We start from the raw sequence: 50227 nt of genomic DNA, 5'->3' as shown, positions 1-50227 counted from the left end.
TGGGGGACGGCGTGCTCGGTCAGCCCCGCCAGGGCAGCTCGGCCGTGACCGTCGTCGGGCCACCGGCGGGGGAGTCGACCACGAGGACCCCGTCATGCCCGAGATCCGTGAGCAGACGGGTGAGACCCTCCCGCAGCAGGACCGAATCCTCGGCGATGACCACGCGCACTCTGTTCTCCACGTTCTCCACGACTGCGTGTCCCCCACTGTTCCGAATATGCCGCGTTCCTCGCGGCCCCGCACGCACCGCGCCCGACCACCGCGCACCGCGCCCCATCGGCTCAAGCATCCCAGGCCCCGGACCCCGATGGGGGGGCCTGTGGATAACCCGCGCGGAGGGTGCTCACGGCCGTGCTCCCGTCGCCGTCCGAGAGGCATGGCGACGGGGCGCACGTCAGAGGAGCGGGGGGAAGGGGGAGGGGAGGGGCTCCGACGGCCGGAGGGCGGAGGGGAGCGGGCGAAAGGGAGCGGAGTGCGGCGGAGAGCGCGGCAGTGACGGAGGAGTGGGGGACGGCGTGCTCGGTCAGCCCCGCCAGGGCAGCTCGGCCGTGACCGTCGTCGGGCCACCGGCGGGGGAGTCGACCACGAGGACCCCGTCAACGGCGTCCAGCCGCTCCGTCAACCCGGCCAGGCCGCCGCCAGTGGCCGGCGACGCCCCGCCTCGGCCGTTGTCCGTGACCTGGAGCATCAGCCGGTCGGCCGCCCGCCACACGTCGACCGTGGCCCGGGTCGCCCGGGCGTGCTTGCTGATGTTCTGGAGGAGCTCCGAGACGGTGAAGTACGCGATCCCCTCGATCGCCTGCGCCGGCCGTGAGTCCAGGTCGACCTCGACCGTCACGGGCACGGTGCAGCGGGAGGCTATCGCCGACAGTGCGGCGTCCAGGCCCCGGTCGGTGAGGACGGCGGGGTGGATTCCGCGGGCCAGGTCGCGCAGCTCCTGGAGGGCGACCTTGATCTCGCCGTGCGCCTCGTCGACCATGCGGGCGGCGGCCTCGGGGTCGTCGGTGAGCTTCTCCTTCGCCAGGCCCAGATCCATGGCGAGGGCGACCAGGCGGGCCTGGGCGCCGTCGTGCAGGTCGCGTTCGATGCGGCGGAGGTCGGCGGCGGCGGTGTCCACGACCACACCCCGGTCCGACTCCAGCTCGGAGACCCGGGTGGCCAGTCGGGACGGGCCCAGCAGACCGGTGACCAACAGCCGGTCCACCGTCAGCAGCCCTCGCACGATCCACGGCGCCGCCAGCACGAGCGCCAGGCCCACGGCCCCGGTCACCGCCAGCTCGCCGGGCGAGTCCAGGTACTCCTGGTGGGTGCGGTCCCCGTACAGCTGGATGCCGTCCTGCCCCCCGAACACCGGGAAGAGCCAGAACCACAGCGGGTACGTCAGCGCCACCAGACCGTACGTCCAGAACGTGATCGCGACGACGAACGTGAACGTGGCCCACGGGAAGTGCAGCAGTGTGTACAACAGGTGCCGCCAGGACACCCCGCTCTTGAGGACCGCGCCCATCCAGGACATCGGGCCGCCGGTCTTCCCCCGCACCCGCTCCGGGTCAGCCACCTCCACCCGCAGCAACGCGCGCGCTCGGTGCCGCTCCAGTGCCCCGAAGCCCCGGCAGACGGCGAGACCGGCCGCGAGGACCGGAATCCCGATGAAGGTGACCAGCAGGCCCGCGCTCATCGACGTCATCGTGACCGCGAAGACGAACATCACCGTGCTGAGCGGAAAACTCAGCAGCGTGTAGAGGAGCTCGCGCCAGGCGCGTGCCTCCAGCGGCGCACGCAGCGGTGCAGGGAGGAAATGCTTTGCCGGGGTCTTCGCCCCGAAGCCGGGGCCGGAACCCTGATGCTCCCGGTCCCGCGTGTCCGGTCCGTATGCCGTGGCCATGAGTCCCGTCCGTTCCGTCTCTGTCTCAGTCTCTCAGTGGGCTGTGCGTGGGGCAGTGGGCTGTGTGTGGGGCGGTCGGCTGTGTGTGGGGCGGGGTGGGGTGGTGGGGCTGTGCCTGGGTGAGCCATGCGTCGGCCGGCTTCGCCGTGGTGTCGGAGGCGGCCCGCCACCACGGACCGTTCTCCCCCGAGAACCCCGGCTCTCCCCCAAGGGTCCCGGCCGGTGGTCTTCGGCACCATGAGGCCCCTCTCCGTATCGGACCGGGGGTTTTCCCCACCCCCCGGGGCCCGCCCCGGAGCGGCCGAGACAGGCCGGAGCCACCCCTGGAGCCGCTGCGGTGGGCCGGAGCCGCCTGGAGGCCGCCCGGGCCCGCCTCGGAGCCGCCCGTGGCCGGCCAGGCCCGGCCGGGAGGAGGCCGGGTGGCCGGTCGGTCAGGCGTCCGGCCGGGCGGTGTCCGGTCGGTCCGGTGTCCGGCCGGCGGGGATCAGGCGGCCCGGTCGCGCCAGGGCAGCTCGGAGGTGACGGTCGTCGGCCCGCCCTCCGGCGAGTCCAGGACGAGCACCCCGTCGACCGCGTCCAGCCGCTCGGCGAGCCCCGCCAACCCCGAACCGCCGTCCATCCGGGCCCCGCCCGCTCCGTCGTCCATGACCTGGAGCATCAGCCGGTCCCCGGAACGCCAGACCTCCACCGAGGCCGACCGCGCCCCGCTGTGCTTGCTGACGTTCTGGAGAAGCTCCGAGACGGTGAAGTACGCGATGCCCTCGATCGCCTCCGCCGGGCGCCCCCGGAGGCCCACCGACACCTTGACCGGGACCGTGCAGCGGGAGGCGATGGCGGAGAGTGCGGCGTCCAGGCCCCGGTCGGTGAGGACGGCGGGGTGGATTCCGCGGGCCAGGTCGCGCAGCTCCTGGAGGGCGACCTTGATCTCGCCGTGCGCCTCGTCGACCATGCGGGCGGCGGTCTCCGGGTCGTCGGTGAGCTTCTCCTTCGCCAGACCGAGCCCCATGGCGAGGGCGACCAGGCGGGCCTGGGCGCCGTCGTGCAGGTCGCGTTCGATGCGGCGCAGGTCGGCGGCGGCGGTGTCCACAACCACGCCCCGGCCCGACTCCAGCTCGGCGATGCGCCGCTCCAGCTCGTCCGAGGGCGACAGCAGACCGCGCACCATCGCCCGGTCCACCGCCGTCAGTCCCCGTGTGATGAACGGCAGCACCGGCCACAGGACGAACAGGCTCGCCAGTGTCACCGCGAACGTCAGCGCCCCCCACGGCAGTCGGATGAACCCGTACAGCAAGGCCCGCCAGCCCACCGGGTCCTTCAGTCCGGCCCACAGCCGGACGAAGAACCCCTGGCCCCGGTGGCCGCGCGCCAGCGGACTCGGCTCCTCGACGCGTACGCCGAGCATCCACCGCGCCCGCCGCCGCTCCAGCCGTCCCAGCAGCCGAGAGCCCTGGAGCCCGCCGACCAGAAGCGGCAGACCGATCACGGTGACGGAGAGCCCGGCGCCGACGGAGATCACGAGGACCGTGTAGACGAACCCCACGACGGCCAACGGCAGGTTGGCGATCAGATACGCCACCTCCCGCCAGGCCCACCGGTCGAGGGCGAAGCGGGCGGGCGGCAGCCGGTCGGGGTCCGGCAGGGAAGGGCTCATGGTCATAGCCACAGCCTGCCGGGCCGCACGCGCGCACACCATGGGGCTCATGGGTGGAGTGAAGTGGGGATAACCCCACCCGATGCCCGACGCGGCTGCTTACGCTCCGTTTAGCAGGCCCTAGACTCCCGTGCGTACAGAACGTGCGTACAGAACAGGTACGCGGGAGTGACGCGGACGACGAGGGAGCGAGGGACGGACGTGGCCGATGTTACGGACGTGACCGGCGTGACCGGTGCGGCGGACGCTGCGGGCACGGCCGGCGTGGCGGGCGCCGCAGACGTGTTCGACGTACCGCATGCGCTCGATGTGGTCGATGTGCCCGCTGTGTCGCATGTGGCCGGTGTATCGCATGTGACCGGTGTGCCGAACGCGGCCGGTGTGTCCGGCGCTCCGGGGGAGGGACCCGCCGTGCTCGCCTCGGAGTACTTCCAGAGCTACTCGGTCATCGGCCTGCTCGCCCTGGTCGGTGTCCTGTTCGTCGCCGTGGCCTTCGGGGCCGGGCGGTTGCTGCGCCCCGTCGTTCCCACCCCGGAGAAGCTCCTCACCTACGAGTGCGGCGTCGACCCGGTCGGCGAGGGCTGGGCGCACACCCAGGTCCGGTACTACGTCTACGCGTTCCTGTACGTGATCTTCGCCGTCGACTCCATCTTCCTGTTCCCGTGGGCCACGGTGTTCGCGGCGCCCGGGTACGGCGCCACGACCCTGGTCGAAATGTTCATCTTCCTCGGCTTCCTGGCCGTGGGACTGCTCTACGCATGGAAGAAGGGCGTCCTCGCATGGGCCTGACGAGCCGGCCGACTCCCGCGTCACAGCAGCCCGCGTCCCCGGCCGAACCGGTCCTTCTCCCCGAGCCCAAGCGCCTCGGCGTGCTCTCCCGGCTCGCACCGGAGCCGATGAAGGTCGTCCTCAACTGGGGCCGCCGCTACAGCCTGTGGGTCTTCAACTTCGGACTCGCCTGCTGCGCCATCGAGTTCATCGCCGCCTCCATGGCGCGCCACGACTTCATCCGGCTCGGCGTGATCCCCTTCGCCCCCGGCCCCCGCCAGGCCGACCTCATGATCGTGTCGGGCACGGTGACGGACAAGATGGCCCCGGCCGTGAAGCGGCTGTACGAGCAGATGCCCGAACCGAAGTACGTCATCTCCTTCGGCGCCTGCTCCAACTGCGGCGGCCCCTACTGGGACTCGTACTCCGTGACCAAGGGCGTCGACCAGATCATCCCCGTCGATGTGTACGTACCCGGCTGCCCGCCCCGGCCCGAGGCGCTCCTCCAGGGCATTCTCAAGCTCCAGGAGAAGATCGCGCGCGAATCCCTCGCCGAGCGGTACGCCCCCGGAACGGCGGGCCGGGGCCCGTCCACCGATGCCCTGCGCAGCGGCCTGGTCGCCCCGCCGGCACCGGCCTCGGCCCGGCCGCCGGCTTCCCCGGAGGCGTCGAAGCCGGGGGAGGAGGGGCGATGAGCGACCACCACCGGCACCCGGAATCCGCGGCCGAGGCCCACGACCGGCTGCCGGACGCGGTCACCGACCTGTTCGGCGAGGAGGCCACGGCGGAGTCGGCGTACGACCTGCTGACCGTCGACGTCCCCGCCGCCGCATGGCTCACCGCACTGCGGACGGCCCGCGACGACCTGGGGTGCAGCTACTTCGACTGGCTCAGCGCCGTGGACGAACCGGGCGTCGGCTTCCGTGTATGCGCCCATGTCGTGGCCCTGGGCAACGGCACGGTGCGGCGGCTGCTGGTACGGACGACCGTGCCGCACGAAGCGGCGGTCCTGCCCAGCGCCATCGACGTCTACGCGGGCGCCGCGTGGCACGAGCGCGAGACGCACGAGATGTTCGGCGTCGCGTTCGAGGGTCACCCCCATCTCGTACCGCTGCTGCTGCCGGAAGGCTTCGAGGGCCACCCGCTGCGCAAGGACTTCGTCCTGGCCGCGCGCGTCGCCAAGGCATGGCCCGGGGCGAAGGAGCCGGGGGAGCCGGCGGAGGGCCACACGGGTCCCCGGCGACGCGCCATGCTTCCGCCCGGGGTTCCCGACCCGAACGAATGGGGCCCCCTGAAGGGCCAGCTCCCTCCGGCCGCCGCCCGTCCGGCCCGGACCGCCCGCCCCGCGACCGACCGCCCGCCCCGCCGCACCCGTACCGCGGGCGAGGGGTCGGCGGCCCAACGCCCCACGGCAAGCGGTCCGGAGACCACTGCGGCGAGCGGTGCGGAGGCGCCTGCCGCGAGCGGTGCGGAGGCGCCTGCCGCGACCGGTGCGGAGGCACCTGCGGCGAGCGGTGCGGAGACGCCTGCCGCGACCGGCCCGGGCACCACCGCGGCACCCGGCGCGGAGACGCCCGCATCTCCGGAGGCACCCCAGAAGTCCCGCCCGCGCCGTTCCCGGTCGGCCTCGGAGGGCTCGGCCAGTCAGAGCGCGGAGCGCGACGTGCCGTCGACGCCTCCGGCCCGACCGGCACGCCGTTCCCGTTCCGCGTCGGAGGGTTCGGCCAGCCAGCGTCCGGCGTCGGGCGCGCCCGGGGACGCCCCGGGGCCTGTGCCCCGGGTGCGCAGCACGGACGCGCCGTGGCACGACGCCCGGCCGGCCTTCGACGCACCCCCCGACGCCAAGCCCGCTCCCGACGCCAAGCCCGCTCCCGGTGACGCCCCGGGACGGAGCGAGACCCCGGGACGGGGCGACGCTCCCGAGCCGGCCTCCGCTCCCGAGCCGGCCTCCGCTCCCGAGCCGGCCTCCGCTCCCGAGCCGGCCTCCGCTCCCGAGCCGGCCTCCGCCCCCGAACAGGGCGACGCCCCGGTGCCGGGCGACGCCCCCGTGCCGGGCGACAAGCCCGCACCCGACACGCCGACCACCGCTCCGGAGCACACCGCCCCAGACCGCCCCGCCCCAGACCGCCCCGCCCCAGACCAGTCCGCCCCAGACCACCCCGCCGGAGGCGATCCCGAGTGAACGACGTTCTCGACGTCGCCCTCCGTCTGGCCATCGTCTTCGTCGTGTTCCTGGTCGCCCCCCTGCTCGTGGGCCAGACGGAGCACAAGGTGATGGCCCACATGCAGGGCCGCCTCGGCCCCATGTACGCAGGCGGCTTCCACGGCTGGGCCCAGCTCGTCGCGGACGGCGTGAAGTTCGCACAGAAGGAGGACGTGGTCCCGGCCGCCGCCGACCGCCGCGTCTTCCAGCTCGCCCCCGCCGTCGCCCTCCTCCCGTACCTCCTGGTCCTCGTGGTCATCCCCGTCGGCCCCCGGGACGGTGCGGTCGGCCAGGCCGTCGACGCGGGCATCTTCTTCGTGCTCGCCGTCATGGGCATCGGCGTCCTCGGCTCCCTCATGGCGGGCTGGGCCTCCGCCAACAAGTTCTCCCTCCTCGGCGGCCTCCGTACCGCCGCGCAGCTCCTCTCCTACGAGCTGCCGATGCTTCTGGCCGCCGCCTCCGTGGCCATGGCGGCCGGCACGGTCTCGCTCACGGGCATCCTCGACGCCTTCGCGTGGTGGTGGCTGCCGTGGCAGATCGTCGGCGCCCTGGTCTTCTTCGTGGCCGGTCTCGCCGAACTCCAGCGCCCGCCGTTCGACATGCCGGTGGCCGACTCCGAGATCATCTTCGGCGCGTACACCGAGTACACCGGTCTGCGCTTCGCACTGTTCCTCCTCGCCGAGTACGCGGGCATCGTCATCCTGTGCGCCCTGACGACCGTCCTCTTCCTCGGCGGCTGGCACGGCCCGTTCGGCGCCGACGGACTGGGCTGGCTCTGGACCGTCCTCAAGACCGCCCTCCTCGCGTTCGTCGTCATCTGGCTGCGCGTCAGCTACCCGCGCCTGCGTGAGGACCAGTTGCAGAAGCTCGCCTGGACCACCCTCGTCCCGCTCGCCCTGGCGCAGATCGCGCTCACCGGCATCGTGAAGGTGGCGATCAGCTGATGCCCCCGATCCCTGGATCCGGCCTGGCCAAAGGTCTTGCCGTCACCCTGCGCACGATGACGAGGAAGACCGTCACCGCGCAGTACCCGGACGCCCAGCCCGAACTCCCGCCACGCTCCCGCGGCGTCATCGGGCTGTTCGAGGAGAACTGCACGGTCTGCATGCTCTGCGCCCGTGAGTGCCCCGACTGGTGCATCTACATCGACTCCCACAAGGAGACGTCCCCGCCCGCCGCTCCCGGCGGACGGGAGCGCAGCCGGAACGTCCTCGACCGCTTCGCCATCGACTTCTCCCTCTGCATGTACTGCGGCATCTGCATCGAGGTGTGCCCCTTCGACGCGCTGTTCTGGTCGCCCGAGTTCGAGTACGCGGAGACGGACATCCACGAGCTCACCCACGAGCGCGACAAGCTCCGCGAATGGATGTGGACCGTGCCGGAGCCGCCCGCCCTCGACCCCGGTGCCGAGGAGCCCAAGGAGATCGCCGCCGCCCGCAAGGCCGCGGACAAGCTCGCCGCCCAACGCGCACAGGAACAGCAGGCTCAGCAGGCAGAGCGGGAACAGTACGAACAGGAACAGGCACAGGAACAGACAGGCGAGAAGGGAGGAAGCGCGTGATGCCCCACATCGCACCTTCCTTGCTCACCGCCGCCGCCGCGGGCGACCACCCCGGTTTCCTCTCCCCGTCCGGCGTCGAGATCGCGTTCCTCCTCGTCGGCCTCGCCACCCTCGGCGCCGCCGTCATCACCGTCACGACCAAGCAGTTGGTGCACGCCGCTCTCTGGCTCGTCGTGGCGCTCGGCGGACTGGCCGTCGAATACCTCCTGCTCACGGCGGAGTTCATCGCCTGGGTCCAGGTACTGATCTACGTCGGTTCCATCGTGGTCCTCCTCCTCTTCGGCCTGATGCTCACCCGGGCCCCCATCGGCCGTTCCCCGGACGCCGATTCGGGCAATCGGTGGGTCGCGCTCGGCGTGGCCCTCGCCGCGGCGGCGGCCCTCGTCTGGGTCGTGGCCGACGCCTTCCGCACCACCTGGATCGATCTCGACGGGCCCGCGCAGGGGTCCACGGAGGTCACCGGCGCCTTCCTGTTCCGGAACTGGGTGCTGCCCTTCGAAGCGCTCTCCGTCCTGCTGCTGGCCGCCCTCGTCGGCGCGATCGTCCTGTCCCGCAAACGCGACACGGACACCACGGTCCGCCCCGTCACCCGGGGCACGGCCAAGCCCAGGACGGATGTGCCGGGCCCGCCCGCGTCGCCCGGCGCATCCGGCGCATCCGGCACATCCGGCGAACCCGGTACGCCCGGTACGCCCGGCGCATCCGGTCAGGAGGAACAGGGCTGATGCACCTCGCCTATCCCGCGGTGCTCGCCGCCCTCCTCTTCTGCGTCGGCCTCTACGGCGTACTCGCCCGCCGCAACGCGATCCTGGTCCTGATGTCCGTCGAGCTGATGCTCAACGCCGTCAACCTCAACCTCGTCGCCTTCGACGTCTGGCTCCGCGACACCCTCCACTCCGGCCAGGCCCTCACGCTCTTCACCATCGCCATCGCCGCCGCCGAGATCGGCATCGGCCTCGCGATCGTCCTGTCCGTCTACCGCAACCGGGGCACCTCCGACATCGACCGGCTCCGCGACACCGCCGAGACCGACGAAACCGAGAAGCTGCCCGACACGGCCCGGACCGACACCGCTGAGACCGACACCGCTGGGACCGACACCGCTGGGACCGACACCGCCGAGCACGCCGAGACGTCCGCCCGCCAGGCGGACGAGAACCCGGGGAAGACGAAGAAGGCAGAGGCCACCAGGTGACCACCACGACCCTCGCCGCCCTCGTCCCCCTCATCCCGTTCCTCGGCGCCCTCGCCGGGCTCGCCGTAGGCCGCGCCGCCCCCGGCTTCGTCCGCCCGCTGGCGATTCTCCCGACCCTCACCGCGGCCGTGCTCGCCGTGACCGTCGCCGTCCGCCAGGGCGGCGGCCGGGCCATCGACGCCGCGACCCAGCTCACGCCGACCGGATCCGTCCCGATCGACCTGGCGCTGCACCTCGACGGCTTCGCCGTTCTGGTCGCCGTCCTCGTCACCGTCGTCGCCACCTGCGTACAGCTCTACTCCACGGCCTACCTCCGCGACGACGCCCGCTATCCCTCCTACGCGGCCCTCATCTCCCTCTTCACCGCCGCGATGCTCCTGGTCGTCTACTCCGGCGACCTGATGGTGCTCCTGGTCGGCTGGGAGATCATGGGCATCTGCTCGTACTTCCTCGTCGGCCACTACTGGGAGACGCCCCAGGCCCGAGCCGCCTCTCTCAAAGCCTTCCTGGTCACCAAACTCGGCGACGTCCCCTTCCTGATCGGTCTGTTCGCGCTCGCCGCCGACACCGGCAGCTTCCGGATCACCGAGATCCTCGCCGCCGTCGGCAACGGCGGACTCGACCACCCCACCCTCATCGCCCTGCTGCTCCTGGCGGGCGTCGCGGGCAAGTCGGCCCAGTTCCCCCTGCACACCTGGCTGCCCGACGCGATGGCCGGCCCCACCCCCGTCTCCGCGCTCATCCACGCGGCGACGATGGTCGCCGCCGGCATCTACTTCGTGGCCCGCCTGCTGCCCGTCTTCGCGGCCTCCGGCGCGGCGCTCGTCGTCCTCGCCGTGATGGCCGCCGTCACGATGATCGGGTCCGGGCTCGCCGCCCTCGCCCAGGACGACATCAAACGCGTCCTCGCCTACTCGACCATCGGCCAGCTCGGCTACATGTCGGGGGCCCTCGCCGTCGGCGACCGGGGCGCCGCCGTCTTCCACCTGATTTCGCACGGTGCGTTCAAAGCCGTCCTCTTCCTCGCCGCGGGCGTCGTCATCCACGCCGCGGGCACCAACTCACTGGCCGCCATGTCCCGGATGGGAGACCTCGCCCGTCGCGTCCCGGACGCCTTCTGGACGATGACCGTCGCCCTCCTCGCGCTGGCCGCCATCCCGCCGTTCGCCGGCTTCTTCTCCAAGGAAGCCGTCCTCGTCGCCGCCGAGCACACCGCCCTCGGGGACCGGACCGTCGCCCCGGCCGCCGCGGGCTGGACGATCCTGATCGCGGGGCTCCTCGCCGCCGTGCTGACCGCCGCCTACGCCGTACGCCTCTGGCTCCTCGCCTTCCGCGGACGCGGCGCCGAAGCCCCCGACCACGGCAGGCAGCCCCTCGCCATGACCTCCGTCCTGTGGATCCTGGCCGTCCCCACCATGGGCTTCGGCCTCACCGCCGGGGTGATCGGTGACTGGTTCGACGGGCACGGCCTCACGCCGTCCCTCACCACCGCCGTCCTGTCCACCGGGGTCGGCGTCGCCGGCGGGCTCATCACCTACGGCGCGTGGCGGCACACCACCGCCCTCGCGGCACGCACCCCCATCGGCGCCGTCGCCGCCCACCCCGGCGCCGAACCCGCCCTCGTCGAAGCCGAGGCCATGACGTCCCACACCGCCGTCTACGGCACCATCGCGGACGCCGCCGACCCGGCCGACCCCGGCAGGCTCCTCCTCGGGCCCCTGCACCGCCACGCGGCCACCGGCTTCCACCTCGACGCCCTGTACACGGTGCTGTTCGTCCGGCCCGTCCAGGAGTCGGCCCGCCTCGTCCGCTTCCTGGACCGCGAGGTCGTCGACACCTACGTCAACGGAACGGGCGCCGTCACCCGCCTCCTGGGCACCGCCGTCCGCCGGGCCCAGACCGGCAACGTGCAGACCTACGTCAGCGCCCTGCTCGCCGGGTCCCTCGTCCTGGCGATCGCCGCCGTCGTCTTCGCCAACGTCAACGCGGGGTCGTGACCGTGACCGATATCAGTGCGTCCGTGATGCAGTTCCTTCTGGCGTTCATCGTCGTCGCCCCGCTCCTCGGCGCCGTGGCCGCCCTGCTCCCCGCCCCGCCCGGCCTCAAGGGCAAGAGCCCCGACCAGGCCGTGCTTCGCCACGGCGTCACCGTCACCGGCGCCGTCCTCGTCGCCGCGATCGTCCTGGCCATCGGCTTCGACCACGACCACCCCGCGACGATGCAGGCGACCACCGACATCAGCTGGATCCCGGCGCTCGACGTCCGCATCCACCTCGGCATCGACGGCATCTCCCTCCCCCTCCTGGTCCTGACCGCGCTCCTGACCTTCCTCTGCGCGCTGTACAGCTACTCCAAGCCGCCCGCGGGCCCCTCGCCGAAGGCGTTCGTCGCCCTCGTCCTCGTCCTGGAATCCGGCACCCTCGCCACCTTCGCCGTCCTGGACCTGCTGCTCTTCTTCCTCGCCTTCGAGATGGTCCTCATCCCGATGTACTTCCTCATCGCCCGCTGGGGCGGCGGCCAACGGCAGGCAGCCGCCTGGAAGTTCATCCTCTACACCCTGCTCGGCTCCGTCGTCATGCTGCTGGGCCTCCTCCTCGTCGGGCTGAAGAGCGGCACCTTCGACATGGTGGCACTCGCCACTGACAACGGCCGGGGCCTCACCACATCCGTGCAGGTCATCGCCGTACTCGCGATCGGTCTCGGCCTCGCCGTGAAGACCCCGATGTGGCCGCTGCACAGCTGGCTCCCCGACGCCCACACCGCCGCCCCCACCGTGGGATCCGTACTCCTCGCGGGCGTCCTGCTGAAGATGGGAACGTACGGATTCGTCCGGATCCTGCTCCCGATCGCCCCCGACGGGATGCGGACCTTCGCGCCCTACCTCGCCGCGTTCGCCGTCGTCGGCATCGTCTACGGCTCCCTCGCCTGCCTGGCCCTGGCCCGCACCGGCGCCAAGGGCGACCTCAAGCGGCTCATCGCCTACTCGTCCGTCGGCCACATGGGCTTCGTCCTCCTCGGCATCGCCACCATGACCCCCACCGGAGTCAACGGCGCGCTCTTCGCCAACATCGCCCACGGCCTCATCACCGGCCTGCTGTTCTTCCTGGTCGGCGCGGTCAAGGACCGCTACGGAACCGCCGACCTCGACACCCTCGCCGGAGCGACCGGGGCCGCGCTCTACGGCCGGGCGCCCCGCCTCGGCGCGCTGCTCGCCTTCGCCGCCGTCGCCTCCCTCGGCCTGCCCGGACTCGCCGGATTCTGGGGCGAGATGCTCACCCTGTTCGGGGCGTACAGCCCCGCCGAGGGCCTCAGCCGCCCCGCCTTCCGCACCTTCATGGCCATCGGGGCGTTCGGCACCCTGCTCACCGCCGCGTACATGCTCATCGTCGTTCGCCGCGTCTGCATGGGCGAGCGCCCGCCCCACCCCCAGCCATCGCCCGACGACCCGGCCCCGCGAACGGCGGACGGCCCCCGGCCGTCCGCGGCCGCCGCAGCCCGACCCGCCGCCACCGCCCCGCAGCTCGCCGACATCCGGACGTACGAAGCCGTCGCCTGGACCCCGCTCGCCGCGCTCACCGTCCTCGCCGGTCTCTGGCCCGCCGTCCTCCTCGGCCTCACCGACCCGGCCGTGCAGAAGCTCCTCGCAGGAGGCAAGTCGTGACCGCGGACCTCAGCACCGCCCCGGGCCCGGCCGCCCCCGGCGACGCCACCGGAAGCCTCCTCGCGGCCGACACCCCCAGCCTCGTCCAGTCCATCGACTGGCTCGCCATCGCGCCGCCCACTCTGACCGCCCTGGCGGCCCTGGCCGTCCTCGTCGCCGACCTGTTCCTGCCCGCGCACCGCAAACGCGTCCTCGGCCTCGGCGCCCTCACCGCCCTCGCCGCCGCCCTGGCGCTCCTGATCCCCCTGCGCGCCGGGGACCGGTCCACCTTCTGCGTCACCACCGGCGCCCAGGCATGCAGCTACACCGCCGACCACTTCACCGTCGTCATCCAGGCGCTCGTCCTCGGCGGCGCGTTCCTCACCGTCCTGCTCTCGCTCGACGACACCCGCGAACTGCCGGCCGGGGAGTACTGGTTCCTGCTCCTGGCCTCCGCCGCCGGGGCCGCCCTGCTGCCCGCCTCCCGCGACCTCGCCACGCTCGTCGTCGCCCTCGAAGTGGCCTCGCTGCCGGCCTTCGCCCTCGTCGGCATCAAACGCGGCGACCGGCGCTCGTCCGAGGCCGCGCTGAAGTTCTTCCTCTCCTCGGTCGTCGCCACCGCCGTCATGCTGCTCGGCGTCAGCTTCGTGTACGCGAGCACCGGCACCCTGCACCTCACCGAGATCGCCGGCCGCCTCGACGACGTACCTCCGGCGCTCGACACCCTCGTCAAGACCGGAGTGGCCCTCACTCTCGTCGGCTTCGCCTTCAAGACCGCCGCCGCACCCTTCCACTTCTGGGTGCCCGACACCTACGTCGGCGCGCCCCTCCCGATCGCCGCCTACCTCTCCGTCGTGGGGAAGGCCGTCGGGTTCTCGGGGCTCATCCTGGTGACCGTCATCGCGTTCCCCTCCCACGCCGACGTCTGGGGGCCCGCACTCGCCGTCCTCGCCGCGCTCACCATGACCGTCGGCAACGTCGCGGCCCTCCGCCAGAACGCCGCCCGCGCCCGCAGCGCCGTTCGTCTCCTCGCCTGGTCCTCGGTCGCCCAGGCCGGTTACCTCCTGGTCCCGATCGCCGCCGCCGCGTACTCCAGCGACGAACAGATCGGCTCCACGGTGGCGTACGCCCTCATGTACGCCGTCGTGAACCTGGGCGCGTTCGCGGTCGCCGCCCTCGTCGCCCGCACCCACCCGGGCAACCGGCTCTCCGACTACCGCGGCCTGTACGCCACCCGCCCCCTCGCTGCCCTGGCCCTCGGGTTCTTCCTGCTCTGCCTGGCAGGACTGCCGCCCGGCATCATCGGACTCTTCGCGAAGGTCACCGTCTTCTCCGCGGCGGTCGACGCGGGCCTCGGCTGGCTCGCCGTCGTCATGGCCGTCAACGTGGTGATCGCCCTCTACTACTACCTTCAGTGGACCGCGATCCTCTTCCGTACGCCCGACGGCACCCCGGAAGCCGCCGGGTCGGCCACCGGAGCCCCGGCCCCCGCCCCGCCGCGCCGTCTGCGCGCTCCCGCCCCGCTCACCACGGCGATCGTCCTCACCGCCGCCGCCGGAATCCTGCTCTCCGGGGCCCCGCAGGCCGTCCTGCGCTTTGCCTCCGTCAGCCTCTTCTGAGGTCTCCCGGCCCCGGAGGACCGGTTTGCCCGCGGCCACCGGCGCAGGGCAAGGTCTGGGCTGCATACGTCACGTAATCGGCGTGGACGTGTCGGAAGCGAGAAGGAGACAGAGCAGTGCTGAACGGGTTCAAGGACTTCATCCTGCGCGGGAACGTCATCTCGATGGCGATCGGTCTCGCCGTCGGGGCCGCCTTCACCGCCGTCGTGACGGGCTTCAGCAACGCCTTCATCACGCCGCTGATCGGCCTCGCCACCCGTGGCACCGGAGACTTCAGCAAGGCTTCCTACAAGGTCGACGGCGTCGTGTTCCCGTACGGCCTCTTCATCAGCGCCGCCATCGCCTTCCTGATCACCGCCGCGGTCCTCTACTTCTGCGTGGTGGTCCCCATGGCCAAGGTGCAGAACCGCTTCACCAAGGAGGCGGAGGAAGAGGTCGTCAACATCAAGGCCGCCCTCCGCGACTGCCCGCGCTGCTACAGCGAGATTCCTGCCGTCGCCTCCCGCTGCGGCCACTGCACCAGCGAGGTCGAGCCCGACCCCGAGGCGCTCTCCCTCGTCAAGCTCCCCGCCCAGCAGCACTGACGCCGCCGGCGACGGCGCACCGGCCGCACAACGCCACCGACGTCACAGCGGCTCCGCCCGGGACCGTGGCACCGCGCCCGTACCCCGGAACCGCCCCAGGACCACAGCACCCACCGCGCGGCGCCACGCGGTGACCCGGCCGCCCCGAGGCCCGTCACACCCACGAGGCCCCCTGCCACCCGTACGGCTCAGCGCCCCTCCGTACGAGGCCGGGGGCCCGACCGGCGTGAACACACCGCACCGCCCCGCCCTCCAGCCGCACGCACAAGGGAACTAGCTCCCCTCGCCTGGCGTTGACCAGTGCAGGAGGCTCCACTGGGAAGTGGAGCACCACCATGCAAAGGGTTCCCCTGCTGCACCACTTGGAGGGCGTACCGTGCACCGCCGGCACAACGGGCTGAAGACCGCCGTACTCCTCGGGGGACTGTCCGCACTCATCATCGTCATCGGCAGCTTCTTCGGACGTACGGGCCTCGTCGTCGCGCTTCTGGTAGCCGTCGGCACCAACGCCTACGCGTACTGGAACAGCGACAAGCTCGCCCTGCGGGCCATGCGCGCCCGCCCCGTCAGCGAATTCGAGGCGCCGCAGCTCTACCGCACCGTCCGCGAGCTCTCCACGGCGGCCCGCCAGCCCATGCCGCGCCTCTACATCTCCCCGACACAGGCGCCCAACGCCTTCGCCACCGGACGCAACCCCCGCAACGCCGCCGTCTGCTGCACCGAGGGCATCCTCCAGATCCTCGACGAACGCGAGCTGCGCGGCGTTCTCGGCCACGAGCTCAGCCATGTCTACAACCGGGACATCCTCATCTCGTCCGTCGCCGGAGCCCTCGCCTCCGTCGTGATGTTCCTGGTCAACTTCGCCTGGCTCATCCCGGTGGGCCGCTCCAACGACGACGAGGGGCCTGGCCTCCTGGGCATGCTCCTGATCATGATTCTGGGGCCGCTCGCCGCCTCCGTCATCCAACTCGCCGTCAGCCGCTCCCGCGAGTACGAGGCCGACGCCTCGGGCGCCCAGCTCACCGGCGACCCGCTGGCGCTCGCCAGTGCCCTGCGCAAGCTCGACGCCGGGACGAAACAACTCCCGCTGCCACCTGAGCCGAGGATCGAGACCGCGAGCCACATGATGATCGCGAATCCCTTCCGGCCCGGTCGGGGGGCGGCGAGAATGTTCTCCACCCACCCGCCGATGGCGGAGCGAATCGCCCGACTAGAACAGATGGCAGGTCATCGCCCGTGAAAACCATCCTGAACATCATCTGGCTGATCCTCTGCGGGTTCTGGATGTTCCTCGGCTACCTGCTCGCGGGCGTCCTGCTCTGCATCACCATCATCGGCATCCCCTTCGGGCTCGCCGCCTTCAGGATCGGCGTCTACGCCCTCTGGCCGTTCGGCTACACCGTCGTGGACCGCCGGGACGCCGGTTCGCCCTCCTGCGTGGGGAACGTCCTCTGGCTGATTCTCGCCGGATGGTGGCTCGCCCTCGGCCACATCACCACCGGCATCGCCCTGTGCGTCACGATCATCGGCATCCCCCTGGGCATCGCCAACTTCAAGCTGATCCCCGTCTCCCTCATGCCCTTCGGCAAGGAGATCGTCCCTACGGACCAGCCCTTCGTCACCCGCTAGGCGCTGACCCCCCAGCGCCGACGGGACGACCGTCAGCGGTGCCGGCACCGGCCGGAGGCGTCCGCCCCGACCCCGCGGCCGTCCCCGGGCAACCGAACGCGCATGCGCGGCGTCTTGGGTTTCAAGAGGAAGCAAGGGGTAGGGGCAGCAGCATGGGCATCATCAGTTGGATCATTCTCGGGCTGCTGGCCGGAGTCATAGCGAAAATCCTCCTCCCGGGACGCGACCCGGGCGGCATCATCGGCACCACTCTCATCGGCGTCGCCGGGGCCTTCGTCGGAGGCTGGCTCTCCAGCGAATTCCTCGACCGCCCCATCAGCAACGACTTCTACGACACCGCGACCTGGATCGCCGCCATCGCCGGTTCACTGGTCCTGCTCATCGCCTACCGACTGCTGTTCGGCAACTCCCGCGAACGCCGCTGACCCGGGGCCGTCACCGGGGCCCGGCAGGCCACCGGCGTACACCGTCCCCCCGCGCGTCCGGTGACGTCATCCCCGTCTCCCGCAGCGTCAGGTTCAGCCGGCCGGTCCGCAGCCCCGCCGCCGGGTCGGCCGGCCCCGCGTACACCTTCGGCACCCCGTGGAACGCGAAACGCGAGGGCCCGCCGAAGACGAACAGATCCCCGGACCCCAACTCCACGTCCGTATAGGGCTGCCCGCGTCCTTCCGTGTTCCCGAAGCGGAACACGCACCTCGCCCCGATGCTCAGCGACACCACGGGAGCGCTCGACCGCTCCCCCTTGTCCTGGTGCATGCCCATCCGGGCGTCGTCGTCGTAGAAGTTGATCAGCGCGGTGTCCGGTGCGAACGCCTCCGCCGCCCCCGCGTCCCCGTACGCCTCGGCCACCGCCGCCCGCCCCAGGTCGCCCAGCCAGCCAGGGAACGCGGCCACCCGGGCGCCGTTCACGTCGTCAGCCGTACGCACGTACCGGTACGGCTGCCAGTGCCACCCCAAACACACCGTCCGCACCGACATCACCCCGCCGCCCGGCAGCACCGTGTGCCGGAACGGGACCGGCCCCCGCGCCCACTGACGGCACGCCGACACCAACTCCGCCCGCCGCTCCACCGGCAGCCACTCCGGCACATGGACGGCGCCCGGTGCGACCTCCCGCCGGGGCCGGCGGAACAGACCGTCCGAGGAAGGCGGAAGCCCAGGTTCCACGGCTCAGCCCGCCACGCCTTCGATGCCCAACAGCAGCTTCTTCCGCTCCAGTCCGGCCGCGTACCCCCGCAGCGCCCCGTCCGCCCCGATCACCCGGTGGCACGGCCGCACGACCAGCAACGGATTGCGCCCGATCGCCGTGCCCACCGCCCGCACCCCCGCGCCGGAGGCCCCGACCCGCGCCGCGACCTCCCCGTACGAGACGGTGCTCCCGTACGGGATCGACTCCAGCACCGCCCAGACCCGCCGCTGGAACTCCGTGCCCGGGCCCTGTGCCAACGGCACGTCGAACCGCGTCGAGCGGCCCGCGAAGTACGCCTCCAACTGCGCGGCGGCCTCCGCGAACGCCTCAGGGGCGTGCCGCCAGCCGTCCTGGACGGCCACGCCGCCCTTCTGACCCGGCATCGACAGCGAACGCAGCCGGGCCCCGGCGCCTCCGGCCGCGTCCGGCCCGCCCACCGCGGTCTCGCCGACCAGCAGCAACTCGCCCAGCGGGCTCTCCACCCGCGCATACACCGTCGTCGTCATGCCCGATCACTTCTCCCGTCCGTACGGCCAGTCTGCGCCCCACCGCCGAACTCCACCGGCGGTATTCGGACACCGCACCGGGCCCCGGTCCCGGAACACGAAGAGGCACACCGCCGAGGCCGGCCTCGGCGGTGTGCCTCCGCTGCACTCAGCCCGGTCCGGTCCGACCGGTCAGGCAACGCCCGTACGGATCGAAGCAGCGGGTCAGCGGTAGTTCACGAACTGCACGGCGAAGTCGAAGTCCTGCCCCTTCAGCAGCGCCTGCACGGCCTGCAGGTCGTCCCGGCTCTTCGAGCTGACCCGCAGCTCGTCACCCTGGACCTGCGCCTTGACGCCCTTCGGGCCCTCGTCGCGGATGATCTTCGCCACCTTCTTGGCGTTGTCCTGGGAGATGCCTTCCTCGATCGTGGCGAAGATCTTGTACTCCTTGCCGGAGAGCTGCGGCTCACCGGCGTCCAGCGACTTCAGCGAGATGCCGCGCTTGATCAGCTTGGACTGGAAGGTGTCGAGGATGGCCTTGACGCGCTCCTCGCCGTTCGCCTCCATCAGGATCTTCTCGCCCGACCACGAGATCGAGGCGCCCGTGCCCTTGAAGTCGTAACGCTGGGAGATCTCCTTGGCGGTCTGGTTGAGGGCGTTGTCGACCTCCTGCCGCTCGACCTTCGAGACGATGTCGAAACTGGAGTCGGCCATGACGTGTGGCTCCTTGCGTCGAATGCTGTGGGATACGGCGCAAGCCTAGCCACCACCGCCCCCTCCGGCCGCTGATCAATCAGGTGGCGGAGCACCCCCGGCCATCAGGTATTGTTTACGTCGTCGCCAAGGAACTCCACACGAGATCCGACGCGTCGTTCGAGGCGGTGTGCCCGAGTGGCCAAAGGGAGCAGACTGTAAATCTGCCGGCTCAGCCTACCCAGGTTCGAACCCTGGCGCCGCCACGCGAACGAAGCCCCCGACCAGTCCGTCCGGTCGGGGGCTTTCTCGTTGTCGGGGCGGGGCGGGGCCGGCCGGATCAGTTGCCCGCGACGTCCTTCACGGCCACCGTCACCGGCACGTTCCCGGAGATCGCTTCGAGGGTGAGACCCGCCGTCGCCGGGGTGTCCAGCAGCTCCAGCAGCGTGGCCGCCACGTCGTCGCGGGGGATCGGGCCGCGGCCCGTCGAGACGGCCAGGAGGACCTGTCCGGTGCCCGCGTCGTCGGTCAGCATGCCGGGGCGCAGGATCGTCCAGTCCAGCGCGCTGCGGGAGCGCACGTCGGCGTCGGCCGCGCCCTTGGCCCGCAGATACACGTCGAAGACCTCGTCGCCGGGGTGGTCCGGGTCGGCGCCCATCGAGGAGACGACGAGGTACCGGCGTACGCCCGCCGCCTCGGCCGCGTCGGCGAACAGCACGGCCGCGTCGCGATCGACGGTGTCCTTGCGGGCGACACCGCTGTTCGGCCCCGCGCCCGCCGCGAAGACGGCCGCGTCCGCGCCGCGCAGAACCTCCGCGGTCTGCTCCACGGTGGCCGATTCGAGGTCCAGCACGACGGGCCGGGCGCCGGCTTCGGTCAGGTCCTGACTCTGTTGGGGGTTGCGGATGATCCCTACGGCTTCATCCCCGCGTGCGGCGAGCAGCCGCTCCAGCCGCAGTGCGATCTGTCCGTGTCCACCTGCGATGACAATGCGCATACCCCCGACCGTACGCCCGGGGGCGGGGGCGCGCTCAGTCCGTCGGCCCCGCGCCGGAGTCGGACCGCCCCTGTCGGGGGAGTCCACCGGGGCCCGCGGTGGCGTCGGAGCCCGAGTCGCGGTACTCGCGCACGGCGCTGGTGCGGGCGACGATCCGGCCGCGGTGGATGACGATGCGGCTGTACGCGACGGAGAGCACCGCGGAGAGCCGTTCGCCGCGTACGGCGAGGAGTTCGGCGGGGAAGCCCGCCTCGACCCGCACGTCGGGAAGGCCGAGGGCCGCGCGGGCGGTCGTGGAGACCAGGGCGTACGCCTGTTCGGCGCGCAGTCCTGCCTGCGAGGCGAGGAGGTAGGCGGCTTCGAGCGGATCGCCGCGGCCGACGGGGTTGGCCGTGTCCCGCAGCGCGCCGCTGCCCGCCGCGACGCGCACGCCGGCGGAGCGCAGGAGGCGTACGGGGGCGGCCGTACGGCGTTCCGCGCCGGCGCAGCCGCCCTGGGGCAGGCAGACCACGGTGATCCCGGCGGCGGCGAGCTGGTCGGCGGCGCGGGTCGCGGCGTTCAGGGGCAGGTGGGCCAGGCCGCCGCAGGGGCCGAGGGCGACGCCAGGGCGCAGGCCGGCGGCCATCGCGGCGAGCCGGGCCAGACGGGCGGGGTCGTCGCCGTCGGTGTGCAGGTCCACCGGGCGGCCGTGCTCGGCGGCGATCTCCAGGACGGCTTCGGTGTAGCCGGTGGGGTCCGGGTCGAGGTCGGGGCAGCCGCCGACGACGGGCGTGCCCATGCTCATCGCGTCCCTGAGCATCGCGAGGCTGTCCGCTCCCGCGACGCCGGTGAGGAGCCGGGGGACCGCGACGGGCGTGACGTCGGCGAGGCCGTGCAGGGCGCGCCGGGCCCGCAGGACGGCTTCGAGCGGGGCGAGGCCCTGGACGTCGCCGACGCGGACGTGGGTGCGCAGGGCGGTGGCGCCGTGGCCGAGCTGGAGGAGGGCGGCCTCGGTGGCGCGGCGCTGGATGTCCTCGGTGCGCCGGGAGGCGGGGCCGGGGCTGCCGGGGCCCACGCTGTCCGCGGTGAGGGCGGTGTCGCCGTGCGCGTGGGGCTCGGCCGGGGCGGGGAGGAGGAGGTAGCCGCGCAGATCGACGCGGGGACCGCGGGCGGTGAGGCTGCCCGCGGTGCCCACGGCCTCGATCCGGCCGCCGCTGAGGCGTACGTCCACGGCTCGGCCGTCGGCGAGGCGGGCTCCGCCGAGGACGAGGGCGGGGGTGTCGGCGGGGGCGGCCGCGTCGGCGCTGTCGGGCGCGTTGTCGTCGGGCCGCCGCGGCTGGCTGTCGGGCATCGCGCTCCTGGGAGGGGTGCAAGGTCACACGGAGTGACCACACCTTAGGGGCGTGCGGCGGCGGCTTCCGGGAGGAGCCGAATAGTCGTACCGGTGTGCCCGTACCGGGGGCCGGCCGGGGCCGTTCCGGAGTCGGCCGCGGCCTGGATCAAGGGCTGATCAGGGGGTGTGAGGGGCCCCGGGCGGGGGGCCGGAGCAAGCGGCACAAACGGATTTGGGCAACCGGCGGGGGACCGTGTAATGTCTTCATCGCTCGCCCCAATAGCTCAGTCGGTAGAGCGTCTCCATGGTAAGGAGAAGGTCTGCGGTTCGATTCCGCATTGGGGCTCTGGTGATCGGGAAACCCCGCTTCGGCGGGGGGACTCACATCATCAAAGCGGTGTAGCTCAGTCGGTAGAGCAAGCGGCTCATAATCGCTGTGTCACCGGTTCAAGTCCGGTCACCGCTACTAACGGTAGCCGATTGCTGGGTCGGTCCTTCGATCGGCTACCCTTTTATGCGTTCATCCGTCCACCGTCCGTCCAAGGAGCACTCACGTGGCTGCCACCGACGTCCGCCCGAAGATCACGCTGGCCTGCGTGGAGTGCAAGGAGCGGAACTACATCACCAAGAAGAACCGGCGTAACAACCCGGACCGTCTTGAGATGAAGAAGCACTGCCCGCGCTGCAACTCGCACACCGCGCACCGCGAAACGCGCTGAATCAGGCTCGTACACGAGGCCGTCCCCTCTGGGGGCGGCCTCGTGTCGTTGTATGGGGTGGGCTCCCCTCATGGGGCGTGCCCTTATTCGTCTTTCATCAGGAGGTAGCGAGCTGATGGCGCTCGACCAGTCCTTCGTGGGGCGGACCTATCCGCCCACTCCGGCGTACGAGGTCGGCCGGGAGAAGATCCGCGAGTTCGCCGAGGCGGTGGGCGATTCCCATCCGGCGTACGTCGACGCGGAGGCCGCCCGCGCGCTCGGTCATGCCGATGTGATCGCACCGCCCACGTTCGTCTTCGCGATCACCTACCGGGCCGCCGGAGAGGTGGTGCAGGACCCGCAGCTGGGCCTGGACTACAGCCGGGTGGTGCACGGGGACCAGAAGTTCTCGTACGTGCGTCCGGTACGCGCGGGGGACCGGCTGACGGTCACGTCGACGATCGAGGGCATCAAGTCCCTGGCGGGCAACGATGTCCTGGACGTCCGCGGGGATGTCCGCGACGAGGCCGGCGAACTGGTGGTCACGACGTTGATGAAGCTGGTGGCGCGCGCCGCCGAGGAGGCGTGATGACGGCGAAGGTCTCTTACGGTTCGGTCGAGGTCGGTACGGAGCTGCCGGCGCAGACGTTCCCGGTGACGCGGGCCACGCTCGTGCGGTACGCGGGCGCCTCGGGCGACTTCAACCCCATCCACTGGAACGAGAAGTTCGCGCGGGAGGTCGGGCTGCCGGACGTGATCGCCCACGGCATGTTCACGATGGCCGAGGCGATCCGGGTGGTGACCGACTGGGCCGGCGACCCGGGCGCGGTCGTCGACTACGGAGTGCGTTTCACGAGGCCGGTCGTCGTACCCAACGACGACGAGGGCGCTCTGATCGAGGTCAGCGGCAAGGTCGCGGCGAAGCTGGACGACCACCTGGTCCGGGTCGACCTGCTCGCCATGTGCGACGGCAAGAAGGTGCTGGGGATGTCCCGGGCCGTGGTCCGGCTCGCCTGAGGCGTGCCGCCGGCCCGGCCGGCCGGAGCGCTGGGGCCCCCGAGCCGGTGGCCGCCTGAGCACCCGGACCCCGGTGTACGGTCCGTGGCCCCGCACGAGCGGCGGGGGCGCGGACCGTACTCTTGTCCCCGTGCAGGAACTCCACGACGCCCCCCTCGCCCCCCTGACCACCTTCCGGCTCGGCGGCCCCGCCGCCCGGCTGCTGACCGCCACGACCGACGCCGAGGTGATCGCCGCCGTGCGCGAGGCCGACGCGGACGGCACCCCGCTGCTGGTGATCGGCGGCGGCTCCAACCTGGTCATCGGGGACAAGGGCTTCGAGGGCACCGCGCTGCGGATCGCCACCAAGGGTTTCGCGCTCTCGGGGACGTCCCTGGAGCTGGCGGCCGGCGAGGTGTGGACCGACGCCGTCGCGCGGACCGTCGAGGCGGGCCTCGCGGGCGTCGAGTGCCTGGCGGGCATCCCCGGATCCGCGGGCGCGACGCCCATCCAGAACGTCGGCGCGTACGGTCAGGAGGTGTCCTCCACCATCACGGAGGTGGTCGCCTACGACCGGCACAGCCAGGAGACCGTGACGATTCCGAACGCGGAGTGCGCGTTCTCGTACCGCCACAGTCGTTTCAAGGCCGAACCCGACCGGTTCGTCGTGCTGCGTGTCCGGTTCGAGCTGGAAGAGGCGGCCGGGCTCTCCGCACCCCTGAAGTACCCCGAAACGGCCCGGGCGATGGGCGTCGAGCAGGGCGACCGCGTCCCGCTGCCGGCCGCCCGTGAGACCGTGCTGCGGCTGCGCGCCGGCAAGGGCATGGTGCTGGACCCGGAGGACCACGACACCTGGTCGGCGGGGTCCTTCTTCACCAACCCGATCCTCGAGGCCGCCGCGTTCGAGGACTTCCTCCACCGGGTCCGCGAGCGGCTCGGCCGGGACGTGACGCCGCCGGCCTTCCCCGCCGAGGACGGCCGGACCAAGACCTCGGCGGCCTGGCTGATCGACCGGGCCGGATTCACCAAGGGCTACGGCACCGGCCCCGCCCGGATCTCCGCCAAACACACCCTCGCCCTCACCAACCGGGGTACGGCCACCACCGAGGACCTGCTCGCCCTCGCCCGCGAGGTCGTCGCCGGGGTGCACGCGGCCTTCGGCGTCACCCTCGTCAACGAGCCGGTGACGGTCGGCGTGAGCCTGTAGAAGGCGTACGCCGGCCGGCCGGGTACGTACGCCGGCCGGCAGAGACCGTACGCCGGGCGGCAGCCAGACGTCCGCGGTCAGTACGCGACGCCCACGCCCTGCCGCACGGCCGCCGGGTCGTCGGTCAACGCCAGCATCGCGTGCGCCACATCGGCCCGGGAGATCGACCGGCTGCTGCGCGGCGTACCGCCCACGACCTGCCGGTAGACACCCGTGAGCGGCCCGTCCGTGAGCTTCGGGGGACGTACCGAGGTCCAGTCCGTCCCACTGCGGACCAGCGCCGCCTCCATCCGGGCGAGATCGGCGTACAGCTCGGCCAGGACCGCCCCGATCCCCTTGCGCACCAGTCGGTCGACCAGCGGTTCGTCCGCCGGCTCCGGCCCGATCGGCACCGCGCTCACCACCAGCAGCCGCCGGGCCCCCTCGGCCTCCATCGCGGCCAGGACCTGCCCGGTCAGCCGTTCGACGACGCCGTTCGCCTTCCGGCCGCGCGAGCCCAGCCCGGAGAGCACCGCGTCCCGGCCCGCCACCGCCGCCCGCACCGCCGCCGGGTCGTCCAGCGGTACGACGGCGTGCAGCGCGGTGCGGTCCGGTGAATCCGGCAGCCGGCCGGGATCGCGGACCACGGCCGTCACCTCGTGGCCCGCCGCGAGGGCCTGCCCGACGATCTCCCGACCGACGCCGCCGGTCGCCCCGAACACGGTGATTCGCATGGTGCGCTCCCTGGTGGGTGAGTGTTCACTCACCCCTAGAGTGAGTTGTCCCCACCCGGACGTCAAGATCTCCGGGTCACACGGCCTGTTGGAGCACGCATGGACCAGAAGCCCGCCCGCGTCCGGATCGTCGACGCGGCGCACGAGCTGATGCTCTCCATCGGCCTCGCCCGGACCACCACCAAGGAGATCGCCAGGGCGGCCGGCTGCTCGGAGGCCGCGCTCTACAAGTACTTCTCCGGCAAGGAGGAGCTGTTCGTCACCGTCCTCGCGGAGCGGCTGCCCCGCCTCGGAAACCTGCTCGGCGGACTGACGGCGGGCGAGGGCGCCGTCGAGGGCAATCTCGTGGACGTCGCCCGGCAGGCCGCCCTGTTCTACGAGCAGACCTTCCCCATGGCCGCCTCCCTGTACGCCGAACCCCGGCTCAAGCGCCGCCACGAGGAGGGCATGCGGGAGCTGGGAGTCGGGCCCCACCTGCCGATCCGGCAACTCGACGCCTACCTGCGCGCCGAACAGGCGGCGGGCCGTGTCCGGGCCGACGCGGACACCTATGCCGCCGCCTCCCTGCTGCTGGGCGCCTGCGCCCAGCGGGCCTTCGCCTACGCGGCGCTCCCCGGCGGCGAGCCTCCGCAGCCCCTGGACGACTTCGCCGCCTCCCTCGCCCGCACGCTGCTGGGCGGGATCGGCCCGGGAGCCCCCGGGATCAGCTAGCCAGCCAGTCGTCGATCCCGGAGAGCAGCTTCTCCCGTACGTCCACGGGGGCCGCCGATCCGCGCACCGACTGGCGGGCCAGCTCGGCCAGCTCCTCGTCGGTGAACCCGTGGTGCCGGCGCACCAGGTCGTACTGGGCGGCCAGCCGCGAACCGAACAGCAGCGGGTCGTCCGCTCCCAGCGCCATCGGTACGCCCGCGTCGAACAGAGTGCGCAGGGGGACGTCGGCGGGCTTCTCGTAGACGCCGAGCGCCACGTTGGACGACGGGCAGACCTCGCAGGTGACCCCGCGCTCGGCGAGCTTGCGCAGCAGCCGCGGGTCCTCGGCGGCCCGGACACCGTGGCCGATGCGCGAGGCGTCCAGGTCGTCGAGGCAGTCGCGCACGCTGGAGGGCCCGGACAGCTCGCCGCCGTGCGGAGCCGCCAGCAGGCCGCCCTCGCGGGCGATGGCGAAGGCCCGGTCGAAGTCGCGGGCCATGCCGCGCCGCTCGTCGTTGGACAGCCCGAAGCCGACGACGCCCCGGTCCGCGTACCGCACGGCCAGCCGGGCCAGGGTGCGGGCGTCCAGCGGGTGCTTCATCCGGTTGGCGGCGATCACCACGCGCATGCCGAGGCCGGTGTCCCGGGCGGCGCTGTCCACGGCGTCGAGGATGATCTCGATCGCCGGGATCAGCCCGCCCAGCAGCGGGGCGTACGAGGTGGGATCGACCTGGATCTCCAGCCAGCCGGAGCCGTCCGCGACATCCTCCTGGGCGCTCTCGCGCACCAGACGGTGGATGTCCTCCGGTGACCGCAGACACGACCGGGCGATGTCGTAGAGCCGCTGGAAACGGAACCAGCCGCGCTCATCGGTCGCCCGCAGTTTCGGCGGCTCACCGCCGGTCAGGGCGTCGGGGAGATGGACCCCGTACTTGTCGGCGAGTTCGAGCAGGGTGGTGGGCCGCATCGACCCGGTGAAGTGCAGGTGCAGGTGGGCCTTGGGCAACAGACGTACATCACGCTCCATTGGAAGATCCTGCCGCACGGGCGGGCCGGAGCGGTAGCCGCTTTCCCCTACGGGGTGCGGCTCGAACAAAAAGGTGCCCCCGGCCGGTGGAGGGTTCCAGCGGCCGGGGGCACCTTCGTGAGCGGTTCTCGGCAGACCGGTCAGGCCGTGGCCTCGCCCAGCAGCTTCTGCATCCGCGAGACGCCCTCGATCAGGTCGTCGTCGCCCAGCGCGTAGGACAGGCGCAGGTAGCCCGGGGTGCCGAACGCCTCGCCGGGGACGACGGCGACCTCGGCCTCGTCCAGGATGAGCGCGGCCAGCTCGACGGTGGTGGCCGGACGCTTGCCGCGGATCTCCTTGCCGAGCAGCTCCTTGACCGCCGGGTAGGCGTAGAACGCGCCCTCGGGCACCGGGCAGAACACGCCGTCGATCTCGTTGAGCATCCGCACGATCAGCTTGCGGCGGCGGTCGAAGGCGGTGCGCATCTCGGCGACGGCGTCCAGCGGACCGGAGACCGCCGCGAGGGCGGCGACCTGGGCGACGTTGGAGACGTTGGACGTGGCGTGCGACTGGAGGTTGGTCGCGGCCTTCACCACGTCCTTCGGGCCGACGATCCAGCCCACCCGCCAGCCGGTCATCGCGTACGTCTTGGCGACGCCGTTGACGACGACGCACTTGTCCCGCAGCTCGGGGACGATCGCCGGGAGGGAGGTGAAGGTCGCGTCGCCGTACACCAGGTGCTCGTAGATCTCGTCGGTGAGCACCCAGAGGCCGTGCTCGACGGCCCAGCGGCCGATGGCCTCGGCGTCGGCCTCGCTGTAGACGGCGCCGGTCGGGTTGGACGGCGAGACGAACAGGACGACCTTGGTCTTCTCCGTGCGCGCGGCCTCCAGCTGCTCGACGGAGACCCGGTAGCCGGTGGTCTCGTCGGCCACGACCTCGACCGGGACCCCGCCGGCGAGCCGGATCGACTCGGGATAGGTGGTCCAGTACGGGGCGGGGACGATGACCTCGTCGCCCGGGTCGAGAATCGCGGCGAACGCCTCGTAGATGGCCTGCTTGCCGCCGTTGGTCACCAGGATCTGGCCGGGGTCGACCTCGTAGCCGGAGTCGCGCAGCGTCTTCTGCGCGATGGCGGCCTTGAGCTCGGGGAGCCCGCCGGCCGGGGTGTAGCGGTGGTACTTCGGGTTGCGGCAGGCGTCGACCGCGGCGTCGACGATGTAGCCGGGCGTCGGGAAGTCGGGCTCGCCGGCCCCGAAGCCGATCACCGGGCGCCCGGCGGCCTTGAGGGCCTTGGCCTTGGCGTCGACGGCGAGGGTCGCGGACTCGGAGATCGCACCGATGCGGGCGGAAACCCGGCGCTCGGACGGTGAAGTTGCAGCGCTCATGGGCCCCATGCTCGCAGACCGCGAAAGCCGCCGGCACAGGGGTTTCAGGGTCCGGACAGGACCCGGACAGCATCCGGACAGGACCGGTCGGTAGTTGTCTGTTCGACGCGACGGCCCCGAGCACGTACACTCACCTGTCGTTGGCCTTCACCAGCCGCACCGTTCCTGCACCCGGTCACCGGGGAAGATGCGGTAGGTTGGTGGAAACCACAAAGGGTCGTAGCTCAATTGGTAGAGCACTGGTCTCCAAAACCAGCGGTTGGGGGTTCAAGTCCCTCCGGCCCTGCTACACACTCCTTCGCCAGGATGTGTGCGCATGTACGTACTTCATTGCACAGCCGTGCGGCTCCACCGGGCGCGGCACGGCCACGACCCGGAATCAGGTGAGTAGCGTGACGGACGCCGTGGGCTCCATCGACATGCCTGATGCTGAGGATGAAGCTCCCGAGTCGAAGAAGAAGACTCGGAAGGGCGGCAAGCGCGGCAAGAAGGGCCCCCTGGGCCGGCTCGCGCTGTTCTACCGCCAGATCGTCGCCGAACTCCGTAAGGTCGTCTGGCCGACGCGTAGCCAGCTGACGACGTACACCTCCGTGGTGATCGTCTTCGTCGTCGTCATGATCGGTCTTGTTACCGTTCTCGACATGGGATTCGCGCGGGTCATCAAGTACGTCTTCGGCTGATCCCGCGGAAGGCGTCCGACCGGCGCCCCTTTCGCACGTTCCACCCTTTGTATCCAGGAAGAAGCAGCCATCGTGTCTGACCCGAACCTGAACGACGCCGTCGAGCCCGAGGCTGGCGCCTTCGAGTCCGCCAAGGACGAGCTCGACATCGTTGAGGCTGCTGACTCCGTGGACCCGGACCAGGCCCAGGCCGCAGACCTCGCCGCCGGCGAGCCCGCCGAGCAGGCCGCCGTGAACGTCGAGGCCGAGAAGTCCGACGAGCCCGGCGAGAGCGCCGCCGCAGCCGAGTCCGACGAGGAAGAGGCCGCCGAGGCGGTCGAGGCCGACGACGAGGGAGAGGCCGAGCCGGCCGCCCCCGTCGACCCCGTCGCCGCCCTGCGCGAAGAGCTCCGCGGCCTCCCCGGCGAGTGGTACGTCATCCACACGTACGCCGGTTACGAGAAGCGCGTGAAGGCCAACCTGGAGCAGCGTGCCGTCTCGCTGAACGTGGAGGAGTTCGTCTATCAGGCCGAGGTGCCCGAAGAGGAAATCGTCCAGATCAAGAACGGCGAGCGCAAGAACGTCCGGCAGAACAAGCTCCCCGGCTACGTGCTGGTGCGCATGGACCTGACGAACGAGTCCTGGGGCGTCGTGCGGAACACGCCGGGCGTCACCGGCTTCGTGGGCAACGCCTACGACCCGTACCCGCTGACCCTGGACGAGATCGTCAAGATGCTCGCCCCGGAGGCCGAGGAGAAGGCCGCCCGCGAGGCCGCCGAGGCCGAGGGCAAGCCTGCTCCGTCCCGCAAGGTCGAGGTCCAGGTGCTGGACTTCGAGGTCGGTGACTCGGTCACCGTCACGGACGGCCCCTTCGCCACGCTGCAGGCCACGATCAACGAGATCAACGCCGACTCGAAGAAGGTCAAGGGCCTCGTCGAGATCTTCGGCCGCGAGACTCCGGTCGAGCTCAGCTTCGACCAGATCCAGAAGAACTAGCGCCTCCCGCCGGTTTCTGGACACATGCCTACCCAGCAGGTCAGAGGGGCTTCGCGGCCGCTCTGACCTGCTGGGTTTTTGGTCGCACAGCTATACCCGTTATCGTTGTGCGGTATGCCTCCATCCGGATGACCGGAATCGGCGGCGAAACACTCTCATAGGACCCGGAGAGAGCAATGCCTCCCAAGAAGAAGAAGGTCACGGGGCTTATCAAGCTCCAGATCAACGCCGGTGCGGCGAACCCGGCCCCGCCGGTCGGCCCCGCGCTCGGCCAGCACGGCGTCAACATCATGGAGTTCTGCAAGGCCTACAACGCCGCGACCGAGTCGCAGCGTGGCATGGTCGTGCCGGTGGAGATCACGGTCTACGAGGACCGTTCCTTCACCTTCATCACGAAGACTCCGCCGGCCGCCAAGCTGATCCTCAAGGCCGCGGGTGTGGACAAGGGCTCCGGCGAGCCGCACAAGACCAAGGTCGCCAAGCTGACGGCCGCCCAGGTCCGCGAGATCGCCACGACGAAGCTCCCCGACCTGAACGCCAATGACCTCGACGCCGCGTCGAAGATCATTGTCGGCACCGCCCGTTCCATGGGCATCACGGTCGAAGGCTGATCCAGCCCCGTAACCACCAGTGGTAGGACCAAGCGCTGGTCCGCACCACGACTCCACATTCGGAAACCACAGGAGTAGAAGTGAAGCGCAGCAAGAACCTCCGCGCTGCGGACGCCAAGATCGACCGGGAGCGCAACTACGCCCCGCTCGAGGCCGTCCGTCTCGCCAAGGAAACGTCCACCACGAAGTTCGACGGCACCGTCGAGGTCGCCTTTGCCCTGGGTGTCGACCCGCGCAAGGCCGACCAGATGGTCCGCGGCACCGTGAACCTCCCGCACGGCACCGGCAAGACCGCCCGGGTCCTGGTCTTCGCGACCGGTGACCGTGCTGCGGCCGCGGAAGCCGCCGGAGCCGACATCGTCGGCGCCGACGAGCTCATCGACGAGGTGGCGAAGGGCCGTCTGGACTTCGACGCCGTCGTCGCGACCCCGGACCTCATGGGCAAGGTCGGCCGCCTGGGCCGCGTGCTCGGTCCGCGTGGTCTGATGCCGAACCCGAAGACCGGCACCGTCACCCCCGATGTCGTGAAGGCTGTCAACGACATCAAGGGCGGCAAGATCGAGTTCCGCGTCGACAAGCACTCGAACCTGCACTTCATCATCGGCAAGACCTCGTTCGACGAGACCAAGCTGGTGGAGAACTACGCAGCGGCGCTGGACGAGATCCTCCGTCTGAAGCCGTCCGCCGCCAAGGGCCGCTACATCAAGAAGGCCACCCTGGCCACCACGATGGGCCCCGGCATCCCGCTGGACGCCAACCGCACCCGCAACCTCCTCGTCGAGGAGGACCCGGCCGCCGTCTGAGCCTTTCGTGCTCACCCGGTAGCCGCGTCGTACGCGTGCACTGTGTGAACGGGCCCCGCAACCTTTCGAGGTGCGGGGCCCGTCCTCGTATCCGTGAGGCCCTCTCCCTGTCAGTGCCCTGTGGCACTGTAGTGCGGGGGACGAAAGACGATACGAGGGGTGGACGGCACATGAGGACGAGCACGGCACGACGCATGGGCACGGCTCTGGCCGCCGCGGCGGCACTGACGTCGATAGCGGCCTGCGGTGGCTCAGACGGCTCGGGGGGCAGCAGCGGCTCCGGCAAGGACAAGGCCGGCGCCATCGGCAAGGTGAGCCCTGTGGCCGCGCTGAAGCAGGTGCAGCAGAAGACCGGTGGCGCCCAGTCCGCGAAGGTCGAGGGCACCACCGAGATGGGCACCGCCGTGTCCATGAAGCAGTCCGGCGCCATCGGCTGGGCCGACGGCCTCTCGGGCACGCTGACCATCACGTACACCGGTGGCACCATGGGCGACGCCCTGAAGCAGGCCGGCGGCGACGGATCGATGGAGGCGCGGTACTTCAAGGACGAGTACTACGCCAACATGGGTGACGGCATGGCGGCCAACACCGGCGGGAAGCACTGGATCCGGTATTCCTACAAGGACATCGCCGAGCTGGGCGGCGCCTCCGGCGACGTCATGAAGGACCAGCTCCAGAACAGCACGCCCGAGCAGGGCGTGAAGGCGCTCCTGGCCTCCGGCGACGTGAAGAAGGTCGGCCAGGAGGACGTCCGCGGGGTTCCCGCGACGCACTACTCCGGCACGGTCGACGTGGCGGAGCTGACCGCGAAGAACAGCAACCTGGACGCCGAGCAGCTGGCCGCCTTCAAGGAGCAGCTGGCCCTGGCCGGGGTGAGCACCCAGACCGTCGACATCTGGGTCGACAAGAACGACCTCCTGGTGAAGAAGACCGAGCGCGGCGAGATGAAGACCGGCACGTTCAACTCGACGCTCTTCTACAGCGACTACGGCATCGAGGTCCCCTCCGAGAGGCCGCCGGCTTCGGACACCGTGGACTTCAAGGAGATGATGAAGCAGGAGGGCGGCGCCACGGTCGGGGCCTCCTGACACCTCCCGCACAGGACGAAGGGGGACGGATTTGCCCGTCCCCCGTCCGGTCGCGTAGTCTCACCAAGAAGCCAAAGACCGCTGGTCGTCACTGTGCCTCGTCAGAGGGACGGTGACCGAAGGTTCCGCTAGATCGGACGACCCGCGCAGGTGACTGTGGAACGCTCCCGGACTCTGTCCGGTCGAGTCGCGCCCTGGCACTTGTGCTGGGGCGTTTCGTCTTTCCCGGCCCCTTCTGAGCGGTCCTCATCACCCGGAAGGAGGCCGACGCTCATGGCAAGGCCCGACAAGGCTGCCTCGGTAGCCGAGCTGACGGACCAGTTCCGCAGCTCGAGCGCCGCTGTGCTGACCGAGTACCGGGGTCTCACCGTGGCACAGCTCAAGGAGCTGCGCCGTTCGCTCGGTGAGAACGCCCAGTACGCCGTGGTGAAGAACACGCTGACCAAGATCGCGGCCAACGAGGCCGGGATCGACACGCTGGACGACCTGTTCTCGGGTCCGACGGCGGTTGCCTTCGTCACCGGTGACCCGGTGGAGTCGGCGAAGGGTCTTCGTGACTTCGCCAAGGACAACCCCAACCTCGTCATCAAGGGCGGTGTCCTTGATGGTAAGGCGCTGTCCGCCGATGAGTTCAAGAAGCTCGCGGACCTCGAGTCCCGCGAGGTTCTGCTCTCCAAGCTGGCCGGTGCTTTCAAGGGCAAGCAGACGCAGGCGGCGCAGGTCTTCCAGGCCCTGCCGTCGAAGTTCGTCCGCACCGCGGAAGCGCTTCGCGCCAAGAAGGAAGAGCAGGGCGGTGCCGGTACTCCGGCTCCCGCCGAGGCCGCCGAGTAATTTCGCTCAGCGGTCCAGCGGGCTCCACGTACGCCCGCCGACACATACATCCGGCACCTGCCGAATAGTGGAAGGACGCCTATCATGGCGAAGCTGTCCCAGGACGACCTGCTCGCGCAGTTCGAAGAGATGACCCTCATCGAGCTCTCCGAGTTCGTGAAGGCATTCGAGGAGAAGTTCGACGTCACCGCCGCCGCCGCGGTCGCCGTCGCCGGTCCGGCCGGCCCGGGCGCCGTCGCCGAGGCCGTCGAGGAGCAGGACGAGTTCGACGTCATCCTCACCGGTGCCGGCGAGAAGAAGATCCAGGTCATCAAGGTCGTGCGTGAGCTGACCTCGCTCGGCCTGAAGGAGGCCAAGGACCTCGTCGACGGCACCCCGAAGCCGGTCCTCGAGAAGGTCGCCAAGGAGGCCGCCGAGAAGGCTGCCGAGTCCCTCAAGGCCGCTGGCGCTTCCGTCGAGGTCAAGTGACTTCGAGAGTCCTCTGACTCTCCCGGGGCCGTCCTCGCCGTAAGGCGATGACGTCACCTCACCGAAGGGCGATCACCCATCCGGGTGGTCGCCCTTCGGCGTGCCCGTGGCGGGTGCCTTGCTCTTCCGCCGACGACGAGTAGGGTGATCTTCGCCGTGCGCCTCTCGCGGGCCCCTCAGGGGCGTCCTGCGGGCTTCCGGGGGTGGCCGGTGAAGGCCCCTGGAGGTCCGATCGGACCGGCGGGCCTTGACGAACCGGACGCGGCGCGCAATTCTCAGGACGCGTCATCACTTCGATCCGTATCCGAGGCATGGATCGAGAGTGAAGCGGGCAGTAAGGAAGTGCGCACCCCGCGCGAGGGCTAGACATAGGTGTTGAGAACAGCTGTTGAGAGCAACGTGGGTCTCTGAGAACCCCGACTGGACATCAGTGTGCCGCTTGGCTACACTGACCCTTTGCGCTGCCTGTTAGCTGCCTCCTGCCCGTCACCAGGGGCATGCCCACGCTGAAGCACCGATGACCGACCCCATCCGACCTGGTCGTATTGCGACCGATTCGGAACGGTCTGTCTTGGTGGCCAGGGTGGGACCGGTACGCGCGTAGTGAGTCCGAGCCCTCGGAAGGACCCCCTCTTGGCCGCCTCGCGCAACGCCTCGACCGCGAATACGAACAACGGTGCCAGCACCGCCCCGCTGCGCATCTCCTTTGCAAAGATCAAGGAGCCCCTCGAGGTTCCGAACCTCCTCGCGCTGCAGACCGAGAGCTTTGACTGGCTCCTCGGCAACGCCGCCTGGAAGGCTCGCGTCGAGGCTGCTCTGGACAGTGGACAAGACGTCCCCACCAAGTCCGGCCTGGAGGAGATCTTCGAGGAGATCTCACCGATCGAGGACTTCTCCGGGTCGATGTCGCTTACGTTCCGCGACCACCGCTTCGAGCCCCCCAAGAACTCGATCGACGAGTGCAAGGAGCGCGACTTCACGTTCGCCGCCCCGCTCTTCGTCACGGCCGAGTTCACCAACAACGAGACCGGCGAGATCAAGTCCCAGACGGTCTTCATGGGCGATTTCCCGCTCATGACCAACAAGGGCACCTTCGTCATCAACGGCACCGAGCGTGTCGTCGTGTCGCAGCTGGTCCGCTCGCCGGGTGTCTACTTCGACTCCTCCATCGACAAGACGTCCGACAAGGACATCTTCTCCGCCAAGATCATCCCGTCCCGGGGCGCCTGGCTGGAGATGGAGATCGACAAGCGCGACATGGTCGGTGTCCGCATCGACCGCAAGCGCAAGCAGTCCGTCACCGTCCTCCTCAAGGCGCTCGGCTGGAGCACCGAGCAGATCCTGGAGGAGTTCGGCGAGTACGAGTCGATGCGCGCCACCCTGGAGAAGGACCACACCCAGGGCCAGGACGACGCACTGCTCGACATCTACCGCAAGCTGCGTCCGGGCGAGCCGCCGACGCGCGAGGCCGCTCAGACGCTGCTCGAGAACCTCTACTTCAACCCGAAGCGCTACGACCTCGCGAAGGTCGGCCGCTACAAGGTGAACAAGAAGCTCGGCGCCGACGAGCCGCTGGACGCCGGGGTGCTCACCTCGGACGACGTCATCGCGACCATCAAGTACCTGGTCAAGCTGCACGCCGGCGAGACCGAGACGACCGGCGAGTCGGGCCGGGAGATCGTCGTCGAGACCGACGACATCGACCACTTCGGCAACCGTCGTCTGCGCAACGTCGGCGAGCTCATCCAGAACCAGGTCCGTACGGGCCTGGCGCGGATGGAGCGCGTCGTGCGTGAGCGCATGACCACGCAGGACGTCGAGGCGATCACGCCGCAGACCCTGATCAACATCCGGCCGGTCGTCGCCTCCATCAAGGAGTTCTTCGGCACCAGCCAGCTGTCGCAGTTCATGGACCAGAACAACCCGCTGTCGGGTCTTACCCACAAGCGCCGCCTGTCGGCTCTTGGCCCGGGTGGTCTCTCCCGTGAGCGGGCCGGCTTCGAGGTCCGAGACGTGCACCCGTCCCACTACGGACGCATGTGCCCGATCGAGACCCCCGAAGGCCCGAACATCGGTCTGATCGGTTCGCTCGCCTCGTACGGCCGCGTCAACGCGTTCGGCTTCATCGAGACGCCGTACCGCAAGGTCGTCGACGGCCAGGTCACCGATGACGTCGACTACATCACGGCCGACGAGGAGGACCGCTTCGTCATCGCCCAGGCGAACGCGACCCTCTCCGAGGAGCTGCGCTTCACCGAGCCCCGCGTCCTGGTCCGCCGCCGCGGCGGAGAGGTCGACTACGTGCCCGGCACGGAAGTCGACTACATGGACGTCTCGCCGCGCCAGATGGTGTCCGTCGCCACCGCGATGATCCCCTTCCTGGAGCACGACGACGCCAACCGTGCCCTCATGGGCGCGAACATGATGCGGCAGGCGGTGCCGCTCATCAAGTCGGAGGCCCCGCTCGTCGGCACCGGCATGGAGTACCGCTGCGCCACCGACGCCGGCGACGTGCTCAAGGCGGAGAAGGACGGTGTGGTCCAGGAGGTCTCCGCGGACTACATCACCGTCACGAACGACGACGGCACGTACACCACGTACCGCATCGCCAAGTTCATGCGCTCCAACCAGGGCACCTCGGTCAACCAGAAGGTCGTCGTCGCCGAGGGCGACCGGATCGTGGCCGACCAGGTGCTCGCCGACGGACCGGCCACCGAGAACGGTGAGATGGCCCTCGGCAAGAACCTGCTCGTGGCCTTCATGCCGTGGGAGGGTCACAACTACGAGGACGCGATCATCCTGTCGCAGCGCCTCGTGCAGGACGACGTCCTCTCCTCGATCCACATCGAGGAGCACGAGGTCGACGCCCGTGACACCAAGCTCGGTCCGGAGGAGATCACCCGGGACATCCCGAACGTCTCCGAAGAGGTCCTCGCCGACCTCGACGAGCGCGGCATCATCCGGATCGGCGCCGAGGTCGTCGCCGGCGACATCCTCGTCGGCAAGGTCACGCCCAAGGGCGAGACCGAGCTGACCCCCGAGGAGCGCCTGCTCCGCGCGATCTTCGGTGAGAAGGCGCGCGAGGTGCGCGACACCTCGCTGAAGGTGCCGCACGGTGAGATCGGCAAGGTCATCGGCGTCCGCGTCTTCGACCGCGAAGAGGGCGACGAGCTGCCGCCGGGCGTGAACCAGCTGGTCCGCGTCTACGTCGCGCAGAAGCGCAAGATCACCGACGGTGACAAGCTCGCCGGCCGTCACGGCAACAAGGGCGTCATCTCGAAGATCCTGCCGATCGAGGACATGCCGTTCCTGGAGGACGGCACCCCGGTCGACATCATCCTCAACCCGCTGGGCGTCCCGTCCCGAATGAACCCGGGACAGGTCCTGGAGATCCACCTCGGCTGGCTCGCCAGCCGCGGCTGGGACGTCTCCGGCCTCGGTGACGAGTGGGCCCAGCGCCTGCAGGCCATCGGCGCCGACCAGGTCGCTCCCGGCACCAACGTCGCCACGCCCGTCTTCGACGGTGCGCGCGAGGACGAGATCACCGGCCTCTTCCAGGCCACGATCCCCAACCGCGACGGCGACCGCCTGGTCCAGCCCTCCGGCAAGGCCCAGCTCTACGACGGCCGCTCCGGCGAGCCGTTCCCGGACCCGGTCTCGGTCGGGTTCATGTACATCCTCAAGCTGCACCACCTGGTCGACGACAAGCTCCACGCGCGTTCGACCGGCCCGTACTCCATGATCACCCAGCAGCCGCTGGGTGGTAAGGCACAGTTCGGTGGTCAGCGCTTCGGTGAGATGGAGGTGTGGGCCCTTGAGGCTTACGGCGCCGCATACGCCCTCCAGGAGCTCCTGACGATCAAGTCCGACGACGTGACCGGCCGCGTGAAGGTCTACGAGGCCATCGTCAAGGGCGAGAACATCCCCGAGCCCGGCATTCCCGAGTCCTTCAAGGTGCTCATCAAGGAAATGCAGTCGCTCTGCCTCAACGTGGAGGTGCTGTCCTCGGACGGCATGTCCATCGAGATGCGCGACACGGATGAGGACGTCTTCCGCGCGGCGGAGGAACTCGGTATCGACCTGTCCCGGCGCGAGCCGAGCAGCGTCGAAGAGGTCTGACGGGCCGGTCGGCCGCCTCATCCCGAGGCGGCCGGCCCTCCCCGGACCCGTTCAGACCATTGATTGAGACGAGACCCCGAAAGAGGGATTGACGACAAGTGCTCGACGTCAACTTCTTCGACGAGCTGCGGATCGGCCTTGCCACCGCGGACGACATCCGGACCTGGTCGCACGGCGAAGTGAAGAAGCCGGAGACCATCAACTACCGCACGCTCAAGCCCGAGAAGGACGGACTCTTCTGCGAGAAGATCTTCGGCCCGACCCGGGACTGGGAGTGCTACTGCGGCAAGTACAAGCGTGTCCGCTTCAAGGGCATCATCTGTGAGCGCTGCGGCGTCGAGGTCACTCGCGCCAAGGTGCGTCGTGAGCGGATGGGCCACATCGAGCTTGCCGCTCCCGTCACCCACATCTGGTACTTCAAGGGCGTTCCCTCGCGCCTCGGATACCTGCTGGACCTCGCGCCGAAGGACCTGGAAAAGGTCATCTACTTCGCCGCGTACATGATCACGTTCGTGGACGAGGAGCGTCGTACCCGCGACCTGCCGTCCCTGGAGGCCCACGTCTCCGTCGAGCGCCAGCAGACCGAGAACCGCCGCGACTCCGACCTGGAGGCCCGCGCCAAGAAGCTCGAGACCGACCTGGCCGAGCTGGAGGCCGAGGGCGCCAAGGCGGACGTGCGCCGCAAGGTGCGCGAAGGCGCCGAGCGTGAGATGAAGCAGCTGCGCGACCGTGCGCAGCGCGAGATCGACCGCCTCGACGAGGTGTGGAGCCGCTTCAAGAACCTCAAGGTCCAGGACCTGGAGGGCGACGAGCTGCTCTACCGCGAGCTGCGTGACCGCTTCGGCACGTACTTCGACGGCTGCATGGGCGCCGCGGCGCTCCAGAAGCGCCTGGAGTCCTTCGACCTCGACGAGGAGGCCGAGCGCCTCCGCGAGATCATCCGCACCGGCAAGGGCCAGAAGAAGACCCGCGCGCTCAAGCGCCTCAAGGTCGTCTCCGCGTTCCTGCAGACCAGCAACAAGCCCAAGGGCATGGTGCTCGACTGCGTGCCGGTCATCCCGCCGGACCTGCGTCCGATGGTGCAGCTGGACGGTGGCCGCTTCGCGACCTCCGACCTGAACGACCTGTACCGCCGTGTGATCAACCGCAACAACCGCCTCAAGCGTCTCCTCGACCTCGGCGCCCCCGAGATCATCGTGAACAACGAGAAGCGGATGCTGCAGGAGGCCGTTGACGCGCTGTTCGACAACGGCCGCCGCGGTCGCCCGGTCACCGGTCCCGGCAACCGGCCCCTGAAGTCCCTGAGCGACATGCTCAAGGGCAAGCAGGGCCGTTTCCGTCAGAACCTCCTCGGCAAGCGTGTGGACTACTCCGCGCGTTCCGTGATCGTCGTCGGTCCGCAGCTCAAGCTGCACCAGTGCGGTCTGCCGAAGGCGATGGCGCTGGAGCTCTTCAAGCCGTTCGTGATGAAGCGCCTGGTGGACCTGAACCACGCGCAGAACATCAAGTCGGCCAAGCGCATGGTCGAGCGTGGCCGCACCGTGGTGTACGACGTCCTCGAAGAGGTCATCGCCGAGCACCCGGTGCTGCTGAACCGTGCGCCGACCCTGCACCGTCTGGGCATCCAGGCATTCGAGCCGCAGCTGGTCGAGGGCAAGGCCATCCAGATCCACCCGCTCGTCTGCACCGCGTTCAACGCGGACTTCGACGGTGACCAGATGGCCGTGCACCTGCCGCTCTCCGCGGAGGCGCAGGCCGAGGCCCGCATCCTGATGCTGTCCTCGAACAACATCCTGAAGCCGGCCGACGGCCGTCCCGTCACCATGCCGACCCAGGACATGGTGCTCGGTCTCTTCTTCCTCACCACGGACGAAGAGGGCCGCAACGTCAAGGGCACGGACCGCGCGTTCGGCTCCACGGCCGAGGCCACCATGGCCTTCGACGCCCGCGAGCTGTCGCTCCAGGCGAAGGTCGACATCCGCTTCCCGGTCGGCACCATGCCGCCGCGCGGCTGGGTGCCGCCGGTCGCCGAGGAGGGCGAGCCGGAGTACCAGCCCGGCGACACCTTCCGGCTGCGGACCAGCCTGGGCCGTGCGCTCTTCAACGAGCTGCTGCCCGAGGACTACCCGTTCGTCGACTACTCGGTGGGCAAGAAGCAGCTCTCCGAGATCGTCAACGACCTGGCCGAGCGCTACCCCAAGGTCATCGTGGCGGCGACGCTCGACAACCTGAAGGCGGCGGGCTTCCACTGGGCGACCCGTTCGGGCGTCACCGTGGCCATCTCCGACGTCGTCGTGCCCGAGGCCAAGAAGGCCATCGTCAAGGGCTACGAGGACCAGGACGAGAAGGTCCAGAAGCAGTACGAGCGCGGTCTGATCACCAAGGACGAGCGCACGCAGGAGCTCATCGCGATCTGGACCAAGGCGACCAACGAGGTTGCCGAGGCGATGAACGCGAACTTCCCCAAGACGAACCCCATCTTCATGATGGTTGACTCGGGCGCCCGAGGAAACATGATGCAGATGCGGCAGATCGCCGGTATGCGTGGTCTGGTGTCCAACGCCAAGAACGAGACGATTCCCCGTCCCATCAAGGCGTCCTTCCGCGAGGGCCTCACCGTTCTGGAGTACTTCATCTCCACGCACGGTGCCCGTAAGGGTCTGGCGGACACCGCCCTGCGTACCGCCGACTCGGGTTACCTGACCCGTCGTCTGGTGGACGTCTCGCAGGACGTGATCATTCGCGAGGAGGACTGCGGCACCGACCGCGGCCTCAAGCTGAAGATCGCCGTCAAGGGCGCCGACGGCGTGCTCCGCAAGACGGAGGACGTCGAGACCTCGGTCTACGCCCGCATGCTCGCCGAGGACGTCGTGGTGGACGGCAAGGTCATCGCGCCTGCCAACGTCGACCTCGGTGACGTCCTGATCGACGCCCTGGTGGGCGCCGGCGTCGAGGAGGTCAAGACCCGCTCGGTCCTGACCTGTGAGTCCGCGGTCGGCACCTGTGCCTTCTGCTACGGACGCTCGCTCGCCACCGGCAAGCTGGTCGACATCGGTGAGGCGGTCGGCATCATCGCCGCCCAGTCCATCGGTGAGCCCGGCACCCAGCTGACGATGCGTACCTTCCACACCGGTGGTGTGGCCGGTGACGACATCACCCAGGGTCTGCCCCGAGTCGTCGAGCTCTTCGAAGCCCGTACGCCCAAGGGTGTCGCCCCGATCTCCGAGGCCAAGGGCCGCGTGCGGATCGAGGAGACCGAGAAGACCAAGAAGCTCGTCGTCACCCCGGACGACGGCAGCGACGAGACGGCGTTCCCGATCTCGAAGCGTGCCCGTCTGCTCGTGGGCGAGGGCGACCCGGTCGAGGTGGGCCAGAAGCTCACCGTCGGTGCGACCAACCCGCACGACGTGCTGCGCATCCTCGGCCAGCGTGCGGTCCAGGTCCACCTGGTCGGCGAAGTCCAGAAGGTCTACAACTCGCAGGGCGTGTCGATCCACGACAAGCACATCGAGATCATCATCCGGCAGATGCTGCGCCGTGTGACGATCATCGAGTCCGGCGACGCGGAGCTGCTTCCGGGCGAGCTGGTCGAGCGGTCGAAGTTCGAGACCGAGAACCGTCGTGTGGTCACCGAGGGCGGTCACCCCGCCTCCGGCCGTCCGCAGCTGATGGGTATCACCAAGGCGTCGCTGGCCACCGAGTCGTGGCTGTCGGCGGCGTCCTTCCAGGAGACGACCAGGGTCCTGACCGACGCGGCGATCAACGCCAAGTCGGACTCCCTGATCGGCCTCAAGGAGAACGTCATCATCGGTAAGCTCATCCCGGCCGGTACGGGTCTGTCCCGCTACCGCAACATCCGGGTCGAGCCGACCGAGGAGGCCAAGGCCGCGATGTACTCGGCCGTCGGCTACGACGACATCGACTACTCGCCGTTCGGCACCGGCTCCGGCCAGGCCGTTCCGCTGGAGGACTACGACTACGGTCCGTACAACCAGTAGAAGTGAGTGAGAAGGGCGCCCATCCCGCGTGCGGGGTGGGCGCCCTTCTGCGTGGGGCGGGGCGGGGTCAGCCGATGGCGATCCGAGGGTGGGCGGAGGGTTTGATCCAGGCCATGATCCGGTCCATGGTGGCCCGGGGGACGGAGACGCAGCCGGCCGTGGCCCCGTTCCCGTTGACGTGGAGGAAGATCCCGGCGCCGCGGCCGGGCACGGCGGGCCACCGGTTGAAGTCGATGACGAGGGCCTTGGCGTACTGCGTCGGGTAGTTCACCAGGTGCTCGCTGCCGCGTTCCCCCTTCTCGGTCAGCGGGAAGTCGGCTTCGGCCTCCGTGCGCAGGGAGTTGTAGTACTTCGACTCGGGGTCCTGGACCCACCAGTGGCTGCTGTCGACCACGGTGTACGGCATGGCGGTGCCGCCCGCCCGGAGGCCGAACCCCTGGGTGAGGGTGTAGGTGCCCGACGGGGTCGTGTACGTGTTCTGGCGCCGCGTCGCACCGTTGGTCACCCCGTTCGACCCGACCCGGCCGGCTGTCGTGGAGACCGCCGGCTTCCAGCCGGAGGGGCCCTTCTGCCAGGCGGTGACGGCGGCGTACGAGCCGTTGGCCCGGACCGTGATCACCTGAGTGGCGTTGCCGAGCCGGACCGGCACGGGGAAGGACGGGGCGGCGGGCTTCGGCTGCGGGGCCGCGGCGGGCCCTTCCTGGGGCGCGGGGCTGCTGGATGCCTTCGGGGAGGCCGACGCCGCGGTGGCGGGGGACGCGGACGCCGAGGGAGAGGGCGAGGACGGCGCGGATGCCGAGGCGGACGCGGAGGGGGACGGCGAGCCCGAGGAGGAGGGCGAGGGCGTCGCGCGCGTACCCTCCTCGGCGCTCTCGACGGAAGCGGCGGGCGCGGGGGCCGCCGTTCCTTCGTCGGCCGTCCCGGCGCCGCAGCCGGAGGCGAGGAGCAGCGCTCCCGCGGAGATGAGGACGGTGTGGGCGGAACGGTACACGACCTGCACGTGGTGCTCCTGGGTGACGGGAGGACGGGCTGGAGGTGTGGGGGCGGTGCGCTCGTCGAACTCCGCGGGGAGGGCGTTTCTGGGGCCCGCTGAGCCAACCAGTGCGCGACGCACTCTAGTTGATGGCGGGCTGGGGAGCCCGGGACGGCCCGCGCCGGGCCGTCCCGGCGGGTCATCGCACGGTCTCCCACAGGATCACGGCGGCACCGACGGCCGCGGTGAGCGCGCCGATGCTCGCCAGCGGCCAGCGCGACCGCTCCAATGTGTCCAGGCGCACCTCGTGGTCCGCCAGCTGCTTGTCCGTCTGGTCGCTGCGCTGCACCAGCAGCGCCAGCTGGCCGTCGGCGCGGGCGAAGCCGGCCTCCAGCGAGCCGCGCAGGCGCTCCAGCTCCAGGGCGACGGCGACCGGGTTGTTCGGGTCAGTCTCGTTCATGGGCGACTCCTGGCGGTCGGGCCTCGGGCAGCTCGGCGCGCAGCCACGCCGGCAGCAGCCTCTGCACTCCGGGCACGGCCATCACCCGGGTCACCGCACCCGCGACGGCCAGGGCCCCGGCGACCCGGGGCAGGGTCGCGGACAGGCCGGCCGCGTCGACAAGCGCGGGCAGGAGCAGGGCAAGGGAGAGGGACGTCTGCACGAGGGTGCGGACGGTACGCCGGGCGGCGTCGGACACGGCAGGCTCCTCACTTCGTACGGGGGACTTTCAGGGCGTTCCAGGAGGTGCGGCCGGGGATGCCGTCGGCGTCGCCTCCCCGGAAGCCGAGCTTGCGCTGCCAGGCGGCGTAGGAGCGGCGGTCCGCGTCGCTCCAGCGGGGGCCGGGCCCGACGGCGTACGACGAGCAGCCCTCGGCGACGAGCCGGCGGCCCATCGCGGTGATCACGGGGGAGCTGGTGCGGGCGCTGAAGAACGAGGCGCCGGGGAACGGCTGGTGGCGGGGGGCGGGGGAGCCGCCGGCCGGTCGGCTCGGGGCCGCTCCGCCCGCCGGAGCGGCCAGCCGGGTCGCGATGCGGTCGCGCATCGACGGCATGGTGAAGCCGCGCGGGTCGACCTTCCAGTCGGACCACTCCAGGTGGCCGATGACGCTGCGGGCGGTCCAGCCGTGGGCACGGCAGACGGCCGCGGAGACGCGTTCGACCGCGTCGAGCTGGGCGGCCGGCCACGGGTCCTTCCCGTCACCGAGGTTCACGCACTCGAAACCGTAGAAGCGGGCGTTGCCGTCGACGGAACCGGCGCTGCCGTCGTGCTCGCGGGGAGCCGGCGGGCGGTCTCCGTAGTCCTCCGCGATCACCCGCCGGAGCACGGCCGGGTCGCCGCCCCCGGCGTGGTTGGCGCGGCCGTGGCCGACCAGGTGGACGGTGCCGCTCTTGTCGATGACGCCGTGGCAGAGAGGGCCGGGCAGGGCGGCGTAGCCGCGGTGGCAGAGCTCCACCGACGCGGTGGTGCCGGTGCTGACGGTGTGGTGGACCAGCACGCCGTTCACCGGGCCCCAGGCGCCCTTGTGGTCGCGGTTGTGGGTGCGCCAGCCCGGGTACTCGACGACGGTGACGCCTTCGGCGCGCAGCGCGGCGAGCAGCCGGTCGGCGCTCAGGGGAGTGGCCATGGGCGAGTTTCCTTTCGGTGCGGAACGGGCGAGGGGCCCGCACCGGACGGTGCGGGCCCCTCGCGGGAAGACGGGCGGTCAGGAGGCCAGGGCCGCCCAGACGGCGTTGGAGTCGGCCACCACGTCGCCGGGGGAGAAGGACGTGGGCAGCGAGGTCCGGCCGGTGGTGCTGAGCCGGCCGTGGCGGATGAACTTGCCGGGCATCCTGGCGCTGCCGCCCGGCGCGACGCCCACGCTGGCGCCGCGCAGGAAGCCGGGTCCGCTGTTGGTCGGATTCGGCCCGTTGACGACGAGCCCCACCCAGTAGGTGCCCGCCGCCGCCTCGTACGGGGCGGTGAGCGGGCAGACGACCGTCTCGCCCTCGGTCTGGGGGATGGCGGTCTTGAGGGTGCCGGTCACCCCGACCCGGGCTCCGGCGCTCGTGTAGAGACCGGCGTACGAGGACGTGCTCAGGGTGCCGCCGGCGTACCCCGCGACGTAGAACACGACGTTGCGCACCGTCGTGGGTGCGTGCAGGGGGATCCCGATGAGGTACACCCAGCCGTTGATGCAGTACTGCACGGAGTGCGACGAGCCGGCCGCCGGGTCGAAGGCCCAGCCGCCGAACCCCATTGCCGAGGGGGTCCAGGTGCCGGAGGCCGCGACCGCGTCGACGTAGCCGCGCCGCGTCAGCTGGTCGGCGGTGGCCGGAGCCGCGACCGTGGCGGGCGGGGTGGTGAAGGTCTTGGCCCCGTCGACGGTCTGGTCGCCCGTCAGCAGCACCGCCTGGCCGTCCGGCACCGCGGAGACGTCCGCCGCGCCGAGGACGACCTCGCCGAAGAGGCCGTTGACCGAGGCGACGGGAGCGCCGCCGAGCGCCAGGTAGCGGGCGTCGCCCGCCGCCTGGGTCAGCGCCCCCACGTCGTTCGCGGTCAGCAGGACCTCGCCGGTCTGTCCGTTCACGGAGGCGACGGCGCCGCCGCCCGCCGGCAGCTGGGCGGGCGTGACCAGTCCGTCGGCGCCGAGGGTGGCCACCCCGCCCGGTGCGCCCGCCGCGTCGGCGGCGAGCGCCGAGACGTCCGCCGCGCCCAGCACGATGTCGGGCTCGGTGTGCCCGTTGACGGAGTGCACCGCGCCGGCCGGGCCCGCGGGGCCCTGCGGCCCCAGCTCCCCGGCCGGGCCGGGCGGCCCCGGCACGGCGACGTACTGCGGGGCGGCCGGATCGGCCGGTGCGATGTCGGCGAGGTCCACCGCCGACTGCCCGGTCGTGAGGGCGATCTGGTAGGTGCGGCCGGCGCGGGCGAGACCGGCGAGCTTCTCGGTGACGGTGTACGTCCAGACCGCCGGGTTCCAGCCGGGGTCGTCGGTGGCGGGCAGGACGACGCTGATGCGGCCCTCGGCGTCGAGGGCGGCACGGGTCGGTCCGCCCAGGAAGAGGTCCTCCTGGGCGTGGGTGAGGAGGGCCGGGGGGCGGAATTCGACGGTCCCGCTCATCGGGCGTCCGTCGGGGGTCATGTAGCGGGCGGTGACGGTGACGGTGGGGATGTTCTCAGGCAGCACGCGGGTGCCCCTTTCGGTGGTTACGGGCCACTGCGGCCGGCGGGCGGGGCGCGGTGGGGCTCAGGACTGGACGCCGTACAGGGCGAGGGGGCGGCAGCGAACGGTGTCGCCGGCGGTCGCCACCCGGGCCTGGATCTCGAAGGAGACCGTGGTGCCGAAGTCGGCGGGCAGCCGCTCGGCGAAGGCCAGCCCGCCGCCCGGCCCGCCGAGCGGGCCGAGCTGGACGCCGTCGACGAGCAGCCGCACCTCGGCGCCCGTACTGCCCTCGGCGGCGATCACGCAGTGCAGCCGCGGGTGCTGGGCGATGCCGGGGCCCCGGTAGAGCGTGGTCCAGGCCGTGGACCCGGTGGACTCCCAGCGGGCGGTGTCGGCGGGGCCCGGCAGCGGGTACGGGATGTAGGGGCGCGCCAGTCCGCCGCGGATCGCGTCGTCGGCGACGACCACGTTGCCCCGGCGGTCGAGGATCTGCACCGGCTGGACGGGCAGCGTGTCCGGGGCCGCCGTCCACACGGTGAGGGCGAGGGAGCCGTCGTCGCGTCGTACGACGAAGCCCTGCTGCGGTTCGTCCTCGCCGCGGTCCGGCTGGACCCGGCCCAGGTAGAGCAGGTCCTCGTCGCCGGAGGTGCGCACGCGCAGCCGGCCCCGGTCGCCGATGACGACCTCGCCGCCCATGATCCGGTTCAGCGCGGGCGTGGTGTTGGCGCTGCCCATCAGCTCCCTGACCTGGCGTTCCAGCGCGCGGATACGGTCGAGGAGATCGGTGGGGATGATGGCCACGGGTCAGGCTCCTTCCAGGTAGAGGACGGCGGTCTCCGCCTTGGTGCGCTGGGGCGGGGTGACGGCGATCCCGACGATCCGGTAGGCGGCGTCGAGGCCCTCGTGGTGCCACAGGTCGTGGATGCGCAGCCGGATGCGCGCGCCGAGCAGCGCCGGGGTGATCCGGCCGTCCAGCAGCACGGTCAGCTCCGGGATGACCTCGGGGCGGTTCTGCCGGGCCAGCTCGGCGCGGGCCAGCGAGCGCAGGGTCTCCTCGTCCGTGACGCCGCTGTGGTCGGAGGTCAGCTCCAGGCGGGGCCAGCCCGCCGCCAGGTCGTCCGGGGTCGATTCGCGGACGGTGAGCGGCTGGGACTCCTGCGACTGGTCGGTGTTGACGGAGTCGCCGCGGGCCACCCACACGTTCGCCTGCACGGTGGAGTCCGTCGGCAGGCTGTAGGCGAGGACCTGGCCGGGGTGGTTGAGCACGATGTCCGTGTGGCCCGTGCGGATGCGCGGGTGGCCGAGCTGGAGCCGTTTGACCCGCCGGCCGTCGGCGTCGCGGTAGCAGTGGACACGCCACTCGAAGCCGTCGCTCAGCTGGCCGAGGTTCTGGAGCAGTTCCCGGACGCGGGCCAGTGCGGTGTAGGCGTAGGCGTAGTCCCGGACCACCCCGGAGCGGCCGTGGCCCGGCTCGATGCCGATGTCGCCGCCGGACTGCTCCTGCGCGTGGGCGATCAGGGTGCGGGCGATGTCGAACTGGTCGATGCCGGTGTCGGCCAGATCGTGGGCGAGGATGCGGTGGTCCAGGTAGGAGTCGAACGTGCCGGCCTGCAACTGCACCGTGATCCGGCCCTGTTCGTCGGCGGCCGGTGTGCAGGTCCACAGGACGCCGCCCCACCAGATGTCGCCGTCGCGCTCCAGCCAGACCGCGGTGCGGCCGGGCTGGAGCGCCGCCCGGGCCCGGGCCGCCAGCGGGCCCGAGGGCAGGGGGACCTTGGCGGAGAGCGAGCCGGGCTTGCCTATGTAGTCGTCGAACTTGGTCTCCGTGAGCGGCAGCACGTCCAGCAGGCGGTCGGTGCGCAGGTCGCAGAAGAGCGCGCGGTAGACGGGTGTGGAGACGGAAGCGGTCATCGGCTGCCTCACACGAGCGGGTCGACGCGGATGAAACGGTTGTCGAACCAGCCCCGGTTGCTGGCCGCCGACGTGGTGTAGGCGGAGACCGCCGTGTAGACCGCGCCGGGCTGCAGTCCGGTGATGCGGGAGGTGGCGGACACCGAGGTCATCGCCTTGGAGCCGACCGTCGCCGAGCGGACCTCGTCCGCCGTGAGGACCAGGACGCCGTCCTTGCGGATGTTGACGCCCATGCGGGACCACTGTCCGTCGACGCCGGTGTGCCCCATGAAGCCGACGGTCACCAGGACCGCGCCGGTGACCGGCACGGTGAAGGTCGCGGTGACCGTGGGGCCGTTGGTGTCGGCGACCGCCTCCACCCAGGAGGTGGCCGTGCAGTACCCGCCGTCGGCGTGGCTCGCGAAGGCCGTGGACGGTACGGCCGGGCGCCACACGGTGCCGTCCCAGCGCTGCAACCGCCCGCCCTCGTCGCGGTACTGGCCGGTGTACTCGCCCGCGGCCAGCGCGCCCTGCGGGGCGATGCCGCCGGTCTGCCGGGGGTAGTTCGCCCAGCGCGCGCCGTCCCAGCGCTGCAGGGCGGCGGAGGTGTCGCGGTACTGACCCGGGTAGCCGCCGGCGACGTCGCGGTTCCAGGACTCGGCCAGGATGCCGCCGATCGCCACGGTCGGGACGCGCAGGTCGTAGACGGCCTCCTCCCAGACGATGCCGCCCGTGCCGACGGAGGCCCCGGCGGGCACCGTGATCCGGGCGAGCGGGAGGGAAGCCGGCGGGATCTTCGGCTGCTCGGGGGTCGCCTTGGCCTCGCCCGTGATGACCTCCAGGGTGGCTTCGGTGCGGTCGCCGCCGTCGTGCTGGGCGTCGCGGACGCGCAGCACGACGAGGTCGATACGGTCGTTGGAGGCGTTCCCGTCGTCGAGGGTGAGGCTCGCGTGGTCGGTCAGGACGACCGGGTAGGTCCCGGCGGCCCCCTGGCCCTGGATCACCGCACGGCCCGGGGTGACGGTCACCTTCATGCCGGCGCTCTCCCCGAAGACGTAGAGCCCGGACATCAGGTACTCGCCGCCGTCGGAGCCGGGAATCACACCCCCGGCTCCGGTCAGTGCCCCGTTCGGGGCCATGGTGCCGAGCGGGGCGAGCCGGGTGTCGGCGCGGGTCTGTCCGCTCTCGGTCTCGGTGCGGTTGATGAGCCAGGCACTGCGTACAGGCATGTCGTCCTCCTGAGAAGGGTGGTTGTCGGTCGGGTCGTGCGGGAGGGTCACCAGTGGGCGTCGCGCCAGCGCAGGGTGACCGAGGCCCGCGGGTCGGGCGTGGCGTCCTCGGCCCGGAAGGCCAGCTCCGTGGCGCCGGGCGGCAGATGGAACAGCTGCTCGGGGGCGGAGGCGGAGGTCGCGGTGTAGAGGCGGGAGGCGGTGCCGTTGAGCAGCACGGTGCCCGCCTCGGTGTCGACGCTCAGGACGTCCTGGGGCCCGAGCACGATGTCGTACTGGAGTTGTCTGCCGTCACTGAGCCGGGTCAGCGTGGGGCGCCGGAGCGGCCCCCGGAACTCGATGACCGGGAGGGTCACCGCTTCTCCCTCGTTGACCGCGGTGCAGGTGCCCGCGGTGCCGGCCTCGCCCCACCGCAGCGGCCACTGGAGGCCCATGCCGGTGACGCCCGGTTCGGCGGGCCAGTCCAGGCCCGGTTCCTGCACGGGCAGGGACGTCCGGCTCTCGCGCAGGACCGCTCCGAAGCGGCGCGGGTCCGTCGCGGTCCACTGGATGCTGGTCTTGGACGTGCCGTGCACGACGAAGGACCGGTCCTGCGGTACGACTCGGCGGCTCACCCGTGCCCGGACGGCGAGCGTCTGGCCGTGCAGCCGTACGGCCAGCCAGCGTTCGCCGCCGTCCGCTCCGGTGGCCGCGCGAAAGGCGGACAGCACACCGAGGGCCTCTTCGGCCTTCCGGGGCAGCAGCCAGAGGGAGGCGCCGACGATGCGGGGCTGGGCCCAGCGGGCGCCGGGCCAGGCGCCGTGCTGGTCGGGTCGGGAGATGTCGCCGGTGTCCAGGACCGGGAGGTCGTCCCAGCCGGTGATGCCGGTGCGGTCGATCTCGTACGGCGTTCCGGGGCCCATCAGCAGTCCGGCCCACTGGATCTGCCCGTCGCGGGTGATCAGTGAGCCGGGTGCGGTCTCGTGGGGATGGGAGGTTGTGGTCTCGGCCATGCGGGCCGTCACCTCGCTTCAGTCGTGGGGCGGGTGGGTGTTCACGCCGCCGCCCCGTGGAGGAACAGCAGGTCGTCGGCGACGGCGAGCGGGCCGTTGCCCTCGGCCGCGTGGTACGTGTGCAGCCGGGTGCGGCCCGAGGGGCGGGTGGGGCCGGCCGTGCGCGGTTCCGTCTCTGCGGGGCGCAGTCGGCTGAGCGCGGAGAGCGGCAGCACGGCGGACGCGGCGTCGGGCCGCCCCGCGGGGCCGGCGCCCCCCCCCCCCCCCGCCGGGGGGGGGGGGGGGGGGGGGGGCGCCCCCCGCCAGTAAACCTAGACCGG

At 71.1% G+C, this 50227-nt stretch carries 49 protein-coding genes, 4 tRNA genes and 1 pseudogene (1 of these 54 running past the window's edge); 32 read left to right on the top strand and 22 right to left on the bottom strand.

Annotated features, from left to right (window positions below; genetic code table 11):
- Nucleotides 1-85: 85 nt before the first annotated feature.
- The 3 genes and pseudogenes from ACIQMU_RS05320 to ACIQMU_RS05310 form a co-directional block, all read right to left on the bottom strand.
- A pseudogene (locus tag ACIQMU_RS05320) lies at nucleotides 86-190 on the bottom strand (DNA-binding response regulator); the annotation flags it as partial.
- A 333-nt stretch (nucleotides 191-523) separates the two neighbouring features.
- Nucleotides 524-1885 carry a sensor histidine kinase gene (locus ACIQMU_RS05315; RefSeq protein ID WP_402688232.1) on the bottom strand — a complete coding sequence of 454 codons (1362 nt, stop codon included), beginning with the start codon at nucleotides 1883-1885 and terminating at the stop codon, nucleotides 524-526.
- A 484-nt stretch (nucleotides 1886-2369) separates the two neighbouring features.
- On the bottom strand, nucleotides 2370-3542 hold the full coding sequence (locus ACIQMU_RS05310; RefSeq protein WP_352243436.1) for a sensor domain-containing protein: 1173 nt from the start codon (nucleotides 3540-3542) through the stop codon (nucleotides 2370-2372).
- A gap of 348 nt (nucleotides 3543-3890) precedes the next feature.
- Here ACIQMU_RS05310 and ACIQMU_RS05305 point away from each other — a divergent pair, with 348 nt between their 5' ends.
- The 14 genes from ACIQMU_RS05305 (at nucleotide 3891) to ACIQMU_RS05240 (ending at nucleotide 17160) form a co-directional block, all read left to right on the top strand.
- Nucleotides 3891-4325 (top strand): NADH-quinone oxidoreductase subunit A, encoded by a 435-nt coding sequence (locus ACIQMU_RS05305; RefSeq protein WP_402688253.1) that lies wholly within the window; start codon nucleotides 3891-3893, stop codon nucleotides 4323-4325.
- Nucleotides 4316-4999 carry an NADH-quinone oxidoreductase subunit B family protein gene (locus ACIQMU_RS05300; protein ID WP_352243437.1) on the top strand — a complete coding sequence of 228 codons (684 nt, stop codon included), beginning with the start codon at nucleotides 4316-4318 and terminating at the stop codon, nucleotides 4997-4999. The genes ACIQMU_RS05305 and ACIQMU_RS05300 overlap by 10 nt, the downstream gene beginning before the upstream one ends.
- Nucleotides 4996-6486, top strand: coding sequence for an NADH-quinone oxidoreductase subunit C (locus ACIQMU_RS05295; RefSeq protein ID WP_402688231.1), 1491 nt, complete (start codon nucleotides 4996-4998; stop codon nucleotides 6484-6486). Before ACIQMU_RS05300 ends, ACIQMU_RS05295 begins: the two co-directional genes overlap by 4 nt.
- Nucleotides 6483-7451: an NADH-quinone oxidoreductase subunit H gene (locus tag ACIQMU_RS05290; RefSeq protein ID WP_402688230.1), complete on the top strand. Its 969-nt coding sequence runs from the start codon at nucleotides 6483-6485 to the stop codon at nucleotides 7449-7451. Before ACIQMU_RS05295 ends, ACIQMU_RS05290 begins: the two co-directional genes overlap by 4 nt.
- Entirely contained in the window at nucleotides 7451-8068 is a 618-nt protein-coding gene (locus tag ACIQMU_RS05285; RefSeq protein ID WP_402688229.1) for a NuoI/complex I 23 kDa subunit family protein, read from the top strand. Before ACIQMU_RS05290 ends, ACIQMU_RS05285 begins: the two co-directional genes overlap by 1 nt.
- On the top strand, nucleotides 8068-8793 hold the full coding sequence (locus ACIQMU_RS05280) for an NADH-quinone oxidoreductase subunit J (protein ID WP_402688228.1): 726 nt from the start codon (nucleotides 8068-8070) through the stop codon (nucleotides 8791-8793). Before ACIQMU_RS05285 ends, ACIQMU_RS05280 begins: the two co-directional genes overlap by 1 nt.
- Complete coding sequence (gene nuoK, locus ACIQMU_RS05275) at nucleotides 8793-9263, top strand: NADH-quinone oxidoreductase subunit NuoK (RefSeq protein WP_402688227.1); 471 nt, start codon at nucleotides 8793-8795, stop codon at nucleotides 9261-9263. The genes ACIQMU_RS05280 and nuoK overlap by 1 nt, the downstream gene beginning before the upstream one ends.
- Nucleotides 9260-11260, top strand: coding sequence for an NADH-quinone oxidoreductase subunit L (locus ACIQMU_RS05270; protein WP_402688226.1), 2001 nt, complete (start codon nucleotides 9260-9262; stop codon nucleotides 11258-11260). The genes nuoK and ACIQMU_RS05270 overlap by 4 nt, the downstream gene beginning before the upstream one ends.
- Complete coding sequence (locus ACIQMU_RS05265; protein WP_352243444.1) at nucleotides 11257-12924, top strand: NADH-quinone oxidoreductase subunit M; 1668 nt, start codon at nucleotides 11257-11259, stop codon at nucleotides 12922-12924. The genes ACIQMU_RS05270 and ACIQMU_RS05265 overlap by 4 nt, the downstream gene beginning before the upstream one ends.
- Nucleotides 12921-14522, top strand: a complete 1602-nt coding sequence (locus ACIQMU_RS05260; protein ID WP_402688225.1) for an NADH-quinone oxidoreductase subunit N — start codon at nucleotides 12921-12923, stop codon at nucleotides 14520-14522. Before ACIQMU_RS05265 ends, ACIQMU_RS05260 begins: the two co-directional genes overlap by 4 nt.
- 116 nt (nucleotides 14523-14638) lie before the next feature.
- Nucleotides 14639-15106 (top strand): large conductance mechanosensitive channel protein MscL, encoded by a 468-nt coding sequence (gene mscL / locus ACIQMU_RS05255; RefSeq protein ID WP_352243446.1) that lies wholly within the window; start codon nucleotides 14639-14641, stop codon nucleotides 15104-15106.
- Between the two features lie 376 nt (nucleotides 15107-15482).
- The gene (gene htpX, locus ACIQMU_RS05250) at nucleotides 15483-16346 is read left to right on the top strand and encodes a zinc metalloprotease HtpX (protein WP_352243447.1); all 864 of its coding nucleotides are present in this window, start codon (nucleotides 15483-15485) and stop codon (nucleotides 16344-16346) included.
- Nucleotides 16343-16735: a YccF domain-containing protein gene (locus tag ACIQMU_RS05245; protein ID WP_352243449.1), complete on the top strand. Its 393-nt coding sequence runs from the start codon at nucleotides 16343-16345 to the stop codon at nucleotides 16733-16735. Before htpX ends, ACIQMU_RS05245 begins: the two co-directional genes overlap by 4 nt.
- 152 nt (nucleotides 16736-16887) lie before the next feature.
- Nucleotides 16888-17160, top strand: a complete 273-nt coding sequence (locus ACIQMU_RS05240; RefSeq protein ID WP_352243451.1) for a GlsB/YeaQ/YmgE family stress response membrane protein — start codon at nucleotides 16888-16890, stop codon at nucleotides 17158-17160.
- A 10-nt stretch (nucleotides 17161-17170) separates the two neighbouring features.
- Here ACIQMU_RS05240 and ACIQMU_RS05235 read toward each other — a convergent pair whose 3' ends face one another.
- From ACIQMU_RS05235 to ACIQMU_RS05225, 3 genes are all read right to left on the bottom strand, one after another.
- Complete coding sequence (locus tag ACIQMU_RS05235) at nucleotides 17171-17902, bottom strand: alpha-ketoglutarate-dependent dioxygenase AlkB (RefSeq protein WP_352243452.1); 732 nt, start codon at nucleotides 17900-17902, stop codon at nucleotides 17171-17173.
- Nucleotides 17903-17905: 3 nt separating this feature from the next.
- Complete coding sequence (locus tag ACIQMU_RS05230; protein ID WP_352243453.1) at nucleotides 17906-18430, bottom strand: methylated-DNA--[protein]-cysteine S-methyltransferase; 525 nt, start codon at nucleotides 18428-18430, stop codon at nucleotides 17906-17908.
- Between the two features lie 204 nt (nucleotides 18431-18634).
- Nucleotides 18635-19123 (bottom strand): YajQ family cyclic di-GMP-binding protein, encoded by a 489-nt coding sequence (locus ACIQMU_RS05225; RefSeq protein ID WP_352243454.1) that lies wholly within the window; start codon nucleotides 19121-19123, stop codon nucleotides 18635-18637.
- Between the two features lie 163 nt (nucleotides 19124-19286).
- Here ACIQMU_RS05225 and ACIQMU_RS05220 point away from each other — a divergent pair.
- Nucleotides 19287-19368: transfer RNA gene (locus tag ACIQMU_RS05220), tRNA-Tyr, on the top strand.
- Nucleotides 19369-19442: 74 nt separating this feature from the next.
- Here the strand turns inward: ACIQMU_RS05220 and ACIQMU_RS05215 are convergent.
- Both ACIQMU_RS05215 and ACIQMU_RS05210 read right to left on the bottom strand, forming a co-directional pair.
- Nucleotides 19443-20099, bottom strand: coding sequence for an SDR family oxidoreductase (locus tag ACIQMU_RS05215; protein WP_402688224.1), 657 nt, complete (start codon nucleotides 20097-20099; stop codon nucleotides 19443-19445).
- A gap of 34 nt (nucleotides 20100-20133) precedes the next feature.
- Nucleotides 20134-21429 carry an amidohydrolase family protein gene (locus tag ACIQMU_RS05210; RefSeq protein WP_402688223.1) on the bottom strand — a complete coding sequence of 432 codons (1296 nt, stop codon included), beginning with the start codon at nucleotides 21427-21429 and terminating at the stop codon, nucleotides 20134-20136.
- 255 nt (nucleotides 21430-21684) lie between these two features.
- Here ACIQMU_RS05210 and ACIQMU_RS05205 point away from each other — a divergent pair.
- The 6 genes from ACIQMU_RS05205 to ACIQMU_RS05180 all read left to right on the top strand — a co-directional run bounded on the left by ACIQMU_RS05205 (nucleotide 21685) and on the right by ACIQMU_RS05180 (nucleotide 24312).
- Nucleotides 21685-21757: transfer RNA gene (locus tag ACIQMU_RS05205), tRNA-Thr, on the top strand.
- A gap of 47 nt (nucleotides 21758-21804) precedes the next feature.
- Nucleotides 21805-21877 (top strand) — tRNA-Met (locus ACIQMU_RS05200).
- Nucleotides 21878-21965: 88 nt separating this feature from the next.
- Nucleotides 21966-22130: a 50S ribosomal protein L33 gene (gene rpmG, locus ACIQMU_RS05195; protein ID WP_003956487.1), complete on the top strand. Its 165-nt coding sequence runs from the start codon at nucleotides 21966-21968 to the stop codon at nucleotides 22128-22130.
- Nucleotides 22131-22245: 115 nt separating this feature from the next.
- Complete coding sequence (locus ACIQMU_RS05190; RefSeq protein ID WP_352243475.1) at nucleotides 22246-22698, top strand: MaoC family dehydratase N-terminal domain-containing protein; 453 nt, start codon at nucleotides 22246-22248, stop codon at nucleotides 22696-22698.
- Nucleotides 22698-23126: a MaoC family dehydratase gene (locus ACIQMU_RS05185; protein ID WP_352243476.1), complete on the top strand. Its 429-nt coding sequence runs from the start codon at nucleotides 22698-22700 to the stop codon at nucleotides 23124-23126. The genes ACIQMU_RS05190 and ACIQMU_RS05185 overlap by 1 nt, the downstream gene beginning before the upstream one ends.
- A 130-nt stretch (nucleotides 23127-23256) precedes the next feature.
- Nucleotides 23257-24312, top strand: coding sequence for a UDP-N-acetylmuramate dehydrogenase (locus ACIQMU_RS05180; RefSeq protein ID WP_352243477.1), 1056 nt, complete (start codon nucleotides 23257-23259; stop codon nucleotides 24310-24312).
- Nucleotides 24313-24389: 77 nt separating this feature from the next.
- Here the strand turns inward: ACIQMU_RS05180 and ACIQMU_RS05175 are convergent, their stop codons facing one another.
- Nucleotides 24390-25025, bottom strand: a complete 636-nt coding sequence (locus ACIQMU_RS05175) for an NAD(P)H-binding protein (protein ID WP_352243478.1) — start codon at nucleotides 25023-25025, stop codon at nucleotides 24390-24392.
- Nucleotides 25026-25124: 99 nt separating this feature from the next.
- Between ACIQMU_RS05175 and ACIQMU_RS05170 the strand changes: the two genes are divergently transcribed.
- Nucleotides 25125-25736, top strand: coding sequence for a helix-turn-helix domain-containing protein (locus ACIQMU_RS05170; RefSeq protein WP_352243480.1), 612 nt, complete (start codon nucleotides 25125-25127; stop codon nucleotides 25734-25736).
- Here ACIQMU_RS05170 and ACIQMU_RS05165 read toward each other — a convergent pair.
- Together ACIQMU_RS05165 and ACIQMU_RS05160 are read right to left on the bottom strand one after the other, a co-directional pair.
- Nucleotides 25729-26742 carry an adenosine deaminase gene (locus tag ACIQMU_RS05165; RefSeq protein ID WP_352243481.1) on the bottom strand — a complete coding sequence of 338 codons (1014 nt, stop codon included), beginning with the start codon at nucleotides 26740-26742 and terminating at the stop codon, nucleotides 25729-25731. The genes ACIQMU_RS05170 and ACIQMU_RS05165 overlap by 8 nt on opposite strands.
- A 140-nt stretch (nucleotides 26743-26882) precedes the next feature.
- The gene (locus ACIQMU_RS05160) at nucleotides 26883-28109 is read right to left on the bottom strand and encodes a pyridoxal phosphate-dependent aminotransferase (protein WP_352243482.1); all 1227 of its coding nucleotides are present in this window, start codon (nucleotides 28107-28109) and stop codon (nucleotides 26883-26885) included.
- A gap of 213 nt (nucleotides 28110-28322) precedes the next feature.
- Here ACIQMU_RS05160 and ACIQMU_RS05155 point away from each other — a divergent pair.
- From ACIQMU_RS05155 to ACIQMU_RS05110, 10 genes are all read left to right on the top strand, one after another.
- A tRNA-Trp gene (locus ACIQMU_RS05155) sits at nucleotides 28323-28395 on the top strand.
- A gap of 106 nt (nucleotides 28396-28501) precedes the next feature.
- A complete protein-coding gene (secE, locus tag ACIQMU_RS05150) occupies nucleotides 28502-28789 on the top strand; it encodes a preprotein translocase subunit SecE (RefSeq protein ID WP_018960177.1) in 288 nt (95 codons plus the stop codon).
- Between the two features lie 72 nt (nucleotides 28790-28861).
- Nucleotides 28862-29764 (top strand): transcription termination/antitermination protein NusG, encoded by a 903-nt coding sequence (gene nusG / locus ACIQMU_RS05145; protein WP_402688222.1) that lies wholly within the window; start codon nucleotides 28862-28864, stop codon nucleotides 29762-29764.
- 176 nt (nucleotides 29765-29940) lie between these two features.
- Entirely contained in the window at nucleotides 29941-30375 is a 435-nt protein-coding gene (gene rplK, locus ACIQMU_RS05140) for a 50S ribosomal protein L11 (protein ID WP_352243484.1), read from the top strand.
- An 80-nt stretch (nucleotides 30376-30455) separates the two neighbouring features.
- Nucleotides 30456-31178, top strand: a complete 723-nt coding sequence (gene rplA, locus ACIQMU_RS05135; protein WP_018960179.1) for a 50S ribosomal protein L1 — start codon at nucleotides 30456-30458, stop codon at nucleotides 31176-31178.
- 170 nt (nucleotides 31179-31348) lie between these two features.
- Nucleotides 31349-32266, top strand: a complete 918-nt coding sequence (locus tag ACIQMU_RS05130; protein WP_402688221.1) for a hypothetical protein — start codon at nucleotides 31349-31351, stop codon at nucleotides 32264-32266.
- Between the two features lie 273 nt (nucleotides 32267-32539).
- Nucleotides 32540-33097, top strand: coding sequence for a 50S ribosomal protein L10 (gene rplJ, locus ACIQMU_RS05125; protein ID WP_352243486.1), 558 nt, complete (start codon nucleotides 32540-32542; stop codon nucleotides 33095-33097).
- A gap of 84 nt (nucleotides 33098-33181) precedes the next feature.
- Nucleotides 33182-33565 carry a 50S ribosomal protein L7/L12 gene (gene rplL, locus ACIQMU_RS05120; RefSeq protein ID WP_072485559.1) on the top strand — a complete coding sequence of 128 codons (384 nt, stop codon included), beginning with the start codon at nucleotides 33182-33184 and terminating at the stop codon, nucleotides 33563-33565.
- A 633-nt stretch (nucleotides 33566-34198) separates the two neighbouring features.
- Nucleotides 34199-37684 carry a DNA-directed RNA polymerase subunit beta gene (rpoB, locus tag ACIQMU_RS05115; protein ID WP_352243487.1) on the top strand — a complete coding sequence of 1162 codons (3486 nt, stop codon included), beginning with the start codon at nucleotides 34199-34201 and terminating at the stop codon, nucleotides 37682-37684.
- Nucleotides 37685-37782: 98 nt separating this feature from the next.
- Nucleotides 37783-41682 carry a DNA-directed RNA polymerase subunit beta' gene (locus ACIQMU_RS05110; RefSeq protein WP_164615710.1) on the top strand — a complete coding sequence of 1300 codons (3900 nt, stop codon included), beginning with the start codon at nucleotides 37783-37785 and terminating at the stop codon, nucleotides 41680-41682.
- A gap of 67 nt (nucleotides 41683-41749) precedes the next feature.
- Here ACIQMU_RS05110 and ACIQMU_RS05105 read toward each other — a convergent pair whose 3' ends face one another.
- From ACIQMU_RS05105 to ACIQMU_RS05055, 11 genes are all read right to left on the bottom strand, one after another.
- On the bottom strand, nucleotides 41750-42682 hold the full coding sequence (locus ACIQMU_RS05105; protein WP_402688220.1) for a L,D-transpeptidase: 933 nt from the start codon (nucleotides 42680-42682) through the stop codon (nucleotides 41750-41752).
- Nucleotides 42683-42854: 172 nt separating this feature from the next.
- Nucleotides 42855-43115, bottom strand: coding sequence for a hypothetical protein (locus ACIQMU_RS05100; protein ID WP_352243489.1), 261 nt, complete (start codon nucleotides 43113-43115; stop codon nucleotides 42855-42857).
- Nucleotides 43102-43353 (bottom strand): hypothetical protein, encoded by a 252-nt coding sequence (locus ACIQMU_RS05095; RefSeq protein WP_097869078.1) that lies wholly within the window; start codon nucleotides 43351-43353, stop codon nucleotides 43102-43104. The genes ACIQMU_RS05100 and ACIQMU_RS05095 overlap by 14 nt, the downstream gene beginning before the upstream one ends.
- Before the next feature lie 10 nt (nucleotides 43354-43363).
- Nucleotides 43364-44281 carry a peptidoglycan-binding protein gene (locus ACIQMU_RS05090; protein WP_352243490.1) on the bottom strand — a complete coding sequence of 306 codons (918 nt, stop codon included), beginning with the start codon at nucleotides 44279-44281 and terminating at the stop codon, nucleotides 43364-43366.
- 78 nt (nucleotides 44282-44359) lie between these two features.
- A complete protein-coding gene (locus ACIQMU_RS05085) occupies nucleotides 44360-45820 on the bottom strand; it encodes a phage tail protein (RefSeq protein ID WP_402688219.1) in 1461 nt (486 codons plus the stop codon).
- A 60-nt stretch (nucleotides 45821-45880) separates the two neighbouring features.
- A complete protein-coding gene (locus ACIQMU_RS05080) occupies nucleotides 45881-46597 on the bottom strand; it encodes a hypothetical protein (protein ID WP_352243492.1) in 717 nt (238 codons plus the stop codon).
- A 3-nt stretch (nucleotides 46598-46600) separates the two neighbouring features.
- Entirely contained in the window at nucleotides 46601-47707 is a 1107-nt protein-coding gene (locus ACIQMU_RS05075) for a hypothetical protein (protein WP_352243493.1), read from the bottom strand.
- A gap of 8 nt (nucleotides 47708-47715) precedes the next feature.
- Nucleotides 47716-48915 (bottom strand): hypothetical protein, encoded by a 1200-nt coding sequence (locus ACIQMU_RS05070; protein ID WP_352243494.1) that lies wholly within the window; start codon nucleotides 48913-48915, stop codon nucleotides 47716-47718.
- A gap of 47 nt (nucleotides 48916-48962) precedes the next feature.
- Complete coding sequence (locus ACIQMU_RS05065; RefSeq protein WP_352243495.1) at nucleotides 48963-49907, bottom strand: phage distal tail protein; 945 nt, start codon at nucleotides 49905-49907, stop codon at nucleotides 48963-48965.
- 41 nt (nucleotides 49908-49948) lie between these two features.
- Entirely contained in the window at nucleotides 49949-50122 is a 174-nt protein-coding gene (locus tag ACIQMU_RS05060; protein WP_352243496.1) for a hypothetical protein, read from the bottom strand.
- A gap of 96 nt (nucleotides 50123-50218) precedes the next feature.
- On the bottom strand, nucleotides 50219-50227 hold the end of the coding sequence (locus ACIQMU_RS05055) for a tape-measure protein (protein WP_402688218.1). 1182 nt of this gene lie beyond the right edge of the window; the window shows 9 of its 1191 coding nt (coding positions 1183-1191); the start codon falls outside the window, past its right edge; it ends in the stop codon at nucleotides 50219-50221.

This window comes from Streptomyces sp. NPDC091649 (assembly GCF_044756785.1).
In the GTDB taxonomy this organism is placed as follows: Bacteria; Actinomycetota; Actinomycetes; order Streptomycetales; family Streptomycetaceae; genus Streptomyces.
Note: the sequence above shows the minus strand (reverse complement) of the source record. Positions and strands in the feature narration are given on the sequence as shown.

Coding starts and splice junctions, on each gene's coding strand:
- ACIQMU_RS05315 (WP_402688232.1), bottom strand. CDS start 1,885: ATGGCCACGGCATACGGACCGGACACGCGGGACCGGGAGCATCAGGGT.
- ACIQMU_RS05310 (WP_352243436.1), bottom strand. CDS start 3,542: ATGACCATGAGCCCTTCCCTGCCGGACCCCGACCGGCTGCCGCCCGCC.
- ACIQMU_RS05300 (WP_352243437.1), top strand. CDS start 4,316: ATGGGCCTGACGAGCCGGCCGACTCCCGCGTCACAGCAGCCCGCGTCC.
- ACIQMU_RS05295 (WP_402688231.1), top strand. CDS start 4,996: ATGAGCGACCACCACCGGCACCCGGAATCCGCGGCCGAGGCCCACGAC.
- ACIQMU_RS05285 (WP_402688229.1), top strand. CDS start 7,451: ATGCCCCCGATCCCTGGATCCGGCCTGGCCAAAGGTCTTGCCGTCACC.
- ACIQMU_RS05280 (WP_402688228.1), top strand. CDS start 8,068: ATGCCCCACATCGCACCTTCCTTGCTCACCGCCGCCGCCGCGGGCGAC.
- nuoK (WP_402688227.1), top strand. CDS start 8,793: ATGCACCTCGCCTATCCCGCGGTGCTCGCCGCCCTCCTCTTCTGCGTC.
- ACIQMU_RS05240 (WP_352243451.1), top strand. CDS start 16,888: ATGGGCATCATCAGTTGGATCATTCTCGGGCTGCTGGCCGGAGTCATA.
- ACIQMU_RS05230 (WP_352243453.1), bottom strand. CDS start 18,430: ATGACGACGACGGTGTATGCGCGGGTGGAGAGCCCGCTGGGCGAGTTG.
- ACIQMU_RS05225 (WP_352243454.1), bottom strand. CDS start 19,123: ATGGCCGACTCCAGTTTCGACATCGTCTCGAAGGTCGAGCGGCAGGAG.
- ACIQMU_RS05215 (WP_402688224.1), bottom strand. CDS start 20,099: ATGCGCATTGTCATCGCAGGTGGACACGGACAGATCGCACTGCGGCTG.
- ACIQMU_RS05210 (WP_402688223.1), bottom strand. CDS start 21,429: ATGCCCGACAGCCAGCCGCGGCGGCCCGACGACAACGCGCCCGACAGC.
- ACIQMU_RS05190 (WP_352243475.1), top strand. CDS start 22,246: ATGGCGCTCGACCAGTCCTTCGTGGGGCGGACCTATCCGCCCACTCCG.
- ACIQMU_RS05185 (WP_352243476.1), top strand. CDS start 22,698: ATGACGGCGAAGGTCTCTTACGGTTCGGTCGAGGTCGGTACGGAGCTG.
- ACIQMU_RS05175 (WP_352243478.1), bottom strand. CDS start 25,025: ATGCGAATCACCGTGTTCGGGGCGACCGGCGGCGTCGGTCGGGAGATC.
- ACIQMU_RS05170 (WP_352243480.1), top strand. CDS start 25,125: ATGGACCAGAAGCCCGCCCGCGTCCGGATCGTCGACGCGGCGCACGAG.
- ACIQMU_RS05165 (WP_352243481.1), bottom strand. CDS start 26,742: ATGGAGCGTGATGTACGTCTGTTGCCCAAGGCCCACCTGCACCTGCAC.
- ACIQMU_RS05160 (WP_352243482.1), bottom strand. CDS start 28,109: ATGAGCGCTGCAACTTCACCGTCCGAGCGCCGGGTTTCCGCCCGCATC.
- rplK (WP_352243484.1), top strand. CDS start 29,941: ATGCCTCCCAAGAAGAAGAAGGTCACGGGGCTTATCAAGCTCCAGATC.
- ACIQMU_RS05130 (WP_402688221.1), top strand. CDS start 31,349: ATGAGGACGAGCACGGCACGACGCATGGGCACGGCTCTGGCCGCCGCG.
- rplJ (WP_352243486.1), top strand. CDS start 32,540: ATGGCAAGGCCCGACAAGGCTGCCTCGGTAGCCGAGCTGACGGACCAG.
- rplL (WP_072485559.1), top strand. CDS start 33,182: ATGGCGAAGCTGTCCCAGGACGACCTGCTCGCGCAGTTCGAAGAGATG.
- ACIQMU_RS05100 (WP_352243489.1), bottom strand. CDS start 43,115: ATGAACGAGACTGACCCGAACAACCCGGTCGCCGTCGCCCTGGAGCTG.
- ACIQMU_RS05090 (WP_352243490.1), bottom strand. CDS start 44,281: ATGGCCACTCCCCTGAGCGCCGACCGGCTGCTCGCCGCGCTGCGCGCC.
- ACIQMU_RS05075 (WP_352243493.1), bottom strand. CDS start 47,707: ATGACCGCTTCCGTCTCCACACCCGTCTACCGCGCGCTCTTCTGCGAC.
- ACIQMU_RS05070 (WP_352243494.1), bottom strand. CDS start 48,915: ATGCCTGTACGCAGTGCCTGGCTCATCAACCGCACCGAGACCGAGAGC.
- ACIQMU_RS05065 (WP_352243495.1), bottom strand. CDS start 49,907: ATGGCCGAGACCACAACCTCCCATCCCCACGAGACCGCACCCGGCTCA.